The 57,671-nt window shown below is 46.5% G+C and carries 42 protein-coding genes and 1 tRNA gene (1 of these 43 running past the window's edge); 25 read left to right on the top strand and 18 right to left on the bottom strand.

The features are described 5' to 3' along the window. The 3 genes from NC996_RS20210 to NC996_RS20200 form a co-directional block, all read left to right on the top strand. Positions 1-278, top strand: the end of a protein-coding gene (locus NC996_RS20210) for an ABC transporter permease (protein ID WP_190414959.1). It extends 784 nt beyond the left edge of the window; 278 of the gene's 1,062 nt are visible here — the last part of the coding sequence; its start codon lies off the left edge, out of view; the stop codon is at positions 276-278. A gap of 70 nt (positions 279-348) precedes the next feature. After that, on the top strand, positions 349-642 hold the full coding sequence (locus tag NC996_RS20205) for a hypothetical protein (RefSeq protein WP_190431952.1): 294 nt from the start codon (positions 349-351) through the stop codon (positions 640-642). A gap of 179 nt (positions 643-821) precedes the next feature. Beyond that, complete coding sequence (locus NC996_RS20200; protein ID WP_190682211.1) at positions 822-1,205, top strand: low temperature-induced protein; 384 nt, start codon at positions 822-824, stop codon at positions 1,203-1,205. 348 nt (positions 1,206-1,553) lie between these two features. Here the strand turns inward: NC996_RS20200 and NC996_RS20195 are convergent. The 4 genes from NC996_RS20195 to NC996_RS20180 all read right to left on the bottom strand — a co-directional run bounded on the left by NC996_RS20195 (position 1,554) and on the right by NC996_RS20180 (position 7,416). Next, a tRNA-Gly gene (locus tag NC996_RS20195) sits at positions 1,554-1,624 on the bottom strand. Positions 1,625-1,704: 80 nt separating this feature from the next. Continuing rightward, the gene (locus NC996_RS20190; RefSeq protein WP_190682208.1) at positions 1,705-2,922 is read right to left on the bottom strand and encodes a hypothetical protein; all 1,218 of its coding nucleotides are present in this window, start codon (positions 2,920-2,922) and stop codon (positions 1,705-1,707) included. Between the two features lie 43 nt (positions 2,923-2,965). Next, positions 2,966-3,646 carry a molybdate ABC transporter permease subunit gene (gene modB / locus NC996_RS20185; RefSeq protein ID WP_190528900.1) on the bottom strand — a complete coding sequence of 227 codons (681 nt, stop codon included), beginning with the start codon at positions 3,644-3,646 and terminating at the stop codon, positions 2,966-2,968. 5 nt (positions 3,647-3,651) lie between these two features. Continuing rightward, positions 3,652-7,416: a response regulator gene (locus tag NC996_RS20180; RefSeq protein WP_190682205.1), complete on the bottom strand. Its 3,765-nt coding sequence runs from the start codon at positions 7,414-7,416 to the stop codon at positions 3,652-3,654. An 869-nt stretch (positions 7,417-8,285) separates the two neighbouring features. On the opposite strand from NC996_RS20180, the gene NC996_RS20175 reads away from it, so the two are divergent. Then, positions 8,286-8,951 carry a GNAT family N-acetyltransferase gene (locus NC996_RS20175; RefSeq protein WP_339380388.1) on the top strand — a complete coding sequence of 222 codons (666 nt, stop codon included), beginning with the start codon at positions 8,286-8,288 and terminating at the stop codon, positions 8,949-8,951. Between the two features lie 451 nt (positions 8,952-9,402). Continuing rightward, positions 9,403-9,954 carry a hypothetical protein gene (locus tag NC996_RS20170; RefSeq protein ID WP_190414951.1) on the top strand — a complete coding sequence of 184 codons (552 nt, stop codon included), beginning with the start codon at positions 9,403-9,405 and terminating at the stop codon, positions 9,952-9,954. Positions 9,955-10,000: 46 nt separating this feature from the next. Here the strand turns inward: NC996_RS20170 and NC996_RS20165 are convergent, their stop codons facing one another. Then, complete coding sequence (locus NC996_RS20165) at positions 10,001-11,125, bottom strand: histidinol-phosphate transaminase (RefSeq protein WP_190682198.1); 1,125 nt, start codon at positions 11,123-11,125, stop codon at positions 10,001-10,003. 25 nt (positions 11,126-11,150) lie between these two features. After that, the gene (locus NC996_RS20160) at positions 11,151-11,984 is read right to left on the bottom strand and encodes a metallophosphoesterase (protein ID WP_190682195.1); all 834 of its coding nucleotides are present in this window, start codon (positions 11,982-11,984) and stop codon (positions 11,151-11,153) included. Between the two features lie 473 nt (positions 11,985-12,457). Here NC996_RS20160 and NC996_RS20155 point away from each other — a divergent pair, with 473 nt between their 5' ends. Next, on the top strand, positions 12,458-15,154 hold the full coding sequence (locus NC996_RS20155) for a PAS domain-containing protein (RefSeq protein WP_190682192.1): 2,697 nt from the start codon (positions 12,458-12,460) through the stop codon (positions 15,152-15,154). Positions 15,155-15,190: 36 nt separating this feature from the next. Here NC996_RS20155 and NC996_RS20150 read toward each other — a convergent pair whose 3' ends face one another. Further along, on the bottom strand, positions 15,191-15,511 hold the full coding sequence (locus NC996_RS20150) for a TMEM14 family protein (RefSeq protein WP_190430133.1): 321 nt from the start codon (positions 15,509-15,511) through the stop codon (positions 15,191-15,193). An 88-nt stretch (positions 15,512-15,599) separates the two neighbouring features. On the opposite strand from NC996_RS20150, the gene NC996_RS20145 reads away from it, so the two are divergent. The 5 genes from NC996_RS20145 to NC996_RS20125 all read left to right on the top strand — a co-directional run bounded on the left by NC996_RS20145 (position 15,600) and on the right by NC996_RS20125 (position 22,224). Beyond that, on the top strand, positions 15,600-16,925 hold the full coding sequence (locus tag NC996_RS20145) for an ATP-binding protein (protein WP_190682189.1): 1,326 nt from the start codon (positions 15,600-15,602) through the stop codon (positions 16,923-16,925). Between the two features lie 117 nt (positions 16,926-17,042). Next, entirely contained in the window at positions 17,043-18,086 is a 1,044-nt protein-coding gene (locus tag NC996_RS20140; RefSeq protein ID WP_190682187.1) for a tellurite resistance TerB C-terminal domain-containing protein, read from the top strand. 145 nt (positions 18,087-18,231) lie between these two features. Continuing rightward, entirely contained in the window at positions 18,232-19,554 is a 1,323-nt protein-coding gene (locus NC996_RS20135; protein ID WP_190682183.1) for an ATP-binding protein, read from the top strand. After that, positions 19,551-21,740 (top strand): DEAD/DEAH box helicase, encoded by a 2,190-nt coding sequence (locus tag NC996_RS20130; RefSeq protein WP_190682181.1) that lies wholly within the window; start codon positions 19,551-19,553, stop codon positions 21,738-21,740. The genes NC996_RS20135 and NC996_RS20130 overlap by 4 nt, the downstream gene beginning before the upstream one ends. 70 nt (positions 21,741-21,810) lie before the next feature. Further along, on the top strand, positions 21,811-22,224 hold the full coding sequence (locus NC996_RS20125; RefSeq protein ID WP_190431914.1) for a thioesterase family protein: 414 nt from the start codon (positions 21,811-21,813) through the stop codon (positions 22,222-22,224). A gap of 90 nt (positions 22,225-22,314) precedes the next feature. Here the strand turns inward: NC996_RS20125 and NC996_RS20120 are convergent, their stop codons facing one another. Genes NC996_RS20120 through menA form a run of 3 tightly spaced genes read right to left on the bottom strand, consistent with a single transcriptional unit; the run spans position 22,315 to position 25,736 of the window. After that, positions 22,315-23,715, bottom strand: a complete 1,401-nt coding sequence (locus tag NC996_RS20120; RefSeq protein ID WP_190682178.1) for a 2-succinylbenzoate--CoA ligase — start codon at positions 23,713-23,715, stop codon at positions 22,315-22,317. A gap of 11 nt (positions 23,716-23,726) precedes the next feature. Then, positions 23,727-24,806 carry an o-succinylbenzoate synthase gene (locus NC996_RS20115; protein ID WP_190682175.1) on the bottom strand — a complete coding sequence of 360 codons (1,080 nt, stop codon included), beginning with the start codon at positions 24,804-24,806 and terminating at the stop codon, positions 23,727-23,729. A gap of 3 nt (positions 24,807-24,809) precedes the next feature. Then, the gene (gene menA / locus NC996_RS20110; RefSeq protein WP_190682173.1) at positions 24,810-25,736 is read right to left on the bottom strand and encodes a 2-carboxy-1,4-naphthoquinone phytyltransferase; all 927 of its coding nucleotides are present in this window, start codon (positions 25,734-25,736) and stop codon (positions 24,810-24,812) included. Between the two features lie 644 nt (positions 25,737-26,380). Between menA and NC996_RS20105 the strand changes: the two genes are divergently transcribed. Together NC996_RS20105 and menD are read left to right on the top strand one after the other, a co-directional pair. After that, on the top strand, positions 26,381-27,820 hold the full coding sequence (locus tag NC996_RS20105; RefSeq protein ID WP_190672216.1) for an isochorismate synthase: 1,440 nt from the start codon (positions 26,381-26,383) through the stop codon (positions 27,818-27,820). Positions 27,821-27,879: 59 nt separating this feature from the next. Then, positions 27,880-29,637 (top strand): 2-succinyl-5-enolpyruvyl-6-hydroxy-3-cyclohexene-1-carboxylic-acid synthase, encoded by a 1,758-nt coding sequence (gene menD, locus NC996_RS20100; protein ID WP_190682170.1) that lies wholly within the window; start codon positions 27,880-27,882, stop codon positions 29,635-29,637. 29 nt (positions 29,638-29,666) lie between these two features. Here the strand turns inward: menD and NC996_RS20095 are convergent, their stop codons facing one another. After that, complete coding sequence (locus NC996_RS20095) at positions 29,667-31,853, bottom strand: P-loop NTPase fold protein (protein WP_190682167.1); 2,187 nt, start codon at positions 31,851-31,853, stop codon at positions 29,667-29,669. A 154-nt stretch (positions 31,854-32,007) separates the two neighbouring features. Between NC996_RS20095 and menB the strand changes: the two genes are divergently transcribed. After that, positions 32,008-32,841 carry a 1,4-dihydroxy-2-naphthoyl-CoA synthase gene (gene menB, locus NC996_RS20090; protein ID WP_190414934.1) on the top strand — a complete coding sequence of 278 codons (834 nt, stop codon included), beginning with the start codon at positions 32,008-32,010 and terminating at the stop codon, positions 32,839-32,841. A 209-nt stretch (positions 32,842-33,050) separates the two neighbouring features. Here menB and NC996_RS20085 read toward each other — a convergent pair whose 3' ends face one another. Both NC996_RS20085 and NC996_RS20080 read right to left on the bottom strand, forming a co-directional pair. Further along, entirely contained in the window at positions 33,051-33,368 is a 318-nt protein-coding gene (locus NC996_RS20085; RefSeq protein ID WP_190414933.1) for a hypothetical protein, read from the bottom strand. Positions 33,369-34,152: 784 nt separating this feature from the next. Beyond that, positions 34,153-34,722 carry a DciA family protein gene (locus tag NC996_RS20080; RefSeq protein WP_190414932.1) on the bottom strand — a complete coding sequence of 190 codons (570 nt, stop codon included), beginning with the start codon at positions 34,720-34,722 and terminating at the stop codon, positions 34,153-34,155. 158 nt (positions 34,723-34,880) lie between these two features. On the opposite strand from NC996_RS20080, the gene NC996_RS20075 reads away from it, so the two are divergent. From NC996_RS20075 to NC996_RS20040, 8 genes are all read left to right on the top strand, one after another. Beyond that, a complete protein-coding gene (locus NC996_RS20075) occupies positions 34,881-36,263 on the top strand; it encodes an SPOR domain-containing protein (protein WP_190682164.1) in 1,383 nt (460 codons plus the stop codon). Between the two features lie 161 nt (positions 36,264-36,424). Next, the gene (locus tag NC996_RS20070; protein WP_190414930.1) at positions 36,425-37,180 is read left to right on the top strand and encodes a PspA/IM30 family protein; all 756 of its coding nucleotides are present in this window, start codon (positions 36,425-36,427) and stop codon (positions 37,178-37,180) included. Between the two features lie 241 nt (positions 37,181-37,421). After that, positions 37,422-38,207 carry a PspA/IM30 family protein gene (locus NC996_RS20065; RefSeq protein ID WP_190682161.1) on the top strand — a complete coding sequence of 262 codons (786 nt, stop codon included), beginning with the start codon at positions 37,422-37,424 and terminating at the stop codon, positions 38,205-38,207. Positions 38,208-38,962: 755 nt separating this feature from the next. Further along, entirely contained in the window at positions 38,963-39,286 is a 324-nt protein-coding gene (locus tag NC996_RS20060; protein ID WP_190528941.1) for a thioredoxin family protein, read from the top strand. Between the two features lie 105 nt (positions 39,287-39,391). Then, entirely contained in the window at positions 39,392-40,561 is a 1,170-nt protein-coding gene (locus NC996_RS20055; RefSeq protein WP_190682158.1) for an LL-diaminopimelate aminotransferase, read from the top strand. 767 nt (positions 40,562-41,328) lie between these two features. Continuing rightward, positions 41,329-42,207 (top strand): NF038130 family PEP-CTERM protein, encoded by an 879-nt coding sequence (locus NC996_RS20050; RefSeq protein WP_190682155.1) that lies wholly within the window; start codon positions 41,329-41,331, stop codon positions 42,205-42,207. Positions 42,208-42,529: 322 nt separating this feature from the next. Next, positions 42,530-43,171 carry a PEP-CTERM sorting domain-containing protein gene (locus tag NC996_RS20045; RefSeq protein WP_190682152.1) on the top strand — a complete coding sequence of 214 codons (642 nt, stop codon included), beginning with the start codon at positions 42,530-42,532 and terminating at the stop codon, positions 43,169-43,171. 1,017 nt (positions 43,172-44,188) lie between these two features. Beyond that, complete coding sequence (locus NC996_RS20040) at positions 44,189-44,656, top strand: response regulator (RefSeq protein WP_190682150.1); 468 nt, start codon at positions 44,189-44,191, stop codon at positions 44,654-44,656. Positions 44,657-44,690: 34 nt separating this feature from the next. On the opposite strand, the gene NC996_RS20035 is transcribed toward NC996_RS20040, so the two are convergent. Beyond that, the gene (locus tag NC996_RS20035; RefSeq protein WP_190414923.1) at positions 44,691-44,870 is read right to left on the bottom strand and encodes a hypothetical protein; all 180 of its coding nucleotides are present in this window, start codon (positions 44,868-44,870) and stop codon (positions 44,691-44,693) included. Between the two features lie 357 nt (positions 44,871-45,227). Between NC996_RS20035 and uvrC the strand changes: the two genes are divergently transcribed. From uvrC to NC996_RS20020, 3 genes are all read left to right on the top strand, one after another. Then, positions 45,228-47,189, top strand: a complete 1,962-nt coding sequence (uvrC, locus tag NC996_RS20030; protein WP_190426571.1) for an excinuclease ABC subunit UvrC — start codon at positions 45,228-45,230, stop codon at positions 47,187-47,189. 156 nt (positions 47,190-47,345) lie between these two features. After that, on the top strand, positions 47,346-49,265 hold the full coding sequence (locus tag NC996_RS20025; protein WP_190682146.1) for a hypothetical protein: 1,920 nt from the start codon (positions 47,346-47,348) through the stop codon (positions 49,263-49,265). Between the two features lie 84 nt (positions 49,266-49,349). Beyond that, complete coding sequence (locus tag NC996_RS20020) at positions 49,350-50,786, top strand: serine/threonine-protein kinase (protein WP_190682143.1); 1,437 nt, start codon at positions 49,350-49,352, stop codon at positions 50,784-50,786. Positions 50,787-50,928: 142 nt separating this feature from the next. On the opposite strand, the gene sds is transcribed toward NC996_RS20020, so the two are convergent. From sds to NC996_RS20000, 4 genes are all read right to left on the bottom strand, one after another. After that, positions 50,929-51,900 (bottom strand): solanesyl diphosphate synthase, encoded by a 972-nt coding sequence (gene sds, locus NC996_RS20015; RefSeq protein WP_190682141.1) that lies wholly within the window; start codon positions 51,898-51,900, stop codon positions 50,929-50,931. 849 nt (positions 51,901-52,749) lie between these two features. Further along, positions 52,750-53,610 carry a glutamate racemase gene (gene murI, locus NC996_RS20010; RefSeq protein WP_190414918.1) on the bottom strand — a complete coding sequence of 287 codons (861 nt, stop codon included), beginning with the start codon at positions 53,608-53,610 and terminating at the stop codon, positions 52,750-52,752. Positions 53,611-53,638: 28 nt separating this feature from the next. Then, positions 53,639-55,615 (bottom strand): N-acetylmuramoyl-L-alanine amidase, encoded by a 1,977-nt coding sequence (locus tag NC996_RS20005; RefSeq protein WP_190414917.1) that lies wholly within the window; start codon positions 55,613-55,615, stop codon positions 53,639-53,641. Positions 55,616-56,119: 504 nt separating this feature from the next. Then, on the bottom strand, positions 56,120-57,529 hold the full coding sequence (locus tag NC996_RS20000) for a cation:proton antiporter (RefSeq protein ID WP_190537062.1): 1,410 nt from the start codon (positions 57,527-57,529) through the stop codon (positions 56,120-56,122). Positions 57,530-57,671 lie beyond the last annotated feature (142 nt).

Below are 57,671 nucleotides of genomic sequence, written 5' to 3'. Positions count from 1 at the left end.
TGATTTATGTTCATGCCCTCCGCAATGCGATTAATCCCCTAATAACGCTCTTAGGATTTGAGTTTGCCAGTTTGTTAAGTGGGGCATTTATTGCCGAATTTTTCTTCAATTGGCCGGGATTAGGACGGTTGATTTTACAGGCAGTTACTATCCAAGATATCTACTTAGTAATGGCAAGTTTGATTATGGGGGCAGTGATGCTGATTGTCGGCAATCTTATCGCCGATTTATTGCTTAAGGTAGCCGATCCGAGAATTAAGCTGGAAAATCTTAAATGAGGAAATGGCTAATGGTTTTAAACTTGTCCAATTATCAATTACGGATTAGCCTATTATCTTTGCATTTTCTATGTTTTCCCAAGTCTATTACCTAATTCGTTCGAGAGCTGATGGTCAATATCTTTTAGCTCAACCCGATACAAGTTCTTCAACCAGTAGCTCTGGCTACTTGTTGATGTTTGGCGAACATTTTGATGCCCTAAGCTATCTCAACGCCCATGCCCCAGATGTCAGCGATCGCTTTGCTGTCGAGTCTATCTCTGGAAACCAAGTAAAAGGGTTGCTGCAACGCTGGGGATTTAAGGGAATTGGGATGGTTGAAGACCCACTATTACCCAAAATTCAGTTTTTATCGCCAAGTTAAGCCAAATTATTGACTTCTATTGCCTTTTCTAAAGATTTATTGCAAGTATACCTAGGTACAGATGTCAGAAGCTCCAAAATTTGAGCAAATAAGAGAGGTCGTTCAGGCAGTTGTTTCGTCTGATCCGATCAACAAATCTTAATAGTGCTAATTTCGACAAATTAGGAGAGAGGGACTCTATGAAATCGATCCGTTTCAACCTGTCTGCTTGGGTACGTCCAGTGCGTATGGCGATCGCTGCTTGTTTTTGCGCTTTACTACTGTTCAGCTATGCAACCCCAGCCTACAGCAGCCCAAAAACCCCCACCGGATATAGCGGCACCACCAGTCGCCCCGGAGACGGAGAAGCCAATCTGACGAAGATTGAAGAGAAATCACAAAAGGCGGTTCTGAAAGACCCCTATTCGCTTAAGGAGACTCAGAAGGAAGCCCAGCAGGGTCTGAATGAAATTCAAGGATCTGCTGATGCTGAGAAGATGAGTACCAACGAAAATTCGCAAGGCGTCCAATCAGTTGAACAAAAAGTTCAGAAAGCTCTGGAAGGCATTACCGGCAAAGACTAAGGAAATAGTATTTGCTCAAGACTGAGCGCCCTAGTATCTGCTGAGTGCGGATGCAGGGTCTCATCATCAGGGCAACTCCGCAGGGGTTGTTCTTGATGTTATATAGGGCAGGCAGGAGTCTGCCTTGTTTTTTTAGGCTGGCGATGCTGAAACGCTGGCTCGTTAGACCGTGTGACGGCAATAATGCCCTAGAATTGGAGTTCTCTTGTGGCTTGAGGTCTAAGTTCAGTCTTCAAGCAAGACGGTTAAGTAATTTGGCAATGTGGACAACAATCTGTCCGCGCGCTCAAATAATTTGGCAATCAACAGATAACAATGACAAATAATTAGTTAATTGACCCGAGAAGAAGCGGGTGGCGAGAATCGAACTCGCATCATCAGCTTGGAAGGCTGAGGTTTTACCACTAAACTACACCCGCAAATTGAGGTATGGTCAAACCATAACTAGATTAGTATACCACAATTTTTTAGAGCTTGAGTAGGGGAGGCGTGCATTTTTTCACTGGGAGAGAGGAGAAATTCGGATAGAGACTTCCAGCAAGCTGTCAACGGCTCCACCTCCCATGTAAGCAGGTTGAAACCTCCAGCCTTGAATTAGCTCATTGACAAACTGCGAATCGTTTAAATTTCCGCTTCCTTGCAGCACTCGCTGAACTGACGGTTTACCCGTGTTATCAATCAACAATAAAACTTCCAAGACGATAGGCTCGTCGGGAGCTTGCCCAGTTAGCAGCGGATAATCAAGGTCGGGAATTTGTTTCTGCTGTTGCTGCGGTACGGCTAATTGGTTCGGCTCATCAGTGCCAGCGTTACCAGAGCGGACATTGAACAAAGTTGCCACAACACCTCTACCTTGGGCTGCGGGCGCTGCGGGTGCGGGTGACGGTGTGCTTTGTGCCTCCTCAGCAGGCGGTGCGGGTGGAATGGGAGCTGGGGCTGGTGGGGCTGGGCTTGCCTGTACGGGAGGATCTGGCGGAGGGGTGACAGGAGCTGGGGATGGTTCGACGGGTTGGGACGGTGATGGCTGCGGTTGAGATGGCAGTGCAGGTGCGGGGGTTCCTGCATCTTGGGAGGATGACCCCAAGGGACGACCCGTTTCAGGGGCTTGCTGCGGCACAAATGGCGGGCGCGAGGCGGGTGTAGGAATGATGGGTCTGGTCGCAACCACATCAGAGTTCGGCTGCTGTCTTTGCGGGGTAGAAGGCGAGCTAGCCGAAGGGTTTTGAGCTTGAGGGAAAGGATTTAAACGGATTCTGAAAGAGCGCTGAATCCTCGGTTGAGAATTTACCGGAGGATTTTCTTGAGGCTGCGCGGGTATCGGTTGCTGTACAGGGCTTCTACCTGGAACGTTAAAATTGCGATCGCTCTCTTGTCTTTGTTGGGGAGTTGCCGCTTGTGGCTCTAACCTCTCTTCGGAATAGGGAACGGAGGTAATTAGCTCAACAGGAATGGGTTCCGTAGCCACATCGACGCTGGCAGATCCCATGATTACCCGCTGCAACATCCACATCCCCAATACATGGACAATTACAGAAATTAGAGTGTAAATACTCCACAGCGTGGATGATGTAGACCGATTCCGGGCATCGACTCGCTGCTGGGAGGCGATCGCATCTGGCTTCTCTAAGGGAGGTGGAGCCGATGCGCTAACGAGATGTAAGTGCCGAGTCGGAGGACTCTGAGCCGGATCGTTGGGGCGCTGGTTTGGTAGTGCCATTCTCAAAACTTGAAGGACTCTTATTGTTAGAAACAGTAGACGTTCACCTGAATCCGCTACGTTCCAGAAAATTTGTCAGAAAAAGAATGAACAGAGACAGCGAGCTGAGAATAACCACCAAAATCAAGGCGATGTTGTCGCGTCCCGACTGAACGGCTTCGTAGATTGCCATTGGCATCGTTTGCGTGACACCGGGAATATTCCCCGCAATCATTAAAGTTGCGCCAAATTCCCCTAAAGCGCGGGCAAAACTGAGGACAATTCCTGCAAGGATACCTTTCCAGGCTAAAGGCAACCAAACGCGCCAGAGGGTTTGCAGATTCGATTGACCCAATGTCGCAGCGGCTTGTAAGTAAACGGGATCAACACTTTCTAAAGCTGCCTTTGTGGTTTTTACCATTAGCGGTAACGCCATAATGCTTGCCGCTAAGACTGCACCTTGCCAGGTAAAAATGGGCGTCCAACCAGTCGCTTCGTAGAGAGGGCGTCCGATTAACCCCTGGCGTCCAAAGAGAACCAGCAGATAAAATCCCACTACAGTCGGCGGCAAAATTAGGGGCAGCGTGACGATAGCATCCACCCAGTTTCGACCGGGAAAGCGGTAACGTGCTAACAGGTAGCCCAGCAGTCCCCCTGCGATCGCAACAAAGACGGTGGAAATCAGCGCCACCCACAACGATAAGCGCAAAGCGGAGAACAGTGCTGAGGACTGAGGACTCAGCACTTTATTCAGTCCCCAGCACTTTCTTTAAGTTCAACCGCAAAGGTGAGAACGGTCTCATCGATGCCTTTGAGCTTGAGTGGGCTGCACTTGGTCATTTCCTGCTCGTCCAGGTAATCGGCAACGGCAGCAGAAACCAGGATGCAATTCGGCTCCGCTGCTTCTTGAAGGCGAGAGGCAATATTCACGCTAGGGCCGATAGCCGTGTAATCCGACCGTTGATTGCCTCCGAACATTCCCACCACGGCGGTTCCTTGGTGAATGCCGCAGCGAAACTGGACGGGTGCGCGATCGCTCGTGCCGACAATGCCTGCTTCCAACCATTTCTGATTGAGTTGCTCCAAAGAAGCGTGCATTTGCCGCGCCGCACCGATCGCCCGTCGTACCTGCTCGTTGGGTGTCAGTTCCTCTGGGGCACCAAACAACGCTAAAATTGCATCCCCCATAAACTTATCTACCGTACCACCGTTATCAAACACGGCTTTGGTCATTGCTTCCAGATATTCATTCAGCAACTCAGCCACTCGTCGCGCTCGCAAGGTATTTGCCAAACTGGTAAAACCCACGATGTCGCTAAATAAAACCGTAACCAACCTAGGTTCCGGACTCAAATCCAGCTTCAGTTCGCCTTTTGCCGCCTTCTGCACCATCGTTGGAGGTAAAAAGCGCTTCAGCACCGACTCAGTCAGGTAAGAATTCAGCTCCACCACCCGGCGCTCATTTTCCTTGAGCGCTAGCAAATTGTGGACTAACGCTAACAATTCCCGGTCGTTAAATGGCTTAGCCAGATAAGCATCGGCTCCCCTCTCAGTGCCTTCAATCCGAGTATCTTCGTCTACTTTGGCGGTGAGCAAAATAATCGGCGTTCCCTTGAGTTCTGGGTTTTCTCGGAGCATCCGAATCATATCCAAACCGGACACAAAGGGCATCATCAAATCCGTCACGATCAGATCGGGTCGCCTTTCCTTAGCGACGGCGAATCCTTCGTTGCCGTTGCGAGCCATGCAAACTTGATAGCCATCATTTAGCAAAATCCGAGACACATAAGCTCGTAAATCTGGATTGTCGTCCACCACTAAGACGGTGTGAATGACGGAGGAATTGACGCTGGAGGCGGATAGTGGTTGCGACTCCGTAGGTAGTGAATTCGGAGAAGATGCTGCTTCATCCTGTCTCAAAAGTTCCCAGTCTCCAGTTTCTTCTTCCACCTCCAAATCTGCCAATTCCACAGCAGCGCGATTGGATTGGACTTCAGTTGGCACTTCCAACACCTGATCCAGCGGTAGGTGCGCGGTTCCAGTTTGCAGCCAAACGGTAAAGGTGCTGCCTTCTCGGTAAACCGACTCGACAGAAATTTGACCGCCGTGGAGTTCCACCAATTCTTTCACCAGCGCTAAACCCAAGCCACTGCCTTCATAGGAGCGGTTGACTGACCCTTCCGCTTGACGGAAGCGCTCGAACAGATGGGGGATTTGTTCCGGGCGAATGCCAATGCCAGTGTCTGAAACCTGGATTCGGACGTGATCTCCAGCGGGTTGCACTAGCACGGCTATCGTACCTCCCGCTTCGGTAAATTTCATAGCATTAGATAAAAGGTTGTAGAGTACCTTGTCAAATCTTTCTAAATCTAAATAAACTGGCTGACAGGGTTTCATTTCGAGTGTCAGCTGCAAGCCTTTTTTCTCGCAGTAGGGGCGAAAAGCTTCGACAATGGTTTCGATAAATTCTACTAAGTTACAAGGACGGAAACTGGCTTGCATTCGACCGGCGTCGAGTCGTTGGATATCCAGCAGTTGATTGACCAGTCGCAGTAAGCGGCGGGAGTTGCGTAGGGCGATCGCAGCTTGATCGTAGGGCATATCCTGATGCTGATTAACCGCTGACTCTAGCGGCCCTAGCATCAGAGTCAGCGGCGTGCGAAATTCGTGAGAGACGTTCTGGAAAAACTCGGTTTTCTGCCGGTCTAATTCCAGTAACCGCTCCGCCTGCTGCCGAGTTTTTTGATACAGTCGGGACTGCGTGACTGCGATCGCTGCCTGTGCTGCCACCGCCTGCGCTAATTCAACCTCTGAAGCGTGCCAGCGGCGAGGTCGGTTCGTTTGGCGCAAGGTAATGCTACCAATAATCTGACCATCGGAGAGTAACGGTACCACCAACAGCGCCCGCGCCGGACTCCGCAGCGGGAGATCGAACCCGTTCATTTCGGGGTTCCGATCCAGATCGTGGACTGCCACGGGGTTTTGTGTATTTAGCAGCTGTTGCAACACCGGATTTCCGGCAATTGGGACAACCGAGTGGGGTAATTGAGGATTCTTCGCTTGCAGCGAAGTATGATTGCCGAGATGCGGAGCTAATTGCATTTTGGTGACAAATGCTTCGCTTGTACGGTCGAAAATCGGGTCCTCGCTCACCGATGTATCCAGCACCAGGCTTTCTGCCCCGTCATACAAGCCCACGCATTGAACAAACTCATCCTCTCTCCGCCACAGCGACAGGGCACAGCCATCCACTTGCAAGGCTTGTCCCAACTGTTGCGTAATCGCTGCAAAGATGTCCTGCGGGTCAAGGCTAGAGCGGATTGCCGTTGTAATCGTATTGACAAGTGCCTCTCTTTGTGCAAGTCGAGAAACCTGTTCGTAAGCCCGCGCCTGGGAAAGAGCCAGAGCCGCTTGATCCGCCACCATCACTACCAACTGAATCTCATCATCCTGCCAGACGCGCGGCTGTCCGCACTGGTGCAGCGCCAGAACTGCCATCAATTCCAGTTGGCAATACAGCGGCACCACCAAGCTAGAGTGGATATCCGCCTGTCGCATTGCCTCTAGGCGTTGCCTAATTACAGGGGTATCGCCTGGAAGTCGCTCATCTGTTTCGACATCATTAATGACTTCTACATCGTGCGTTTCCCACACCAACTGGCTGAGAACTGAGGACTGAAGACTCAAGACTGAGTGGGGATCTTCATTGTGCTGCCCAGTCTCGCTCTCTCCCAAAGAAGACTCAGGGAGCAAAACTGAAGACGGAGTCGTATATTCTAGTGACTCCTGACTCCCGCCTTCTTCCTCCGTCCTCAGTCCCGCCGTTCTCTGTCCTGACGATGGACTCAGTTCGGAAATGATGAGTCCTGAGGATTGCCGCTTACCTTTTGCCTCTTGTCGCTGATAAATGAATCCTTCATCTGCCATCCCGTCTTCCTGGAAGGGACGCAAAATGCACACGCTGACCTCCAGCATATGACCCACGGTTTCCACAATCGTCTGGAGGACTTGCTGAAGGGGCGAACCGCCCCGCCGGTACTGGGCGTTGCGAATGGTATTCGTGACTGTATTGAGCAGCGATTCGCGGCGCAGCGTCCGACATAGTTCCTCAGTCCGAACCTTCAAAACGTTGTGGGTATCCATTGCCTGCTGCACCAGCGCTTTTAGCTCAGCTGCATCCCAGGGTTTGGTGACGTACTTGAAGACCTTTCCGGCGTTGATGGCTTCCACCAAATCTTCCACATCGGTGTAACCCGTCAAAATAATCCGGATAATATCTGGGTACTGGGTGGCGGTGAGGCTGAGAAATTCTGTGCCGCTCATCAGGGGCATCCGCTGATCCGAGATGATCACGGCAACATCCCCCTCATGCGCCAGAATCTCCAGCGCCGCAGGGCCGTTATCTGCCCTGAGTACCTTATATTCTCGATGAAAAGTGCGATAGAGCAGGTCGAGGTTATCGGGTTCGTCATCGACGACCAGAATTTTGGGCTTTTTACTGGCTTGGGATTTCATGCCCCGCTCTCCTGCTGTAGTATGGTGCAGCTCATGCCTACGCCCATGCAAATGCAAAACAGTCTCCATTTCATGCACAGATTATTCCAGCGATTGAGATGGAAAAGCAGATGGGAGATAAAGATAGACGCTCCCTATCCAAGCTACTATCCGCATCCCACTGTTTCCGAATCCGGAGGCTGTGGAAATTGCCTGGTTGCACCCTAATTAATCTTAATTTTTCAGTTTCAGTACTGCTGTACCTTCTGGTGTCGATTTTCGAGAAACACCCCGGTTCTGGCTCATGCTCCCCGCTCCCCTTGCGGGGAAGCCTTGGTCCTACCCAACAGCGGTTCCTGAGAAATCGGGGTAGGGTGTAGGCAATGCTTATGGTCGTCAGACGACTGACAACGAACCTACCCAGTTCAATAACTTTTTGGGGAGAAAATGCACTTGTCACTTACTTTTTATTTAAAATACCCGCTCTTCATTTCTGACTTTAACGTTTGGGCGTGGATCTCAGTTATAACTACTGCGATCGCGCTTCCATATCCCCTGCTCCGAAATTGATCGATAACAGGCTGTTAGAGAAATACCTGGACGAGCGCTGCTGCTCCGGACAGGATAGCGATGCTGGCTCTACCGTCCGATGCCAATTTTCCCTAGGCCGATGCACTCCTTGTACAATAGTATCCTTGCTGGAACAAAAGAAGCTTTGCCTAAGGTAGGCATTCTTCCAGGCTAGGGCAACCTAGAAACTCTCCAGCCTAGCAACTTGTCAATCTTCCCAGTTAATTCATTTTGCTCCAGTACCCCGATCTTAAACCTGCAAAAATCACTGCAAAATGATCTAGGATGAAACCTGCTAGATATCCAATTTACGCTCGGCTGTGAATCCCTGCTTTCCACTCTTGCACCGCCAACCTGAAAGAGCCGCACAACCGAATGGTGCCTCTCACTTTATCATCCGGGCAGCCCACCAAAATGATGTGACCAGCCTCACCGAGATCCTGGCAGATAGCTTTCACCCTCGGTCAGGAATTTGGGCTTTGGCCTATCCGTTATTTCGACTGGGAATTTACGAAGATTTACGCAATCGACTGCGCTTGATTCCTCCGAATTACATCTGTTTAGCCGCTGTCGCTTCGGGTAGTACCAATCAGGGGAGAGGAGAGGATTCATCCCCGTCCCCAAAAGCACAAGAACGCCAAGGAACAAATGCTGATTCCGTGGTAGGGACGGTTGAAATGGGGCTTCGTCCCTGTTCCTGGCAACCCTGGAGTTCTCAATATCCTTACATCTCGAATTTGGCTGTCCACCGCTCGTGTCGGCGACGGGGAGTCGCGCAGCAGTTACTGCTGCGCTGCGAACGAACTGCTTTGGAATGGGGATTCTGCGACCTCTACCTGCACGTGTTAGAAAATAATCATCAGGCACGGCAGCTTTATCTGAAGGCGGGATATCACCTGCACCATGGCGATCCCAGCTGGAGTGACTGGCTGCTGGGGCGTCCTCGACGGCTGTTCTTGCACAAACACTTGCCTTCTGGAAGCTAAAATAACCCTCCCCTCGCCTCCCTGAGATTCTCTAGATTTGAGGATGATTGGGTTGAAAATTGCTAGCTAGAAAAGACGTTTAATCAATTCAATCAGTCTTTAAATCAGTCAGTGACTCTTGCTTGTCGCAACTTCACATTAACTTTAAACAATTGTCACTTTTGGGGGTAGATTATTGAAGAATACCCAATACAGTGAGGTTGTGGGCGACTACTGGCTGTTGTATTTTCTACGCTCGGACAAGATGCCATAAAATAAAATTAAGAATTACCGCTTGGTGACTTATACTAATGTCAAATGTTTTGATAATGTAATTATTGTTTACATACATAATAGATGGCAAACTGAATCTCAAGCTTGCAATCCATCCAGAACTAACAGACTTGGGTTTGCCTCTGTACTTCCGGTTCGGGTGCATGCCCAAAGAAAAAATATAGCAGTAAGAGTTGACATGGATAGCGACAACCAACAGCGCTACCAGACTGTCCTATACAAAGCGGATGCCAATCAAAGCCCTACCTGTGTCGCCCGCTCTCAAGGCTCTAATGGCATGAATAATGAAAGCCCGAACCCTGACGAGGAATCGTCTGATATCCTTAATCAGCTGCATGATAAACATCTGTTGATCGTGAATAGTCGCCGTCGGAATGGCTTGATCCTCTACAAACACTACCATGCAGAGTTTGCTGGGCCAGGAGCGGCTGTGGGCGGATTGTTTGATGTGGATGCGAAATGGGTGTTGCCAGTGGGCAATTTGTCATTGGTAACTCCTGAATCCGCTCAGGAACGGCAGAATGCTTATTTGATTCGGAGACAGTGGATTCGACTCACGAAACAAATTACGGATAACCCCGTGCCGCTGCAACGAGCACAGAAGATCCTCGAACAGTTTAAGCAGTTCTTTGGCACGGAGACGCTGACGCAAGTACCTGACGATGCCTTTGCGCTGTTGGTGGGGGTGTTGCCAGATACTATCCGCAGGGCACGGGATTTGGAGGATTAATTAAAAATTAAAAACTTCCTAGTTTTTAATTTTTAATTAATCCTGCTTAGTTGATTGCTTTTAAGGCTGCCAGGAGATGCTGGCGCGATCGCTCATTTTCTTCTTCACTGCCTACCGTCAGACGAATACCGCCGCCGGTGTGACGAACTAAGGTTCTCTGTTCTTTGAGTTGCTGCGCCAATCGAGTCAGGGCTTCCTCTGTCGGGAGACGCAGGTAGATGAAGTTTGAGGCACTGGGCCAAACTTGTAAATCCTGTTGCTCTTTGAGAAAATCGAGTAACTTTTCTCGTTCGCTAAGAATTTGGGGAATGCAGCTAAGTAGCAGTTGCCGCTGGGAAAGGGCAAGTAAAGCGGCAGCTTGGGTGAAGCTGGGGAGATTGTAGGGGAGACGGACTTTTTCGAGGGCGACGATGAGTTCTGGGTGAGCGATCGCATATCCTAGTCGCAGTGCTGCCAGCCGAAACGCCTTGGAAAATGTTCTGAGTACCACCCAGTTTGGATGCTGCGACAATTCACCCACCACGGTTGTCTGGCTAAATTCAAAATAAGCTTCGTCAATGACCACCAAAATATGCTCTGGCAAACTCCGCAGCCATTCCAATTCAGCGGTAGTTAAGGCGTTGGCGGTGGGGGAGTTGGGATGAACGACAAATACCACCCGGATTGGCGGATTCTGGGTTTCCTTAATGGCTTTTTGGGCAGCGGCAAGATCCATTTCAAAATTCGCTTCCTTACGCCCGACATTCACCACAGGAATGCCTAGGGTATGAGCCAGAATCGCGTACATGGAGAAGGTGGGATCGGCGACCAAAATCGAGCCTTCGTTGCCGAGACAGGTGGCAATCAGGAGGGAACGAATTAGTTCATCCGAACCGTTACCTACAGAGATGTTGGCTGGGGTAATGGGGGCGTCTAAGGATTCGTTCGTGTATTGGGCGATCGCTTCTTTGAGTTGGGCATGACTGCCATCAGGATAGCGATTCGTCTCAATTAGCTGCTGATAAGTCCATGCCAATTTTTCTTTTAATTCTTTTGGTAAATCAAAAGGGCATTCATTGGTATCCAGCCGATCGATTGGAATTGAACCCGTGACTGGACTTCCTGATGCGCCGCCTGGGTGGGGCATATAGGCGCGTAACTGAGATAAATCTGACCGGATGAACGAGAACATAAATTCTTGATCTAACAACTAAAAACTATTTTTGATCCACCAGCGCGATCGCCGTGACTTCTGGCGGACAAAATAGGCGTCCGGGCCAATAGGTTCCCAGCCCTCGATTCACATATAGCTGATTTTTTCCCACCTGATGCCACCCCTGCGCCCATTCCCAACGCTCTACCACTGTATTGCATTCCTTCATAAAAGGCACCCAACGCTGCATCGGTTTGGGAATTAGGTGACGGAAGTTTTGCAGCAGTTGCGGCGCTGGACCATACCCAGGAATTACTACTTGACCGCCGTGAGTATGACCCGACAGTTGCAAATCCACCCGCCATTCTTGCAAAATCTCGGCAGTATCTGGGTTGTGAGATAAGACGATTCGGGGTGTATCCTGAGCAAGTTGATTCATCACTGGCGCTGGATTAAAGTCCCGCGACCAAAAATCAGCCAGTCCGACTAGGGGTAATTCTTTTCCCAATGGATAAGCAATTTCATTGCAGAGTACATGAATCCCAATGCTAGTCAGGGCGTCTTGCACCACTTGTTTTGAATGACGATAATAATTATCGTGGTTGCCCAGTACGGCATAGACACCAGCGCGACCTTGCAAGTGTTTTAGCCGTTGCACTAGGGCGTGAATGGGAGATGGGTCATCAGTCACGAAGTCGCCAGTCAACAAAACCAGGTCGGGTTCGAGTTGATTGCTGACTTCAATTGCCTCTGCGAGTAGTGTTTCGGATAATCGCTTGCCATCGTAGTGCAAATCAGACAGTTGCACTAGCTTTGTGCCTTGCAAAGATGCCGGTAAACCCGCGATCGCTACTGTTAAATTTTCTACGCTTAAAGATTCGGTTAATATCCAGTGCATTTTGTCAACTTTTGCTATCTGGCGATTCCAGGATAGCTCAGAGATGCTATTTGTTGCCTTGCCACCTGATTAAGGAGCGAAAGCAAAAGAATGGATTAAATCTTTTCAAGATTGCTTGACTAGGCTGGGTTATGGGCTTCTTGATTCGCTAGCGTCCTTGCAATAAATACAAAAGCGATCGCTAAATGGTTCTTTTTACAATAGTTCAGAACAAGGTCAGAACATTTATCTGTGAATTTACTGACTTTTTCGTAAAAAACGGACAAATAGTCAATGTAAATACGGTTTTATAATTAGTAAATTTATCCTATGTTTATTAGGAATAAATTTAAGTTTAGCCTATATTTAGGCACAAACAATAAATTGTATTATTTTGGTAATTTGTATAAATTTATCTAGCAAATCTCAAAAGATTTTCTCTATTAAAAGTTAATAATTGGTCAGTTATTGATATTTGGAAGAGTCCGATTTTTATGATTAAAAAGACGGAGTTTATCGAATTTCCACAATCCTACTCCAGAAAATCCGGTATTATTGTCACCCTAATTGGATGTGTTGTTTTACTGGGCTGGATATTAGATATTACAGCCCTTAAAAGCATTTTGCCAGGGCTGGTAAGCATGAAAGCCAACACAAGCATAGCCTTTATTCTGAGTGGATTGTCTTTGTGTTTGTGGCACGATGCGGAACACAGAAGACAAAAGGCAAAAGATAACCGGAGAAAGTCTTCGTTTGACCTTTCTCAAGTGTTGGCGATCATCGTCATTTTAATCGGTTTATTGACACTAATTGAGTATGGGTTTGGATGGAATCTAGGAATTGACGAACTGCTGTTTAAAGACCCAGCAGGCGCTGTTGGCACCTCTGCACCAGGGCGAATGTCTCCCAATAGTGCCCTGAGCTTTTTCATGCTTGGCTCTGCCCTTCTGCTGTTATCTAAAAGAGCGTACCGTCCGGCTCAATGCTTTAGCTTAGGCGGGTTTTTGATTGGTTTTCTGGGTCTTTTGGGCTATATCTACGGCATCACCTCGTTGTACGGCAAGAGTTACAACACAGGTGTGGCGTTGCACACAGCGATCGCATTCATCCTGCTTTCCATCGGCGTCCTGTTTGCTTGTCCAGATCGAGGACTAATGACAGTTGTTACAAGCGACAAAGCAGGCGGATTGATGGTGCGGCGGATGTCGCCAGCCGCGATTGGCATTCCCTCAGTATTGGGCTGGTTCATTTTATGCGGCTACCAATCTCAGATTTATGACAGCGAACTTGGGCTGGCTCTTTTTGGCGTATTCAACGTAGTTATTTTTGCCTTTCTAATTTGGTGGAATGCCAGATTCCTGAATGCGGTTGACAGCCAGCGCCACCGAGCAGAAGCAGCACTGAAACAGGTGAATCAAGAGCTAGAAGATAGAGTTGAGGAGCGCACGATCGAGCTGAGTCAACTGAACGAGCAATTACACCAGCGAATTGCCGAACACCAGGAGACAGAGGAGGCGCTCCAAGTAAGCTATAACCTCTTGAATGCAGTCATTGAAGGAACAACTGATATCATTTTTATCAAGGATCTTCAGGGTCGCTACTTAATGATCAACTCCACTGGTGCCAACCTACTTGGCAAGTCTGTAGAGGAGATGATTGGAAAGGATGACTCCGAGGTATTTCCACCTGAGGTCGCCCCTCAACTTATGGAGACTGACCGCAGAATTATGGCTTCTGGGACAACTCAGACGTTGGAGGAAATTGTCTATATCAATAACATCGCGGTGACGTATCTCTCAACAAAAAATATCTATCGCGATCCCCAAGGAAACGTTATCGGTTTGATTGGGATGTCGCGAGACATTAGCGATCGCAAGGCGTTGGAAAAAGAATTAGCGCGGCGCGAGCAGCTTTTGAACTCATTTATTAGCGTTGCGCCGGTCGGACTCTGTATTCTTGACGACCAGATGCGGTATCTGCAAATCAACGAAGCGCTAGCACACTTCAATGGCTTGTCTGTAGAAGAACATTTAGGAAGATCCCTGGCTGAAGTCTTGCCCGACGCTGCACAAGCGATCGAATCGACATTACGCAAAGTACTGACGACAGGCGAAGCGATTCTCAACATGGAGACGTGCGGTGAATTACCTGGCAATCCAGGCGTCCTGATGCACTGGTTGACTTCTCAATTTCCCATACCTGGAGAAGATGGCAAGCCGATGGCTCTTGGTGCCACCGTGATGGATATTACCGCTCGCAAACAAGCTGAGGAAGCCCGTCAGGAGAAAGAAGTTCAGTTAAAAGAAAAAAATCAGCAGCTAGAACATACTCTCCAAGAACTCCAACGTACTCAAGGTCAATTAATTCAAAGCGAAAAAATGTCCAGTTTAGGACAATTGGTTGCAGGGATTGCTCACGAAATTAATAACCCAGTTAACTTTATCTTTGGGAATCTCACCCATGTCAGAGAATACACCCAAGATTTATTAAATCTATTGCGGCTCTATCATCAGCAATACCCGAACTCAACGCCAGAAATTCAGGAGGAGATAGAAGCGATTGACCTAGATTTTATGATGGAAGATTTTCCTAACCTGTTGTCATCAATGAAGGTGGGAGCAGATCGCATCCGGGAAATTGTTCTTAGCTTGCGGAATTTTTCGCGAATTGACGAAGCTGAAATGAAGGCGGTTGATATTCACGAAGGAATTGATAGTACCCTGATGATTCTGCATAACCGCCTAAAAGCAAAACCGGATCATCCCAACATTCAGATAATTAAGGAGTACGGGCACTTACCTAAAGTTGAGTGCTACGCAGGACAACTCAATCAAGTGTTTATGAATTTGATCGCGAATGGCATTGATGCGTTGGATGAGTATAACAAACAGCGATCGCTTTCCGAAATCAAGGCAAATCCCAGCTGGATCAAAATTCGCACTGAGGTACTAGAGTGCGATCGCGTCGTTATCAAAATTGCGGATAATGGCTCTGGAATGACAGAGGCGGTGAGACAACAGCTATTTAATCCCTTTTTTACTACCAAAGCCATTGGCAAAGGCACTGGACTGGGTTTGGCAATTAGCTACCAGATTGTTGTAGAAAAGCACAATGGTCAATTGCAATGTCTCTCAGCACCAGGTAGGGGAGCGGAGTTTATTATTGAGATTCCACTTCGCCAGATAGTTTAGGCAATCTATGCTTTAAATCTATCCTTTATGCGATCGCTACACTATCGCAACCAGTTGTTGAATCATCACCGCCAGCGCCGCCAAACCTAAGAGCGTCATTAATCCCGCAGGCATAAATTTGCGAGTTTTAAACAACCGGATGGCAAAGACAATGATGAGAACAGCGGTGACAACAGTTGCTAAAATCAGCCCCCACGCTTGTCCCTGCAATAACATCACGCCGCCGAGAATGAGTAATAAGCCGCTGATACTGCCAGAAATCAACGACGCTTTGCTTTGAGCTTGAGAGTAGCCCATGATGCCGCCGACAATGGCTAAAATTCCGTAAGCGATCGCGGCGATAGTACCCAGATTCATCTCGTTAAAACCTCATTGCTTGAGTAGAACTTATTTCTAGCGTCGGGAGACAATTTACCATAGCTGAGATACACCACTCAGTTGATTAATGGATACTCAAGCGATCGCTTCAATCGAATTTCTGCAACGTCAAGCTGCTTCTCTGTTACTTTATCAATCCGTCCTCCGTGGGGAAGTCGGCACGGCTTTCCTGAATCTGCTACAAGCCTTAAGCAGCAGCAACACCAATGGACTGGCTTGCCTGCAAGCTTACGGCACTTGGTTTCAAGCTTTAGCCGCCAGAAATCAAGGTTGGCAAGACTACCTAATTACCCAAATTCTCAGAACTGACAATCCTTTTAGCAAGCAAGTCCAGCAATCGTCTTTACTGCCTCCGGCGCTGGTAGCTGCTGCCCAGCACGATTTACAAGCCTTGCAGAGCCTCTACAATTGCAGTAGCGACCAGTTGAGCCGGTGGGTGCAAGCCACAGCCAAGTTACTCGCGGCACCAGTCGCCTGGAACCAGCAGCAGGATAGGGTAGGTGCAATTCACGAATTGCCCATTTGGGAGAAATTCCAAATGTCAGAAAATTGGGTAGATGTGCTGGAATCTTTAGCCGCTCATTATCAGCGATACGGAACGGGGCTGTTTGCTTCTTATCGGGCGTTACGCTGGCAATCTGGGCAGTTGGTAGGCATTTCATATGCCGATCCCGTGCAGCTTCCAGAATTAGTCGGCTACGAGTCTCAGAAAGACTCTTTGCTGAAGAATACAAAATTTTTACTCGCCGGTCATCCAGCTTTACACGTTTTGCTCTACGGCAGTCGTGGTAGCGGCAAATCTTCTTTGGTGAAGGGGTTGTTAAATGAGCCTGATACGGGAAACCTCCGCCTCGTCGAAGTTGCCAAATCTGAACTGAAAGATTTACCAACCATTGTCGAGCAGTTGCGGGGTGTGCCTCAGAAGTTCATCATCTTTGTTGACGATCTCTCCTTTGAGGAGGATGACGACGCTTTCAAAGCTCTTAAAGTAGTGCTGGAGGGCAATTTAACCGCACGTCCTCAAAATGTGGTGGTTTATGCGACTTCCAATCGGCGGCATCTGATTCGAGAATTTTTTAGCGATCGCCCTCGTCCCAAGGACAATGAAGAAATTCACGCCTGGGATACGGTTCAGGAAAAGCTGTCGTTTAGCGATCGCTTTGGTCTGACTTTAACCTTTGAACCCGCCGATCAGAACACCTACCTAAGCATTGTTCGCCATCTCGCAACCCAAGCCGACATTTCCCTCACTCAGGAAGATTTAGAGTATCGTGCCTTACAGTGGGCAACTCGCCACAACGGGCGTTCTGGACGTACAGCACGGCAATTCATTGACTTTCTCAGGGCAGATTTAGCTGTTACTGGTTCAGAATCTCGTAGATTAAACACATAATTAGAATTCTGTTCGTATGAATTAGAACTTGGGAAATGCTGACTTTATCTCACAAAAAATGATATGCGATCGGTTAAGGTAAGCAATCGGATTTTACTGGGTTTAATTGCCTTCGGTGTGAGCTTTTTCCTGAGCTTTATTGCCAACCGAGATTTCCCAAAAGCCTTGGTTACAGGTTTAATTACTGTACCTGCTACTTATGCAGGAGCCATTGTTGTACAAATTAAACAAAGAAAGCAGAAGTTCTTCATACAAAATGAAATTCAAGCGATTTCTGACGAAAGACAAAGCTTAGAAGATGATCTCTATTATTTGGAGTCAAGCCTAAACCAATTGCACGGACAAATAGCAGAAAGCTATAACCGAAGAGAGGTCATTAATCGGGAAGTGTCCACTTTAGGAGCTTATAGATACCAACTAGAAGAACAAGGGTTTATTCTCCAAACTCAACTTGAGGTTCTGGAAAGGCAAAAAGCAGAACTCAATGAATCTTTGTTGGCTGCAACATCGGAAAAGCAGAAGACAGAAACTAGCTTAAATTTCCTGAAAACGGAATTCAAAAAACTGCAAGATCAAGTTGCAGATAATCAGAATCAGAAAACAATCCTTGAACAGGAAATCACTAATCTCAAAAAACAAAAACGTCCTTTACAATCAGAAGTAGATAATCTGCAAGCTCAGCTTCAGACCCTGGAAGCACAGAGAGCGGTGCTGAATCAATCTCTGGCGTCTTTAAAAGTAGAATTAGGTCAGTTGCAAGGGCAAGTATCCTCTTTAAAGTTGGAATACGAGCAGTTAAAGAGTGGTAACTTAAACTTCCAAAAACCTCAAAAAGGACAATCCCAGGCAATCCCTTTTTTAGAAATACAAAGAAAACAATCAGTAGAAAACTTATCGGCGGAATGGACTGCTCTAAAAACAAAACTTACGAATGATGATATTCAGATAATCAAAGCCATAGTAGAGCAAAACAATCCAGGTGCAACTCTCAAGAAAATCGCTGAGACAAATATAACTATGCCTCAACTATTGATAGATGCAATAAACGAACGTGCTATAGATACCATTGGCGATTTTATCATTGAACCAGGTTCGGCATCGATTCCGCCTGCGATCGCAGAAGAACACTTGACAAAAGTGAAGAAGATGCTCGAAACTTAGTTTTATAAAACCAACAATTTATCAAAATTCTTTATAAAACATAAATAAACCGAATCAAAAACCTCACCTTATTCTCCGTCGATGAGACGGAATGAGAAACGTCAAAGCTTGGCCCGCCTTAGCAACAAATAAATTATTTTAAAATATGACAAAACTCAAGATTACCAAAAGAATATCGACTGCTTTAATCAGTTCTCTTGGTGCAGGTGTTGTACCTAGAATCGGTCTTGAACATATTGCTGTCGGACGAGAAAAAGAAGTCAAAGCTATTTTACAGGATTTCGATAATATTGGCGAAGGCGGTGCCGGATTTCGCTTCGTTGTAGGACGCTATGGTTCCGGTAAAAGCTTTATGCTACAACTGATTCGCAACCACGCGATGGAAAGAGGTTTCGTAGTAGCTGATGCTGATTTATCTCCCGAACGGCGACTCGCAGGAACTGACGGAAAAGGGGTTGCAACTTATCGGGAATTAATGCAGAATCTTTCCACCAAAATTCGCCCAGAAGGTGGCGCTTTCACACCCATTTTGGAAGGATGGATTAATAATATTCAAAACCAAGTTGCACAAGAAAGCGGGATGCGACCCAACGACACTGGGTTTGACGATAAAGTAGAAGAGAAAATTCGGGAAGTCGTTAAGGATATAGAAGGCTTAGTTCACGGGTTTGACTTTGCGAATGTCATCATCGCCTATTGGCGCGGCTATCGTTCTGATGATGATGATAAAAAGGAAGCGGCGCTACGTTGGCTTCGAGGAGAATTTGGAACTAAAACTGAGGCAAAAACTGGGCTAGGAGTGCGTGTCATCATTGATGATGAAACTTGGTATGACTACATCAAGCTAGTTGCAAAGTTTGTTTCAGAAATTGGCTACAAAGGGCTTTTAATTTTGGTGGATGAAGCCGTTCATTTGTACAAAATTACTCATACCGCTTCTCGTCAAAAAAACTACGATAAGCTATTGGCAATGTTCAACGATACGATGCAGGGAAGAGCAGAAAATCTTGGCATTTTTATCGGAGGAACGCCCGAATTTGTGGAGGACAAACGCCGGGGGTTGTACAGTGATGAAGCCTTGCGATCGCGCTTAAGCAGCCGTGTCAAAGGAGGTCATCAGGATACCTCAGCACCCGTCATCCAGCTAGAAATATTAACCCAGCAAAATATATCCGAGCTTTTGCACCGATTGGTGGATATTCATGCTACCCATTACAACTATAATAAAACTCTGAAACCGAGTGACTTGCAAGAGTTTATGCAAGAAGTTGTCAATCGCTTAGGTGCAGACAAATTCTTGACACCCCGTGAAGTTGTCCGCGATTTTATCAGTATTTTGAATATCCTTCAACAAAACCCCAACCTCTCTTTCAGAGAACTCATTCATGGTTCCAATTTTAAACCGACTTCTCCCGGCAAAAACCCAGAGGTAGATGGGAATACTGAATTTGCAGAATTTACCCTATGAGCGAACAGGCTTTTGCTAAATTAGCGCCTTTTATTCAAGAATACATTTACACCCAAGATTGGACTGAATTAAGAGACGTTCAAGTTGAAGCCTGTAAGGTTATTTTTGACACGGATGCTCACTTGTTAATCGCCGCCGGAACCGCATCCGGGAAAACAGAAGCAGCTTTTCTTCCCGTTCTAACTTTATTACATCAAAAACCATCTACAACGATTGGGGCACTTTATATTAGCCCAATAAAAGCGTTAATTAACGACCAATTTGAGCGTTTAAATGACCTTTTAAAAGAAGCGGATATTCCAGTTTGGCACTGGCACGGTGATGTTTCTCAGGCTCGGAAGAAACAACTACTAAAAGATCCCAAAGGGATTTTGCAAATAACGCCAGAATCTTTAGAAAGTCTCTTAATTAATAAAAATACTCAACTGTTTCGCTTGTTTGGAGATTTACGTTTTGTCATTATTGATGAAATCCATGCTTTTATGGGTTCCGAACGAGGTTGCCAAATTCTCTGCCAGTTGGCACGCCTTTCAAAATTTGTAAAAAATCCCACCCGTCGGATTGGTTTATCGGCTACCCTTGGCGATTACTCACTCGCTGAAGACTGGCTGCGACTGGGAACTGAAACGCCAGTCATTACTCCGGATATCGAGGGAGGAAAACGAAAAATCAATCTGGCTTTAGAGCATTTTTTTGTTTCTCCCGTTGAAACAGATGAGACTGATGATTTAGTTGTTAGTCCTTACTACAGGCATATCTTTGATATCACTAAATCTCGAAAAAGCCTGATCTTTGCTAACAATCGCTCAGATACAGAATCAGTGATTGCCAGCCTGCGTGAAATAGCCGAAGCTGAAGGATTACCAGATATTTATCACGTCCATCATGGCAGTATTTCTACCTCCTTAAGGGAAGCGGCTGAGGATGCGATGCGCGATACCAAAGTTCCATCTGTTACTGCTGCAACTATCACGCTTGAATTAGGAATCGATCTCGGTCAATTAGAGCGAGTCATTCAATTAAACGCGCCTTTATCTGTATCCAGTTTCTTGCAGAGATTGGGACGTTCGGGAAGGCGAGGAAGTGCGGCAGATATGCGGTTTGTTTGCGCGGAGGAAGAACTATCAACAGAGGAATCGCTTCCTAATCAAATTCCTTGGCAACTGTTGCAAGCTATCGCGATTATCCAACTTTACTTAGAAGAACGCTGGATTGAGCCAATCAAGCCGGTTAAATATCCTTTTAGCCTTTTATATCACCAAACAATGAGTATTTTAGCAGCGCTGGAGGAACTCTCTCCCGCAGCTTTAGCTCAGCAAGTTTTAGCCTTACCACCCTTTGCAGCTATATCTAAAGATGATTTTAGGCAATTGCTCCGAAACTTGATAGGAATTGACCACATTCAGCAGACTGAGGGAGACAAATTAATTATCGGATTAGCTGGCGAGAAAATTGTAAAAAATTTTCATTTTTACGCCGTTTTTTCCGACACGGTTGAGTATGCTGTTAGGGATGAATCGATGGAAATTGGCAGTATCCTGATGCCTCCTCCTGTTGGCAATTGCTTTGCCTTGGCAGGTAGAACCTGGGAAGTTTTGGATAGCGATGCTAAAACAAAAACAGTTTTTGTCAAGCAAGCGCAAGGTCAAGCTAAAATTTCTTGGCATGGTGGCAGTAGCAATATTCATACAAAAGTTCTTGAACGGATGCGAAAGGTTCTTTTTGAAGATATGCAGTATAGCTATTTGCAAAGTAATGCTAAAAAGCGCCTGAATGAAGCTCGTCAATTAGCTCGATTTGGGGAATTTGAAAGAAATAATATTGTTTCATTAGGAAGCAAAACTTGCTGCATATTTCCTTGGATGGGTACTGTCGCTTACCGCACCTTGGAAAGGTTTCTAAATTTCTTTGGTAGAGAGTCTCTGGATATCAAGAAGATTGGGGGCCAAGCTCCATACTTTATGACCGTTAAACTTGGAAAGGATGGGGTAGGGGTAGAAAAGCTTGGCTCGGAAATCCTGGCGTTTGGCAATAAAAGGATTACAGCGCTAGATTTAGTTGCTGTTGAAGAACCTTTAAAAATGCAAAAGTATGATGAGTTTATTCCTAGCAAGCTGCTTCGTAAAGCTTTTGCTTTCGATTGTTTAGATGTTGGAGAGCTGAAGAAAATTATTAGTGGTTGGTAGATGAGAGAATAGAAAGGCTAGAGGAAGCGTAAAACAAAGTTTAAGGCGAAGCGATCGCATCTATCTATAAATGTCATTTACTTATACCCGAACGATTCGTTTTCAGGATACCGACGCCGCCGGTGTTGTCTACTTTGCTAATGTCTTGGCAATGTGTCACGAAGCTTATGAAGAATCCCTAGCGGCTTTGGATATCAATCTCAAGTTGTTTTTCAGCAACCCGAATGTTGCGATTCCTATTGTTCATGCCAGCGTTGATTTTTTCAGTCCGATGTATTGTGGTGACAAAGTAGTTATTCAGTTAATTCCTCAACATCTTTCATCTGAAAAATTTGAAGTTAATTACCAATTTATTGCAGAGAATCGGGTAGTCGCACAAGCAATTACTCGGCACGTTTGCATCGATGCAGCTACTAGAAGTAGAAAAGAAATTCCAGCGGAGATGATTCGATGGCTTCAGCAATTGAAGGAAGAAGAGGAATAAACCGCATTAGCGTTCGCGTAGCGGCGCGGATGCGCGAGAGGGATGCGCGAGTAGACGCAAAGGATGCGAAGAGAGAGTTTATAGAGTGCGTTACACTTCGTTATACTGCCACTCAAATACCCTAGTATAAGCAATTCTTTGTAGCTGTTCGCGGTTCACTTTTCCCTGAGTGTTTCTTGGTAATGTTTCTACTGGCACCCAGTATTTAGGGCGTTTAAATTTGCTCAATTTATCTTCAATTTCTACTTGTAGAGTATAAGTAGAAATGTCTGATTTACTGGGAACATAAACGGCTGTTACAATTTGTCCCCAGTGAGAGTCGGGTAAACCAATTACACAGACATCAGCAACTAAACCTGTAGCTTGAATTGCAGCTTCTACTTCAGAGGGGAAGACGTTTTCGCCACCTGTGATAATTTTGTTACTGCTACGACCGATAATATTTAAATTACCCTGTTCGTCAATAAAGCCTAAATCATCTACTTGGAAATGTTGTTGATTAAGAAATTTTTCTGGATAGTAACCAAGTGTCAAAGAACCAGATTTAATGGTAACAGTTCCTACTTGATTAATTTCTAATATCTCGCTGCTAGAACTACAAATTGTCACTTTGGCATGGGGAAGAATCTGACCGCAATTGTTAGTACCGTTGAGAAAATATTCTGGTTTGAGGCTGGCAATTTGCGAGGCGGTTTCTGTCATGCCATAAGTGGGTGCTAAGCGGATGCTGTGGCGTCTCGCCTCCTCCAGAAGTTTTATCCACGCAGGGGCACCTCCCAAAAGCACTGTCTGAAAGCGGGATAACCAAGCGGTTAAATCTGGATTGTGGAGGAGACGTTGTAGTTGAGTAGGTACTAATGATAGAAAAAATTCAGATGGATCGATCTCGCACTTTTCACTAGATTCTAATTCTTTAAATGGCACAATTGCTAATCTTCCCCCAGAGGTGAAGGAACGCATAAATTGCATCAAACCGCTGACATGATACAGGGGCAATACACAAAAAGAATTTACTGGATTTATTTGAAAATACTGTCTAAAACCTTGTACGGATGCCATTAAGGTTTTCCAGGTGTGGATGGCAAATCGAATCTGCCCTGATGAACCTCCGGTGGGAATCATAATCCAGTTGTTGCTAGTTGCAGAGACGCGATTTTTGTCTCTACAAGATGGGGAGGTTAAAGGATAAGGGCAATCTCCCCAAATTAGGTCTGGTTGGACTAAATCAAAAACTTGTTGCCATTCGTGTTTAACCCAGTTGGGATTACAAAGAAAAACTGGGCAACCAGCGGCACAGGCAGCGATGAAGCTGGCAAGAAATTGGATTGGTTCTCGCTCTGTCAGTAATATTTTTGGTTTGTTTTTAGAGTTCGCAAGTGGGGTTAATTGATTAAATAATTGCTCGGCAATATAAATAAAGTTGCGACTGTCGTAACCAATCAGCCAATCATCAATAGCACGTTTTTTAAGATAGTCTAGCGGCGATTCCATAGGTTCTTAAATCAGATTTCTTCATCTTCGTCAAACCAGTGGTTAATACCAAAACCAACGGCTCGATTGTGACGGGATAATTCTGCTGCTAGCTTTAATGCTGCCTGTCTACCAATCGTGGTTTCAAAGACGGAGGAGAACACGGCATCAATTTCATGTTGTTGGCAAAATTGGCGCAAACGGGATGGGGAACCGGCAATGCACGGTTTAATCACAAAAATTCCCCGCCAACCGTCACGGTACGCAGCTTCCATCTGGTCAATTGTAGCCACTGATTCATCTAAGGCGATCGCAGTGGCGTAGCACATACTTAATTCCGCCATCCCCTGAAATTGAGCCACAGACAGCGGTTGTTCGAGAAATTCAATTTCTACAGGTAATTCCTCCGCCGTAACATTGTCGCAAGTCCACAGCCACAGGTTGGCTTCCTCGTAACTGAGTCCGCCATTGGCATCCAGGCGCAGTTTTACCCCTTCTGGCAGTGTTTGGGTAAGTCGTTGGAAAATTTTTAGTTCGTCGGCAATTGGGTAAACGCCAATTTTCCATTTGAAGGTGCGATATCCCTGGTTCCACAGCGTCTGCCATTGGCTTAAGGCAGCTTCGCCAGCAGGTAATAAGCCGCTGTAGCAAATAGACTTGGCGAATGAGTTCGCGGTGACACAAACGAAGTCCGCCTTCGCGGACTGCACAGACGCAAAATTTCGCATCTCTACAAATAGATTTGAAAATTGCCCTTCGCTTTGCTCAAGGCTAAACTCCGGCAGGTTTGATTCGTATAGCCGCGACTGTACTCGGCAGGTATCTTCCCAAGCGGACTCGAAGCCAAATTGACAGGCGGGAAGGGCAGATGGGATGGAGAAAATCGTTTCATCGGTAATTTCCTCCGGCAGCTGGCGACAAAATGACAGCGCTTGCTCTAAGGTTTCGGAACCAAACCAGCTCAGGGGGGCAATTTCGCCCCAGCCGACTTGCCCGTTCTCATCAGTGAGGCGGAGGATGATGCCGTCGCGGATGTCCCAGTTGCCGTGACTGGTTTGCAAGGGATGCACAAACCTCCGCCGGTAAGGACGAAATTCAAACTGATATTGCATCAGCTATAAGGGCAGTACAAACCCCAATCCCAACAGCAGCCCACTCCAAAAGTGTAGAGATACTGCGATGAATTTGCTGTTACTGACTTTCTCAGGTTGAGCGTGATACTGGTGGACGTGGCGGCATAATTTGATAGCGAAGGGCAAACTTGCAAAGGTTAGCAACGTCCAAACGGGGAAAATTTGCAAAACGACAAACAACCCAGTCAGCGCATAAATACTGCCGCTAAACCAAGACAATAATTGCGATCCTCTCTGAGTGCCTAGGCGGACGATGGGCGATCGCTTCCCGGCTGCCAAATCGTCCGCAACCTGGTGAAAATGGGAGCAAAACAAAATTAAACTCGTGGCAATCCCTACAATAATAGACACTGCAAGGCTGGTCATCGACCATGTGCCGGTTTGACTATAATAAGCCGCCGCCACTGCTAGGGGACCAAAGCAAATAAAGCAGATAATTTCCCCCAAACCCTGGTAGCCTAAGCGAAAGGGAGGTCCCTGATAGCTGTAGCCCAACGCACAGCTCAGGAGTACCAATCCGATGACTGTGAGGTCTTGTTGCCACCATGCGATCGCTAAGATTCCCAGTACACCCAGCCCTAAAAACAGATTTGCTAGCCAAAAAATTAATGATTTGTTACCTGTCAAATTCACCAAGGAGTGGGCTTTGTTTTTATCAATACCCGTCTCCGAATCAAACACATCATTGCTGAGATTCAGCCATGCAATAATCAAAATTGCTGACATTAAAAATGTAGAAAATATTGCTCCCTGAAGCACTTGAGTGTCAGCAAAAGCAACAGATGTTCCCACCCAAATTGGAATAATAGCAACGCTGTACATGGGCGGCTTAATCGCTGCCATCCAAAGACCGGGGTCGCTGATGTTTGCCCCTCCACTGGTGGGATGATTAATCAATTTTGTATTCATTAGTCTCAATCTATGCTACTGCCAAGAAGCTACCAAATTTTACAACTCTAAAGCCGTGATAGGATATTTGCTACAGACTTTGTTACAAGCCCTTTAGTAGGGAGACAGAGGTTTCCAGTTGTGTCTTGACCTATGGAAGACTAGCCTATGTCAAATCTTAAGCAGGTTCTTTCAAAACTAGCTACTTGTTATGACCTCCCGCATATTCTGCTCGGTCAAATCACACATTTTATCTAAACAGTGTAGATTTAGATACAATGTTTAAGAGTTTTTAAAATCTAATCAATGAAGATGCCCCTGCGGTAATCATCCTGAAATTTAAGTTAAGGAATCATTGAAAGTATGACGACAATCTTAAAAGCAGGCGAAAGTTGTAAACTAGAAATACTACAGAGAAACCAATACATAGGCTTAGCCTTATTCCTCAAGAAATATTTTTGGAGAATTGTTAAGAATTTCAATAAGGTTATTGGTAAGCACACCTTACTTTTAGAAAATAGGGGAAGACTGGCAGATACGACCAGTTTTCAACGGACTGTCATTATTCTATTGGCTCTTAGGATAGGTTTGTTCGATTACTAACAATAAACCAGGAGCCACAGCTAGTTGTATTAACATCAAATTGCCAACCTATCCTCGCTTCCATGCTAGTCACACCCTATCTTAAAAACCTTTTTCAAGACACTCACGAACTGCATCAATTTCTTTTAGCCTTTAAGCAGACTGCTGTACAAAAAAAACAGACACAGCTCCTCAGTATTTCTCAAGAAATCCCAGCAGTCGATCCGTTGGTTGTCCTTCAGGCGATCGCTAGACCCGATCAATTACACTTTTACTTTGAAAAACCAGCACAAGGAGAAGCGATCGCTGCCATCGACACCGCAGCTGCGCTAACACTAGAAAGCCCCAATCGGTTTAACAAATCCCAGGAGTTTATTCAATCTTGCATTGCCAATACCACGAGTATTGGTGAAGTTAATTTACCTTTTTCGGGCGCTCATTTTTTCTGCGCTTTTACATTTTTTAATGAAAATCTAGGAGCGGATTCTCTTTTTCCTTCCGCCACAGTATTCTTACCCCGATGGCAAATCTCTCTAAAAAATCAGACTTCGGTAGTAGTCGCAAATATTCTGATTGATTCAGAGATAAATATTCAAGATTTAACTGAAAGCTTATGGCGTACATTTCAGGCAATCAGAGTTACTAGTTTAGAAAGATTTCATAGTGCATCTTTTCTAGATATCGCAATTGATGCCAGAAAACTATTTAAGAAACACGATGTTGCAGATGTAAACCATTTTAAATCATCGGTGGTTAAGGCTTTATCATCAATTCAGGAAGAAAAAATTCATAAAATTGTTTTGGCTCACGCCCTTGATGTTATCTCCCCGATTCCTTTCCAGTTAATTCCCTCCGTCAATCATTTACGAACTCGCAATCCTGATTGCAATATTTTTTCCACCAGTAACGGCAAGGGACAAAGTTTTATTGGTGCAAGTCCCGAACGTTTAATTAGTATTCATGACCATGAATTAGTAACGGACGCTCTGGCAGGTTCAGCACCCAGAGGAAAAATAGCAAGTGAAGATGCGGAATTAGCAAATCGGTTACTAACCAGTGAAAAAGAAAGGCGCGAACATCGAGTAGTCATTGATTTTATTCGCGATCGCCTTTCCCAGCTAGGTTTAAATCCTCAAGTATTGTCCCAACCACAGCTATTGAAACTCTTAAATATTCAGCATTTATGGACACCCATTCAGGCGAAAATCCCGGCAGGCGTTCATCCCTTAGAAATCCTGGCTGAACTCCATCCGACACCAGCCGTTGCTGGCGTCCCCAGCGAGAGTGCCCAGAAAGAAATTTGCCGCTATGAAACCTTCAATAGGTCATTATATGCCGCGCCGCTCGGTTGGGTAGATCGCCAAGGAAATAGTGAATTTGTTGTGGGAATTCGCTCAGCACTCATAGATGGCTGTCGTGCCAGACTCTACGCCGGTGCCGGTATCGTTGCTGGTTCCGATCCAGACAAAGAATTAGCAGAAATTCAACTTAAACTCCAGGCACTTCTAAAAGCCTTAGTCTAGCCGGAACTCTCTCTTCTCTCTTTCTTTCTTAGCGTCTTTGCGGTTCATTCTTCTTTTAAATGCCCGTTGATTTTCGTAACACCAACTCCCTCTGGGCTTCCATCCTAACCGAAACATTAAAGCGACTAGGATTAACCACAGCCGTTATTTGTCCAGGTTCTCGTTCAACACCCCTTACTGTTGCTTTCGCTCAAACTGATGAGATAGAAGCCATTCCTGTTTTGGACGAACGATCCGCCGCATTTTTGGCATTAGGAATTGCGAAAAAATCTGGATTGCCGGTGGCGTTAGTTTGCACTTCTGGAACTGCCGGGGCAAATTTTTACCCAGCCGTAATTGAAGCTAGGGAAAGTCGAATTCCGCTTTTAGTTTTAACCGCCGATCGCCCCCCAGAATTGCGAGATTGTCATTCTGGACAGACGATCGATCAGGTGAAATTATTTGGCAATTATCCCAACTGGCAAGCTGAGTTAGCGTTGCCTTCTCTAGAGATGGGAATGCTGGGTTATCTGCGGCAGACAGTGATGTATGCGTGGGAAAGAACGCTCTTTCCGACTCCAGGCTCCGTTCATCTTAACATCCCCTTCCGCGACCCCCTCGCCCCAATTCCCGACGGTGCTGTAGAGATGCAAAATGGTGCGTCTCTACTAGAAGAAGATTTCTTTGCAAATTGTCAGCCATTAGGAGCAACTTTCAACCTGCAACCTACCACTTTCAACCCCATACAGGAGTGGCAGCAATGTGACAGAGGAATTATTATCGCTGGGACTGCACAACCGAAAATACCGGAAGAGTATGCGATCGCGATCGCGCACCTCTCCAAATCTTTAAAATGGCCTGTATTGGCTGAGGCGCTATCTCCATTAAGGAACTATAGTCAACTGAACCCTTATCTAATTTCTACCTATGACTTAATCCTGCGTAATCAGCAGTTAGCGCAAAAACTGACACCAGAAATGGTAATTCAAATCGGTGAATTACCTACCAGTAAAGAACTGCGAAACTGGCTAGATAAAACTCAACCGCGCCGATGGGTAATTGACCCCAGCCACCACAATTTAGATCCCTTGCACGGCAATACAACCCACCTGCGAATCTCCATAGAACACCTATTTCAAACCTACCCAAATGAACTTGTAGAGACGCAAGCGATCGCGTCTTATCTCAGCAGTTGGTGTGAAGCCGAATCAAAGGTCAGGAAAGCCATCGACCAAACGATGGCAACAATGGACACACTTTTTGAAGGAAAAGCCGCTTGGTTACTTTCCAAGACGCTACCACCGGGCACTCCTCTGTTTATTTCTAATAGTATGCCGGTGCGAGATGTAGAGTTTTTCTGGGCACCCAACAATTCCGGGATTCAGCCCTTTTTTAATCGAGGCGCGAATGGCATTGATGGCACCTTATCGACAGCTTTAGGCATTGCACATCGCAATCAAAGCACTGTGATGCTGACAGGTGACTTAGCTTTATTGCACGATACTAACGGCTTTTTACTGAGAAGTAAATTTATAGGGCATTTGACCATAATTTTAATTAACAACAATGGCGGCGGCATCTTTGAAATGTTGCCGATTTCCAAATTTAACCCACCCTTTGAAGAATTTTTTGCCACACCACAGGATATAAATTTTGCTCAGCTTTGTGCTACTTACAATGTAGAGCATGAAGTGATTACATCCTGGGAACACCTGAAGCAACGATTAAACCCATTACCATCGCAGGGACTCCGGGTTTTAGAGTTGCCAACCAATCGCAAGGTAGATGCCAAATGGCGGAAAGAGAATTTAGGAAAATTTGCAGCAGATATCCTGTGAACGTTAACTCTGGTGAATCATTCAGCCTTTCATGCTAATGGATCGTCAGAATCTTTCTCCTGCTGACTCCTGTCATATTCTTCAATAAATTGCGCGATCGCATTTTTCTGTTCTTCTGTTAAACAATCCTTTTCAAGAAGGCTCCTAAGCCGGTTAATCGCTAAAGATACGTCAACGTAGGGTTCAAGTAAATTCGGCTCAAGCCCGTAGCCGGTGCTTTGACCCATATTAGACTCAGATTTTCTAAATGCTTTTTCAAAAAACTTCTCAAAGAAATCAACTAGCCCTTCGTCGTTTTTAATCGCCTCTTTAACCCACTGTTTGACTTCATCCTCGCTTGTTTGCTCCCGCCAATAATACAGGATATGTGCTAAACCTGGCGTTTGTAATAGGGAGTTTTGCTGCACGGCATCTTGCACCTTATTTAAGGCAATTTCTTCAAGTTCATCAAGGTGCTGTGCGCTGATAAGTCTTTCTTCTTCTAGATTTGATTCACTAGCTCCAAACTTACCGTGTTGTTGACCTAGGACGACTACTTTGTCCACAATTGTTAAAACTGCCTTACCATCTGACATCGCCTGTTTCAACACCTCAAACCGTGCTGGTTCCTCAAGACGACGCAACAGATGTGAGATGATGCGCTCGATTCTGATATCATTTCCAAAATCAAACATTCCGCACGGTTCGTCTTCAGGACGCAAAAGGCGATCGCCCACATCCAATAAAGCTTGCACAATTGAAGGAATGCTATTTAAAGGAATTTCTTTTTCAGTGTAATCCTCAAGTTGTTCCAAAAATATCCGAACTTGCGTCGTACCCTCAGGACGTTTTTGATTAGCGAGTTCTACAAGAGTTTCTCCAAATGCCTTCGCATCGCCTGCCAAAGCCAGGATGGCTTTCATCTCGGTATTCGATAATTCACCTTCTGGTAACGCCAGACGGAAGTAGACTGGAAATACTTCTAAGCTGCACACGCGCAGTTGTCTGCGCCATGTTAACTCTTGTTGTGCAACGTATTGGGTATTATTACCCCAAATCGCTGATAACTTAGGAAAGAGGATCAATAGCAACCGTTTAACTGGCTCTTTATCCTCATCTTGAAGCTGAGCAATCCAAGAATTGTAAAGAGATTTTAGTTCGTCTGCTGTAGCACTTATAAAACCTTTGGTATCCGTGTCTCCTGCAAAAGCTTTAGGATTTTTGCGAATGATGTCATATATCGTTGGGCAAAAGACTCGCAGCGACTCAACAGCGATGAAATCCACTGAGTTTACTTCACCTTGAACTGCCGGGTACGTCATGCTTAAGGTGTTTATCAAACGAGTGATATCGCGAGTGTTGGTAATAAATTGGTCTATCCCTTGATAGTAAATATTTCCCCAATAATTTCTATCTAATAGCTGTGTAGGGGTGTCAGCAAGTACGAAATTCAGTTTTTCAAAAAGTAGCCTTCGGAGTAGATTTTTATTGGGAATTGGTAACTCAAAAGGAACTTGAACAAGTTTATCAAGATAGGCTTCTCCAGTTGTCCCCTGCGTGTCTGCAAGTGCTTTGAGGGCAATTTCTTTATCGCAGACTAGGACATAGACAACATTTGTAAAATTTGGAATGGCTTTGACAACGCGAAACAACTGTCTAATTTCGTCAGTGGCAAGCCTGTCAATATCGTCAATTGTTACCACGATTCGCGGATGCTGCTTTAGCAGTGTGTTTTCGACTTCTTCTTTTAAGTCGGAAGTATCCTTTTGCTTATCGTCAAATATTTTTTCTACTACCTTACCCGCTGGAGCGTAAGGAATAGGAATTTCAGAAAACAGTTTACCGAAATCGGCTAGTCGATCTTTTAACCCTTTCGGTACAGATTTGAATTCACTCAAAACAGCCTGTAATTGGTCAATGAAGCGCCTTGTGATATCTTCGTGTCCCGAAAACAACCAGGGATTAAAGGGTACGATAATTGGTTGCTCGTCCTCTGGTTTTTCCTTTAGATAGTGAACTAAAAAATTCAACAGCGTCGATTTGCCAGAACCCCAGGAACCGTAGACTGCAATCACGAAGCCTTCCGGAAAGCTCATTTTGCAAATACTGTCTGCTAGATATCTTGCAAAGGTTGCATATCCTAATCGATCTGCTTTCGGATTGGTTAAAGCGTTATCTGACGATAAAGCATTAAAATTCTCAGATTCGACTTCGGAATTCTTCTCAGTCTGTCCCATAAAATGCCTTTTCTTAGCCCTGTCGTCATGATGACACAGCGATCGCTCAAGCCTCCTCTCTCTTGAGGTTCTACCTAGTCACCGTAATTTCAAACACTGGGTTAAAATTCTCAAGCCGAAATACTGCACAACTCGAAATACTGCACAACTCTCTATGCAAATCAACTGGCAAACTGCCAAAACCTACGAAGACATCCTCTATCACAAAGGCGACGGTATCGCCAAAATCACGATTAATCGCCCGCACAAACGCAACGCTTTCCGTCCCAAAACCGTCTTTGAACTTTACAACGCCTTCTGCGATGCTCGCGAAGATACTAGCATTGGCGTCGTATTATTTACTGGCGCTGGTCCTCACACCGATGGCAAATACGCCTTCTGTTCTGGTGGCGATCAAAGTGTGCGGGGACAAGCTGGGTATGTAGACGATGAAGGCATCCCCCGCCTAAATGTCCTAGACTTGCAACGCCTAATTCGTTCCATGCCCAAAGTCGTCATTGCGCTTGTGGCAGGTTATGCCATCGGTGGCGGACACGTCCTGCACCTGATTTGCGACCTCACCATCGCCGCAGATAATGCTGTTTTTGGGCAAACTGGCCCTAAAGTCGGCAGCTTCGATGGTGGATTTGGTGCCAGCTATCTTGCCCGGATTGTTGGGCAAAAAAAGGCGCGAGAAATTTGGTTTCTCTGCCGCCAATACAGCGCACAGCAAGCACTAGAAATGGGCTTAGTGAATTGCGTCGTGCCTGTAGAACAGCTGGAACAAGAAGGCATCCAGTGGGCTAATGAAATTTTAGAAAAAAGCCCGATTGCCATCCGGTGTCTAAAAGCTGCTTTCAACGCCGATTGCGATGGACAAGCTGGTTTGCAAGAACTCGCCGGTAACGCCACCTTGCTTTATTACATGACTGAGGAAGGAGCCGAAGGCAAGCAGGCATTTTTGGAAAAACGTCCACCCGATTTCCGTCAATACCCTTGGCTGCCTTAGTCGTTCGCAAATGGAAAAACCCGTTTTTTTTCAGAAAACGGGTTTAAAGAGTCATCTTTTGTAAAAAAGTATCCCACAAGGCTCTTAAATCAAAAATCGCACCTTGACTTAAATAAGGTGCGATTCTAAAGCAAATCTTTATTTTTTTAAGAGTTTAAGCAAGTTGCCTTGACAAACTGCAAGGTGAGCTTAACTATTCTTTATTTTATTCATACGAGCAGCGCCTCTTCTTCTACTGACTGTTGGGCAGTAGAGACATTCTCGTTAAGCGAGGTAGATTCTTGAGAAGAGTTCAGCGAACATTTGATTGAGAGCGCCTCCGGTGTTTTCAGGGTTTCATCCTGCCAGCGCATCATTACTTCGAGACGTTCCCAAGACGGCGCAAATGCCGGAAGTGCTAAAGAACAGGCTCCCCAGCCGCCTCGAACGGGCACGCCGAGTTGCTGACAAAGACCCCCACGACGCCCTTCGGGCTTGTAATACTGACAATACCGGCAGGCAGAAGTTACAGTATTTAAGGTCTTCATGGGAGTCCTCTTTAGGAGAATTTTTATCTATGCTTTATATTAAAATTCTCTATTAACGGTTGTAGAGTTTGGAATGTTGTAATCTATATTCCCCGTCTATGTTCTAGCGATCCCCAAGTACAAATACTGATTTAGATTTTCTTTAGCTTTGTGTAATAGACAGACACATGAAACATTAAAAACGGACACATCTATCTATAGTAAGTAATCTCATGAACAATACCATTTTTTAACAAAACCCTATGGGGATCAAGACAAACCTTAGACGTATCCGTTCCAGAAAAGACTAAATTTAGCTCATTTATTCAGTCGTTTATCTCTTGATTTAGATGACAAACTTTGCATCTATCGACTAAATTGAGATTTTTGCCTCTAAAATTCTTTGAGTCAGCCTTAGTAGGCAATTAAAATCATTACATTCCCTGTAACTACTTAGGAAGTAAGGATGTCAGCATACGGGCGAAGCAATCGGGAATAGAGATTGATGCCATAAATTCAGGGCATTGGTGGCATACAAGCTCCGCCTTAGAAGACTTTTGTACAGAAGGCTACGCAGGCGTCCAAGTTACAAGATGTAACGGAGAGGAAACTGGCATCTGTAACATACGATACAAAACAACTTCACATTCCGGTCTGAATTAGGAACTAAGCAGATAGACCTAAATAAATTCAAGCGATGCAGATGATTTGTGGGGTTTGAGGGGTGCCACCAGAGAAAGCAAGCGTTGCCCGCGACCTAGTACCAATCGCTGTTTCGGCTTAATGGCACCAAATCTACTGAAAGCTAGCCTTTCCATTGCCTGACAGCACACAGGGCACACACAGCCCAGCGCTGGAGTTCTCCTGGAGGGGTGGGACACTGGCACTGGGGACAAAGCGGTGAATGTTGCGATCGCTCCCGCACACCCTCCGCCCAATGTTGAAAAGCTTGGTGGGGTTCTTTCAGTTGTGCCTTCTGGTTCAACGACGGTGAAGATGTCCCCTCAACAACTCGACTGGGATGCTCTTTCCATGCCACCGATTGTTCCTGTGCATACCAGGAACGATTAGAACCAGGCTTCTTCTGCCACTGAGCCGTCGAAAAGCGAATATCAACCAAATTGCTACCTAGATGGGCATTCAACTTTTGCAGGATTCGCTGACGCTCAAAAGTCAGCGTTTGTGCCCAAGCAGCACTGGATGTAGCAACCGACAAAACGCCCCTCGATATGGAAATCGGTCGCGTTTGAGCCTGCACCGCCACTCCCACCACCGAAGGCCAACACTTGAGTAACCGCTGAAATTCTTGGCTAGCCTGCCACGCCGCCTGATTTTCGATAGCCCCTAAGATATGATGAAGAGATTTAAAAGACATCCAACAAATCCCCAGCTAAATGGCAGAACGATCGATCCTCTTGCTCGATCGTACTCAAAACCAAGACAGCAGATTCGGGTTACGGTTGCCTTCAAGCAGAAAACAACGTGTAATAAAGAGATCCGTCAGCTCTCCAAGATTCGTCAGTAGCTAAAGCTATGAGTCAAGGTCATTCGGTTGAGTCTTCTACTCGCCCCTCTCCCGCCCAGTCCATCAATCCAGCCTTGCAGGCGGCTCTGGGCAGTCTCGACGTGCAGTTAGAAGAAGAATTATCTCGATACCGACGCGAACGAGGGGGACGAGGGGCGTCGCCTGCCCCTCGCATGAATCACGATCGGGTTCGCAACAAACCTATCGACTTAATTTCCGTGAGTGCTACGGGAGGCAGGAATCAATCACCCGCCCCAGCAAAGCCGCCCGCCGCCCCACCGCCACCGCCTCCGCCGCCAGCCAGCCCACCACAGGCAGCAAATCTGGAAGGCAAGGGAGTTGAGACAACGATCCAGAATGAAACAGGGTATACACCGCCCGCACCCGCGCCATCTTTTGATTTATCGGCTCCTGGAGCGGAACTAGCGACCTTCGCCACGCCACCCCAGGAACCAGCTTGGCATCCAGAACCAGCAGCAGATCCACCGGAGTTTGTCAATCCAACTTCAACGCACGTCCCTCCCAATGACTATCTGGAATCTTCCGAACAACTTCTGCGAAGTTTGGTGGAAGAAGAGGCGTCAGCGCCTCGTCGCTCAGAACGCAGTTTTCTGGATAGCCTGCTGACTCCCCTAGGAGTTGGTTCCTTGTTGTTGTTGCTATTTTCAACTGCCACCTTGGGCTATTTAGTGACGAATCCAGGCAGCCTCAGTTTTCTAGGTTTAGATCGCTTCCAGGAGTCAGGCACGCCCACCGTTGCTCAAAATCCAACGCCAACAACTTCAACGGCAACAAGTCCAACGGCAACAAGTCCAACCACCAATGCCCCAGCATCTGGAGCTGCGCCAAGTGGCCCAAACCTGGCGACTGACGAGTTTGTGGACGTAAATTTGGATACCTTAAGCACTTTGCCATCTTCCAGTCCAGCTTCAAGATCCAATGTGGCAGGCTTACCCAAAACTCAAGTAGCGGTGCCAACAATTTCCCCGCTACCCAGTTCACCTGCCCCCGCAAACTCCTCATCTGGGCAATCTGGCTCGGTGCCGCTTCCAGGGCTGCCGCCAGCCGCAACAGTGCCCCTTACACCCGCCAGCCCTCTCCCAGGATTGCCACAACGCCCCGCCTCTGGACAACCGAGTATACAACCGAGTGTGAAACCCTCCCCGACTGCGGCAACTCCTGCGCCGAATCCAGAGGGCTTCTATTATGTGTTTGTAAAATACAATGGCGAAAGCTCCTTGCAACAGGCGCGAAAGGTTGTTCCCGATGCCTATTTATCACCAGAAGGCACCCAAATTTATCTCGGTGCGTTCAAGAAAGAATCTCAGGCTCAAACATTGGTAAAAGAGCTTCAGACACAGGGGATTTCTGCGGCGGTCGATCAGCCTTAAGCTGGAGGTGGTTGAGTTGGAAAGTAACCTAGCATTCTGTTAACGTTGCTACTGGGACTGCGATGCCCTAAGAGGGCGACTGCTTTTAGGGGTTCGCTGCCGTGTTCGCGATCGAGTGACCGCGCTCCACTGAACCCGTGCGTTGTGAATGGAGAACTGACATGGGATTGATCGACCGCATCTTGCGAGTAATTCGAGCCAACATCAACAGTCTGATTGGACAAGCGGAAGATCCAGAAAAAATCCTGGAAGAAACGGTTATGGAAATGCAGGAGAATTTGATTCAACTGCGGCAGGCGGTGGCTCAAGCGATCGCTACCCAAAAACGGACTGAGCGACAATGCAACCAAGCGCAGTCTACCTCTCAAGAATGGTACAATCGCGCCCAACTAGCACTGCAAAAAGGTGATGAAAACTTAGCCCGCCAAGCCCTCACCAAGCGCAAATCCTATCAGGAAACAGCAGAAGCAATGCAGGCGCAGATCGAGCAACAAAATCAAGTCGTCGGTAGGCTCAAGCAAGATATGCGATCGCTAGAGAGCAAAATCTCGGAAGCCAAGACGAAAAAAGATATGTACATCGTTCGTGCTCGTTCGGCTCAAGCATCTGCGAAAATTAATGAGATGTTAGGTGGTGTTAACACTGCCAGTTCTCTGACCGCCTTCGAGCGCATGGAAGAAAAAGTCTTGCAACTAGAAGCGCAGTCAGAAGCGATCGCTGAACTCGGAAGCGATGACCTGCAAAAGAAATTTCTCTCCCTGGAAGATGCTGGGGATATTGATACCGAATTAGCTACCATGAAAGCTCAGCTGAGCCAAGGCACTGAAGCACCGCAACTGCCGTCTAGTCAGCAGGCACTTGACCCTAGCCAAGATGCCGAATTACAAAAAATTCGCTCCCAACTGGAAAGTTCTTGATCTGGAAACTACCGCTTTGGACTAGAAGTTTCTAGACTAGGAAGAAAAGTGTTGGGTCTTTAACGATTCCTGAAGGTTGCCCAAGTCACTCTTGCCTAGCGCCCTAGACTAGAAATGGTGTTTGAGGCAATTGCCGACTACTGCACCGATGGAAAACCTGACCTCCTAAATTGAACTTGCTCAAGGCTACTTTCAAAGCCTGGAAATACCATTAGTACACGCCAAAAGGATAAACAGCGTCATGGGATTATTCGATCGCATTAGCCGAGTCGTCCGAGCCAATCTTAACGATGTGGTCAGCAAAGCTGAAGACCCAGAAAAAATTCTGGAACAGTCCATCATCGATATGCAGGAAGACCTGGTGCAGTTGCGTCAGGCTGTTGCCAGATCCATTGCCACCCAAAAACGGACTCAGCAACAATACAACCAAGCCCAAACCGAAGCAAACAACTGGCAACAACGCGCCCAGTTGGCTCTGCAAAAAGGCGATGAGAATCTCGCCAAAGAAGCGCTGATACGCAAAAAGACATATGCCGAAACTGCCGCTACCCTGAAAACTAGCTTGGACGGACAAACCACTCAGGTAGACACCCTCAAGCGCAACTTGATTGCCGTGGAAAGTAAAATTTCCGAAGCCAAGACCAAGAAAGATATGCTCAAGGCACGGGCACAAGCTGCCAAGGCTCAGGAGCAGTTGCAAGGCGCAGTAGGACGGCTGAATACCAACAACTCGATGGCAGCCTTTGAGCGGATGGAAGAAAAAGTCTTGCAACTAGAAGCACAGTCAGAAGCGGCAGCCCAGATAACTGGCAATGATTTAGAAAACCAATTTGCCCGATTAGAATCCGGCAGCGATGTTGATGACGAATTGGCAGCGATGAAAGCTCAGATGTCTCTGGGTCCTGCCACTTCTCCAAATCAAGCTCAACTCCCGGCAGCTAACCCAACCACTTCCTCTACCCCTAAATCTAATTCCGCAGTTGATAACGAATTAGAAGACCTGAAAAGGCAATTGGATAACCTATAGATTCCTGCACTTTTCGATCAATTATCTACGAATCAAAACTTTGATAGACCGCTCTGCATTCATCTGACACTCGTTGGCGATGGGATTAAGAGGGTCTATCTTGTCATAACTGGCTGACTTAAGGAAAACTGTATTGACGCAAGCAGCCTGAAAATAAATTTCCAGCTTAAAGCTAAAGCTTCCTTTAGCTTCCTGGTAAGCGTTTGAACCTGTTTAGATAGGTTTTGGGTTTTAGGCAAAACTTTAGTTTAAAGCTGAAGTTAGCAAAATTTCTCTGAAGTTTAGTGCTATTTGACACAGATAAGTTTCGCACGTTCAGAAGCGTTGCTAGTTGAAGATTTTAGGATAAATTTTCGCTTGCTGGCGTAAGTTTTAGCGAAAGCGAGCAACATTGATGCCAAAGGGGTAAGGCTTGGTGATGCCGAGCGTGCCTAGGTCAATTAGTTAATTTTGAAAAAGTCGTGAATCAGTTGTTATTAATTAGACATAAGTTCGCTAAAAAAATAAAGTTTTAACTACTGGAAATAAGAAAATACAGATAAACTGTCCGGATTACAACTATCAATAAAGCTTTTGCACTCATCAAGTGCGATCGCAAATTTCCTTGATGTACCCCCATTCCCAACGAACCGCCTGAGGTACTGTATTACAATCAATAAGGCGTAAACCTTGATTGCTTTCCTGCCCACTGGCAACGGTTTTGAATACCGTGTTAAGTAGGTAAAGCAATAATATAAATGTCAATCGGGGGTGACATGAGCAGCACAATCTCAATTAATGATGCAGAGTTTGAAACAGAAGTCCTGAAAGCCACTCAGCCAGTATTAGTGTATTTCTGGGCGTCTTGGTGCGGCCCTTGCCGCCTCGTATCGCCAGTCGTACAAGCCGCTGCTGAAACTTATGGCGATCGCCTCAAGGTCGTGAAAATGGAAAGCGACCCCAATCCCGAATCTGTGGCAAAGTACAAAGTAGAAGGTCTTCCAGCTCTCAGGCTGTTTAAGGACAGTGAGGTGATTGAATCTTATGAGGGAGCGATTGGGAAGCAGAAATTAATGAGTATCCTGGAAACTCACCTGTAAACAGTCAGTAGTCATTAGTCATTGGTTATCGCTCGGTGAGAGACAAAAAACACCGGACAACAGACTAAGGACTAAGGACTAAAGACTAAGGACTAAAGACTAAATATGCAGTTCGCCAAGCGTTTACAACCCCTGCAAACCAATGTGTTTGCCGATATGGATCGGGCTAAGGCAAAAGCCAGGACGGCGGGACAAAATATCATCGATCTATCGCTGGGTTCCTCCGATTTACCGGCGTCAGATCGGGTTATCGACGCGATCGCCCAATCTTTATCTGACCCCAAAACCCACGGTTATTTGCTGTTTCACGGCACTCAAGCTTTTCGTCAAGCTGCCGCTCGCTGGTACACCCAGAAATACGGGATTCCGGTTGACCCGGAAACCGAAGTGCTGACCCTGATTGGTTCCCAGGAAGGCACCGCTCATTTACCCTTAGCAGTGCTGAATCCAGGGGATTTTGCCTTACTGCTTGACCCAGGTTATCCATCCCATGCTGGGGGAGTTTACCTAGCTGGTGGTCAAATTTATCCAATGCCACTACGGGCGGAAAATGGGTTTTTGCCAGTGTTTGAGGAGATCCCCTTGCCGGTTTTGGCTCAGTCACGAATGATGGTACTGAGCTATCCTCACAACCCCACAACTGCGATCGCGCCCTTATCTTTTTTCCAGACAGCGGTTGATTTTTGCCAGCGTCATAATCTAGTGCTGGTTCACGATTTTCCCTACGCCGATCTCGTATTTGAAGACGTTGCGGTTCCCTCAATCTTACAAGCCGACCCCGAAAAAAGCGTCTCGATTGAGTTTTTTACTTTATCTAAGTCTTACAACATGGGCGGCTTTCGCATCGGCTACGCGATTGGGAATGCAAATCTGATCCGCGCCTTGCGCCAGGTGAAAGCAGCAGTTGATTTCAATCAATACCAAGGAATTTTGAATGGAGCGATCGCTGCCCTAAGTGGCTCTCAAGAGGGTGTTAAGGCGGCAGTTGAAACCTTCCGCCAACGCCGGGATGCCTTTGTCAAAGCGCTTCACAGAATTGGCTGGGAGGTTCCTACCCCATCTGCCACCATGTATGTTTGGGCTAAATTACCAGAACCGTGGGCACAGGACTCCATCAACTTTTGTACCCATTTGGTAGAAACCACTGGCGTTGCTGCCTCGCCCGGTGCCGGTTTTGGTAAATCTGGAGAAGGATATGTACGATTTGCGCTGGTACACGATCCAGAAGTATTAGAAATGGCGGTTGAAAAGATATCGCCGGTAATGCGTAAGTGAGAAGACTAGCGATCGCTGCCTAAAACGGCTGCAAGTCTTATCTTGCGTGTCCCAAGTAAATAGTCAAATTAAATGTACAACAACTGATTAGCTTCGCCTCAAAAAGAGAGTGGAGCTATTTTTTCTGCAATCAACATAACCGTAAATCTACGGTCAGTTCACTAACTTCTCCGTAAAATTCTCGAAATAAGAAACAACTGGAAGCGCAAAAACCAGTTAGAAGCAGTAAGTTTTTAGACATTTAATATCACCTAGATTCAAATAGATGCTTTGTTGTCAGTAGTCAGCCGTAGGAGAAAGCGGTTGCCACTAACGTATAGATGCGAGCGATCGCCTCTGTAACAACTAATGAGAGGCAATGTCCCTAAAGGTTAGGCAGGTTAAATGCCCCATAGCTTAAAACTCATGGAAACTACCCTTGACAGAATTCATATTTTGGATAACCTTCCTATTTCTAGGTTTTGGTCTCCTATTACTGTGTATTATTACGGTCAGTATACGGGAAAATAAAATTGCTTTTTGCCTTCAATCTTTTACTCAAACTTTACTAAAAATCATCAAAAGTTTATCGATTAAGACTAATTATTTGACTATATTAAATAGAGACAAGTGAATAAACAAAAAACAGGCTAAAAAGACGGGCGCTTGATTGTTGTCCCTGCTTATTTGGAACTGTTAACCCCGATCGAAAACTGACCGCGCCCTAGCTACTGTGCGCGTTATCCAGCAAAACTCATCTAGACAGAAAACTTGTGGAGACACACAAAATGACAGGTACTATCAAGAAAATTTTGCTAAGCGCTTCAGTGTTGGCAAGCCTCAGTGCGATCGCTAGCGCCCCGGCATCCGCTGGAACCCTGACAGGCGGAACCATCACAGGAACTGACATCATCAAATATGACTCAAAGGATGGTTATACCTATGCCAATCCATCCGCTGATTTGACCAGTATCTTAAGTGGCGATAGCAGCAATCCCACTGGAAACGTAGAGCTATTTTCCAGCAGCGAAAGTAACACATATAAAAGCCTGACCGCCTTTAAAAACGCTCCAGTCACTAGCTTGAGTGGTATGATTGGCGGCAAAAGTATTACTTTCAGCAGTCTGACAGGACTAGACTGGTTTACAACTGACACGGGTATTTACACTACAGGCTATGGAGCATCAAACCTTGCCAACAAGTGGTTTAACGAATTCATCAGCAAGGCGGGACAAACTGCAAACTCATTTTTGTATAACACGTTTTTGTCCCTCGGCGGATTCCAGAAATCCAGTGACGCTAATATCTCCTATGTCAATCAAGACGATACTACAGGCAAGATTAGCTTTGGGCTAGCGGGTCACAGCGATTTAAGTACCCTCTATCCTTTTGTGCCCAAGGGCTTCCAAGCCAGCGAAGTTGTCAAAGTTACCTATGAGGACAAGACTGAATATAAATACAACTTCCTTGCCACAAACTCTGGACTGTATGAAAAAGGTGAGTTTGACAAAACAGGCAAAAAGTCATCTCATACCGGCAACTACGAACTGACAATTGATGGGGTTCCACCCACAACAGAATCAGTACCCGAACCCTCAGCCATGCTGGGTCTACTCGGTGTAGGTAGTTTCTTTGCTGTCAAGCGTAAGATGCTGAAAAAAGCCTAAATTCTGTAGTCACTGCGGTTATACATAAAAAACTAGCAGTGTCAATAGTTAGCTAAAAATCGTAAATTTAATCGGCACCGTCAAGAGAAAGAGACGGGCCGATTTTTTCTTTATACAAACATCACAGTAAATTTACGGTATCTTTACCAACTTCTCCGTAAATACTACTAAATTATGACAGTTGTAGTAAAAAATAGACAGACATATCTGAGGGTGCCAAGAAGTCCAGTACCACCTGAAGCTCAAAACCGACAACACGCTTGATAATCCGGTTGGGGTGGCTGTACGAAAGCACAATCCTAGAACTGATGGAGACACCAAAATGTTAGGAAATGTAAAGTTATCAATCGCTACTGCGGGAGCAGCAGTTGTCACTTTGGGCACAATTGGTATGGCTCCTGTTGAGGCAGCCCAATTGACAAAACTCGATTACTCTGGGAAGGTCAGTGGCACTGTTTCCTTGTTCGGGGCTTTCACCGTGGATGTAGACAAGAGCTACGTTATCGATAATCTCAGCGGTAGGCTGCAAGATGAAGGAGATTCAGAGCTAACCGTCGATCATCCTTTCAGTTATTTAGGAGATTATTTTGGTAGTTACCTCAGTAATAATGGTTCCATCAATTCTTTTAGCGGTTTTGGCTCCATCTTTAAGGGTTTAAGCTATAGTCCGGACGATCTTCTTTCTACGTTTAATTTCTCTTACAACAAGATTACCGATATCTTGACTGTAAAAGGCTATGAGTTCGATAAGATTAAAGTGTGCCTGAGCGGTACGTGTAATATTTCTGGTGAAGGTTCTGCATCGGGTACTGCTTTTGGATTTATACCTGTTCAGGCATCTGTGAATTTCAAGGTTTCCCAGACGGCAACACCCCTCGACGTACCCGAACCTTCCGCATTGTTGGGCTTAATTGGTTTGGGTGGTTTCTTTGCTGCTAAGCGCAAGTTGCAAAAAGCAGCATAAATTTTGCACCTTCCACAGTCTTAGCCTAAAAAAGTAGGGAGCTATCTGCTCCCTTTTTTTGTTGCAATTTAAGCGTTGTTGCAATCCGGAATGTCACCTAATCCCTTACCGTAAACAGTGAGGAAGAAATTCTATTTTTCCCCCGCTTCTTTTAAGCATTTTTCCAGGTGATACCATTTCACCAATTACGTCTAACAGATACTTCTGTGATGGAGGAACCCCCTCAATCCCCCGCTCGCCGAGCAAGGCAAGATTTACTCTCTCCGTACCCCCTTCAATCTCCCCACTTTTCGGAGCCAAGACAAGGAAGAATTCTGATTCACGGGGATTAGAGTAGGGTTCTCAATGATAAATAATGTTTTTAAAAACGAGATACACCCGAAGGCAGTGTCCCTAGAATCCTTGCTCTTGGAGCTTCTGGAGCATTGTGGGAACGAAATAGCTAACTTGTTGAGGAGTCTAGTTTGAACAACTGAGGGTTGAAAAGATGCTTTTCAGGAGTCACTCGTCTTGTACTATGCCCCGCTTAATCTAAAGAGTTTGTTTACCCTAGGGACGCCATTAATGACCTCTGGAACAAATCATCAAAATTGTCTTGCCAGAGTACTCGCCTATCTGAATTCATTCCGACTTTGCTGGGAGTGCCATACATTGCAACGCTGCTGAAAGTTTTTCAGGCATTAGGAATTCCCTTAGCCAGAGATACACTAAGCCATGCTGAGAGGATCAGTATCCTGCTAATACCCCAGCACGTCAATTTTTAAGTTCGCCTAAACCTGAACTTCACTCGAATGGCACTGATATAAGAGCCTTGCGATAAATCTCTCACCTTAAAGCTCGCAACCTGTTTTTGGGTCAGTTAAAACTGACTTTAGCTCTTAGCCCGTTCCCGAAGAGCATTGCTAAAGGGTACTTTAGTTCAGGGCAAAAGTTAAGTGTCATTCAACTTTGATCTATTGTTAACCAGATAACTTATTAATAAAGTTATAGCTACACTGAGTGCAATGGATTCGGTTAATGCTTATATCACTTTTAACTATCTTCCCAGGCCGATTTAACGGAAGCGGTGAGACAGAACGCTCACAGTTCAACCCGAATTCAGACTTCAGTGCTGAAGCATCTCCTAAGCGAATTTTGCTCGTTGAGGATAACCAAACGAATCGACAGCTGCTAAATGACTATCTTGGTTATCTGGGATACCAAGTTTTCTCCCTAGCCGGGGGGGCTGATTTTTTTCAGACGATGGCTGAGTTTCAGCCGCACTTAGTTTTGCTAGACTTAAAATTACCAGACATTGATGGCTATACGCTACTCCAGCAAATCCAAGAAAGACCAGACTGGCTCCACATCCCCGTGTTTGTCGTTTCCGCCTATGCTTTTCAAGCAGATGAAGAGCGTGCCCTTACTTTGGGGGCACGTCGGTTCTTTGTTAAACCTGTGAATTTAGTTTCTTTGAGACAAGCTATTGCAGAAGAAATTCATTAACAACTTCGTGAATTTCTGGCAATTAAATCAATCGTTATTCACTTTTATTTTCGTTAATGTATTTTTCCACGGTGAGGCTTAGATTTTGCACAGAAGAACTTATTCCCCTAACCTGAGCTTCTACTTGTGCCAATAACAAGATCACTGTCTGGAGTTGGTTGAGCGTGTCATCCATAGCGTTCCGATATTGATTCTCAAACTCTTCCAATTTCATAATTTTAACCAGGGGGAGGTAGTTAGCAAAAAATGTTGTAGCAGCATTTTAAAACCAATTTCAACTTAAAAGCTGAAAGATTAGCATTATTCGTTATAACTTTATCTAACCTGGTAATGACTTCAACAAAGCTTAACTGATTTCCGGAAAGAGATCTCGCATTTAAAAATTAAAACTAATGCGAATTTTTACTGAGTTGTGAAGTTAGTAAAAAACGTTAATTACGAATTTGCACTGATATTTAGAATTAAATAAAAATGGTGGCTACGAAATTTTACCAGATAGAAAATCCGTTACTGTTTGTTCAAGGGCGCGACTTAAAAATTAACAATTGCTGCTGTCTAGGAGTGTATTAGGATGACAGATCCGCAAACCCTAAGAAATGGGAACGAATTATTTCCCGCCACAACTCAAGCTGGTTATCTATCGGCTGAAGGAGCGATCGCATCTACAAAAATCCTGCCGCTCCTCAAAGAGCCAGAACGCCTGGAAAGCCGTCTGAAAGAGATTCCGCCAGAACCAGGGGTCTATTTTATGAAGGATGTTAGCGATCGCATCCTCTACATTGGCAAGTCGAAAAAATTGCGATCGCGAGTTCGCTCTTATTTCCGCGACTCCCAAAAATTGAGCGATCGCATTATGATGATGGTGCGGCAAATCGCAGAGATTGAATTCATCGTCACCGACACCGAAGCCGAAGCACTTGCGCTAGAAGCCAATCTAGTTAAGCAGCATCAACCCTACTTCAACGTGCTGCTCAAAGATGATAAGAAGTATCCTTACGTTCTGGTTACGTGGTCGGAAGAATATCCTCGCATTTTCATTACTCGGAACAGGCGTCTGGGAAAAGAAAAAGATAAGTATTATGGCCCTTTTGTGGATGCAGGTTTGTTGCGAACCACGTTACGAATCGCAAAACGGCTCTTCCCAATCCGCCAGCGTCCGCAACCTTTATTTAAAGATCGTCCTTGCCTGAACTACGATTTAGGGCGGTGTCCAGGCGTCTGTCAAAAGTTGATTTCACCAGAAGAATATCGCAAAACAATCCAAAAAATCGCGATGGTTTTCCAAGGACGAGCCGGAGAACTGATTGATATTTTAACGGCGAATATGGAAAAGGCAGCCGAAGAGCTAAACTTTGAGGTAGCAGCGCGGATGCGCGACCAAATTGCCGGGTTAAGGTCTTTGAGTGCAGATCAAAAAGTGTCTTTGCCAGATGATACCGTTTCGCGGGATGCGATCGCTCTGGCTGCTGATGCCCAACACGCCTGCATCCAATTGTTCCAGATGCGTGCGGGAAAACTGGTTGGTCGTTTAGGCTTTGTGGCAGAAGCGCAATCAGGTACGCCGGGAGCCATCTTGCAGCGGGTGTTAGAGGAACATTACGCAAATGCAGAGTCCGTAGAAATCCCGATAGAAATTCTGGTGCAGCACGAGTTGCCAGAAGGGGAAATGCTCACAGAATTTTTAACGGAGCGAAAAGGGCGAAAAGTAACGCTACTTGCTCCCCAGCGACAAACCAAGGCAGAATTGATTGAGATGGTAGAGCGCAACGCCCAGTATGAACTAGCGCGGATGCAACGATTAGGCGATCGCAATACCCAAGCAATGGAAGATTTAGCTGCCATTGTTGATCTACCCGACTTACCCCACCGGATTGAAGGCTACGATATCTCCCACATTCAGGGAGCGAATGCTGTCGCGTCTCAGGTAGTCTTCATTGACGCTATACCCGCAAAGCAGCACTATCGCCACTATAAAATTAAGAATCCCACCGTTACTGCCGGTCACTCGGACGACTTTGCCAGTCTTGCGGAAGTTATCCAGCGGCGTTTCCGCAAGTATGCGGAAGATCCGCAAATGCAGCGAGTTGGGAATCCCGATTGGCCCGATTTAGTAATGATTGACGGCGGGAAAGGTCAGCTCTCGTCAGTTGTCGCCGTACTGCAAGAAATGAATTTAATGGAAGACTTGCGAGTTGTTAGTCTTGCCAAGCAGCGAGAGGAGATTTTCTCACCGGGTGAGTCTTCACCGTTACAGACGGATGCAGAACAACCAGGGGTGCAATTGTTGCGACGACTGCGGGATGAGGCGCACCGATTTGCAGTCAGTTTCCACCGTCAGCAGCGCAGCGATAAGTTGAGGCGATCGCGTTTAGATGAAATTCCAGGATTGGGCTTTCAGCGACAGAAACAACTCTTGGCGCATTTTCGTTCCATTGATTATATCCGCGAAGCGACTCCAAAGCAGCTAACTGAGGCTCCTGGTGTTGGCCCTAAGTTAGCCCAGGAAATCTACGATTATTTCCATCCCGCTTAACCGATGCCAAAATCAATCTTCAATCAGTTGTGATTCTCTTGCTCTCTTCCTCTCTTGCTTCGCGTCCTTTGCGTCCTTGGCGGTTCGTTAAAAAAATCTCTGACAAATCAAAGAAGATAGCGATAGACAAAATTTAAACCGCAGAGGACGCAAGAATTGAAAAGCCGTATCTTAATCGGTCTGCTGATAGTTCTAGCGCCCTTCAAGGTACTAGCTGACGAAGCACACCCGCGTTTATTTCTAACTCAAAGACGGATCGAACAAATCCGATCGGCAATTCGGGTGCCGCGATCGCATCATCAGCAAGCATTCGATGCCCTGAAAGCGCGAGTAACCCAGAACAACTGGCGCATTTATGATGGCAACCCGAATGACGGTAACTGGAACTATGCCCGTTCCTATCTGGCACGGGAAGCAGCGCTGCTGTACTTATTGACAAATGAAAATAAGTATGCATATATTGCCTACCAAGCCCTCCATCTCATCCACCGAGATCCAGACCCAGATAACCGCCTGCCGGAAGCGCAATATGGGCTATCTAGGGCGACGGTGGGGCAAAATTTTGCGATCGCCTATGATTGGGCGTATCGCGGTTGGACTCCACAGCAGCGAGATTACATTAAAAACAAAATTAACATCGCCCTCGATACTTGGGAGAATTTCCGCCACCCCAACCTCACTAATCCAGCAATGGCTTCTAACTGGGTAGCAGTCTGTCGAGGCGGGGAACTCGTGATGATGTTGGCTGTGTACGAGGAAGGCAACCGCGCCAAGCGATACAGTCAGCTCAAGGGGTGGCTGAAAACTCACCTACTCAACGCTTACGGTCAGTTGGGTTTAAGTCAGGAAGGGATTGGTTATGACAATTATGCAGGGATTTTTTTAGTTCCAGCGGTTTATGCCCTCCGGAGTGTTGGGGATGCTGAGCTTGACGCCGATTTTGCCGCACGACATTTCTGGAAATTGGTCATGTACGCCGGTGCATTTATGATGCATGAATCGGGCGATCGCTACTTTCTTCAATCTGGCGTATCCGGTGCAGGCATCGGTGACGAAGGCTGGACGAGTCTCCTCCTCGGATCGGTTCCCCCACGCTTATTGCCCTTCTACCGCTACTTTTACGATCGGCACATGGGAATAGATGCCCCAGGCACCCCAGCCGAGAAATTTGACAAACAGAGGGGCGCAACGATCTGGTCGCTAATCTATTACCCAGAAAGCGCCCCTTCCTTTAATCCAACAGGTGTGTTTCCCTCGTCTGTGGGGGATGAAAAAAGAGGCGCTTACTTTTTCCGCGATCGCTGGCAAGATGAGAACGATATCCTCGTGTCGGTGATGGCAGATAGCGATCGCCACCAGAATGCTTGGGATCAGTCAGAAGCCTTCCAACTTGGCTTACTCGCTTACAACCATCATTTCATCGGAGGGCCTGCCAAAATTTCTGGCAACCCTGCCACTTTTAGCACCCTCTTGGTGGACGGAAAAGCACAGCGCGATCGCGGTACAACGGGAAGGCATGAATTTTTCAATTCCAACCCAGATGGCGGTTACGTCATCATCGACGGTGGGGAGAAATACGCCAGTTTGGGCTTAAGCAGCGCCAAGCGCCACCTCCTGGTCAAGTTTTCTGAAACTGATAATACTGCTGTACTGGCAACGCTCGATCGAATTCGGGATGAGGAGGCGCATACCTACACCTGGCAACTCAACCTCGGAAATGAGAAAGGTGATGGTGGCGTCACTGCAACGGTTGGAATGGAAGGCGGGTTGTCAACTTTTTTGCTACGCGGCGGTAGTGACAGCTACCTCAAAGGCTGGGTGCTGCACCCAAATGGGGCAGTAGTAACTGCGGGCGATCCGTTGCAAGTCAGTATTTCCGGCGCAAATGCCGAAATCTGGATCGCTACCTTTGTAGGCAGGGGAATCCCGCCTGTAGCAACTATCACGGGTACGGGGATGGCAGCCGTTCTGGAAGTGGGCAATGTGCGACTGCGCTACGACGCTGATACCAATCGAACGATCGCCGAATACAGAGACGACGTGAGAGAAGTCGGCAAGACATTTCCCAAAGAATAGCCGCCAGTTGTCGCAGCCACTTCCCCTTTGCCTCCCTTCTGGGAAGAACTACGATAGACTCAACCTGCTGAATCCTGCCTGGGTATGATCTACTGTCCAAATCCCAATTGCCGCGATCGCCTAAATCCTGACAATTATAAATTTTGCCAAAATTGTGGCTCCCATTTATTACTGAGAAATCGCTACCGTATCCTCAAACCGATTGGTGGTGGCGGATTTGGCAGAACCTATCAGGCAGCAGATACTGACTGTATGAATACGCCCTGCGTGGTGAAGCAATTTTTACCATCCTCAGAGATTCAAGCCAATCCGAAGGCGCTGGAAAAAGCAACGGCAATGTTTAACCAGGAAGGCGTGCGGTTGTTTCAACTGGGAGAACATCCCCACATTCCCAGACTGCTTGCTTACTTTGAAGAAGATAAGCGCCTGTATCTGGTGCAAGAGTTGATTGCGGGACTCACTTTACGTCAAGAATTGGCTACTCAGGGAGCTTTTAGCGAACAAAAGATTAGACAGCTTTTGGCTGAGTTACTGCCAATTCTCAAATTTATTCACGAACGTGGGGTGATTCACCGGGATATCAAGCTAGAGAATATTATGCGTCGTCACCGAAACGGCAGGTTAGTCCTAATTGATTTTGGCGTCTCCAAACTGGTAACAGAGACGACGATGGGGCAAGTGGGGACAACGGTCGGTACGGTAGGATATACGCCGATGGAACAAATGCACGGTCATGCCTACCCCGCTAGCGATCTCTACAGTTTAGGAGTCACTTGCGTTTGTCTGCTCACCCAATCTCTTCCTACATTAGGTGGTTCTGATGGTCTTTATGAACCGCTAGAGTGTCGCTGGATGTGGCGAGAGTGTCTGCCATCTGGCACAACCATTAGTCAAGAGTTAGGGCAAATCTTGGATAAACTGCTTCAGCCTTTACCGAAGGATCGCTATAAATCAGCTTCCGAGGTGCTGGAAGCCTTGCACTCTAAACTTACTAGACCTTCTGATGTCAATGTCACGATACCCACGATGGCTTCCTCTTCCGCTCATCTCAGGGCATTGGGGATAAATTACAGCAAACTGCGGGATTTCCTGACTGCCCGGAACTGGAAGGAAGCAGATCGGGAAACACGAATGCTCCTGCTGAAAATTTCCCATCGAGAACCAGAAGGCTGGCTGAGAGTTGAAGATTTTCAAAAGTTTCCCTGCCAACACCTCAGTACGATCGATCGACTCTGGGTAAATTACAGCGACGGACGCTTTGGCTTTAGTGTCCAGAAGCGCATTTGGGAAAAGATTGGCGGAAAACCTAACTTTGACTATGCCACTTGGTGTCGTTTTGGCGACCAAGTGGGTTGGCGTGTCAAAGGCAATTGGTTAAATTACTCGGATCTCACTTTCTCCGGAAATTCTGCCCCATCGGGTCATCTTCCGGCTGGAGGATTAGAAGAGACTGGATTGGGTCGCTGGGATTTGGTGTGTTCTTCTCTGGTGGCGAGACTCGCCAAGTGTAAAATTTGCTAATGGCTTATTGGATTTTGATTCATTCTTAGGAATGTCGATTAAAGAACTTACGCTCGTTCGCGTTCTGTAGGGGCATACCCAGAAAAAGCCCCTACAGTCATGCCCCTACAAAAGAAATTGGGGGTTAATAAATCCACACTCCTTAGTAAAGCCGACTCAACACGTACTCAGCCATGTCAATTAGCGCTTGACGGCACTCCGAGTGCGGTAAATCTGCTAATTGTTGAACGGCGAGTTGGGCATGATGGGCAGCTAATTCGCGCGATCGCTCAATGCCCTGACTTTCTTCAATCAAGGCGATCGCTGCTTCTAAATCCCCCTGCTCTGTAAATTCCCGCTCAATGAGCGCCTCCAGGTAAGGTTTTTCTTCTAAGGCAAATAACACGGGTGCTGTTAGATTGCCACTTTTTAGATCCGATCCGGCTGGCTTACCTAAAGCTTCTGTCGAACCCGTGAAGTCAAAAATATCATCCACAATCTGGAAAGCCAAGCCGAGATGACGTCCGTAGCGATACAAATTTTCTGCCGCCTCCTCCGAGACATCACTGAGTAGTCCAGCCGCCTTCGCACTGTTAGCCATCAACGAGGCAGTTTTGTAGTAACTCTTCTCTAAGTAAGCTTCGAGGGACATACTGGCATCAAAGCGATTCAGCCCTTGCTGAATTTCTCCTTCTGCCATATCCATAATCACTTCTGAGAGCAGTTTCACTACTTCTAAATTATTCAAATTTGCCAAATACCAAGAAGATTGGGCAAATAAAAAGTCTCCCGCCAACACAGCGATGCGATTGCCAAACCGGCTATGAACCGTGGCAATACCGCGTCTTACCTCGGATTCATCCACCACATCGTCGTGTACCAGACTAGCGGTGTGAATCATTTCCGTAATTTCTGCGAGACGCCGGTGACGTGGGGTAATGTCTTGATCCAGCATGGTTGCCCGCGATATCAGCAGGACGATAGCGGGTCTAACGCGCTTTCCTCCTGCCCCAAATAAGTGTTCTGCCGCCGCATACAGGATGGGGTGACGGGCACCAACCAGCTTTTTCAAATTCTCCGTCAGAACACGTAGGTCTGATTCAACAGGGGCAAAGAGGGAGGTCACTGAGGTCATGGATCAGCTGACTCTGGCTTAATAGTTACGAAATTTTACATTCCTGTCATTTATTTTAAGCTAATGCTCCCCTACAGGGAAGTTTTGTTCCTTAGAAGATGCCCCCGCAGCCTTTTTTTGAAATTGTATCGACTTGTAAAGTATCTAAAAAAATCCCTCCTAACCCTTGGGGATCTTGTGTTACTCTAATATGTAAGGATTTGAAAAGCTTAATAGAGTTACTGAGCCAAAAAATTACAGAAAACACTTACGTGTTTGTAATGAATTGGTAAAGGATGGCAGATTTTTGGTAGGCGGTAGCATTTCCGGCTTCCTGCATCTTTTTCTAGCGTTAAGGCTCTAGGAAAACTAGCCATCCGAAAATAAAGGACTTTCAATAGGCACTGTAGATTAGCTTGCTATCTACGGGATTGCCGAAAAAATCTCAGATTATTTTTATTAATTTTCTGGGGTTTTAGTTAAATCAAGAATTTTTGGGGCGACAGCGACCTCCAGAATTCCTATGGGCAGACATATTCTCAAGCATTGACTCAAGTCTTGACTTGGGACATTGTCTTGGGAAAAGAACTTGTATAAAAATTTACATTCCGCTACTTGTGATTGTGCGATACCATGACGTATAATGATATGCCTCTGATTATCCCATTTTTAGCCACTGGTTATTTGTTAACGGTTTACCTGCTGTTGATGCTGGCGCAGCGAACTGTGAAAGGTGCGGGTAGGACGAAGTCCATACCCTAGCGATCGCGACAGAAGTATTAGCCGTTTGCAGCACGCTCACCTCATCGATCCGCGATTAGCAGTCAAATCTAGAATTTTGGATTGAAGAACCCATTCTTCAATTGACTGCTACTCGCTTAGCTCTAGCGGTAATTGCCGATGTAGCACTGTCGGTAAATAAACTTTTTCTACCGCAGGCGTACACCCCAGCCACTGTACTGACAGTTGTGCAAACTGTTCGGGACAACCGCTCACGGCAAATCGAGTTGCTAGAGGCGGGCGGGTGTTTCTCAGTCCTAGTAAATCCAGCTCTTGTGCAGCCGCAGCCACTACATGAACTGCCGGATCGCATAGCTTCACCGACCGGGGCAGAATTTTCCTCAGGACGGGTGCTAAGTGGGGATAGTGGGTACAGCCATAAACAAGCGTGTCAATACGATGGTGCAGTAACGGTGCCAAGTACTCCCGCGCCACTTCTAGGGTGTAAGGCTCATGGATGCGGTTTTGCTCAATCACCGGCACAAACTCTGGGCAACCGACTTGCCAAACTTGGGCAGTGGCGTCAACTTCTAAAATCGCGCGACGATAAGCGTTGCTAGCGGCAGTGGCTGGGGTAGCAATGACTCCAATCCGGTTGCCTAGCTCAACAGCCGCGCGGGCACCAGGCAAGATAACTCCCAAAATCGGGAGAGGAAACTCAGACCGCACTGCCTCTAAAGCGAGGGCAGAACTGGTGTTGCACGCCATGATCGCCATTTTGACGCCCTGCTGCATCATCCAGATGAGAATTTCGCGCACAAAGTGCAAAATTTCTGCCTGAGAGCGAGTGCCGTAGGGCAGTCGAGCCGTATCGCCAAAGTAAAGAATCGATTCGGATGGCAGCTGCCGGTAGAGTTCCCTCAATACCGTCAGCCCGCCGACTCCGCTATCAAAAATCCCAATTCTGGCTCGTTGAAGAGCCTCATTTGTTTTTTGTTCCTTATTCATCATTAATCAACCACTCCCCACAAACCGGCATTTAGAGACTTTGTTGAATGTACTGTAGAATACCGCGAGCGATCGCTCTTGCCATCTGGCTCTGGTAATTTGGCGAAGCCAACTTCACAGCCTCTTGTGGGCTGGACACAAAACCAACCTCCACTAAAACAGCGGGCATCGAACTCTTCCTCAGTACATAAAATCTCGCCTGCCGCACTCCTCGATCTCGGATATCAACGTTCTGCAAAATACTATTGTGAATGGTTTGCGCTAAACGCCCACCACTAGAGTAATAGTAAGTCTCCAGCCCCTGCACATCAGGACGCCCACCAATTGAATTGGCGTGGATACTGACGAATAAATCGGCATTGGCTCGCTCAGCCATCGTTACTCGTGGTTGCAAGTCTACAAAATAGTCATCCTTTCGCGTCATCACCGCCTGGATGCCCTGTTGCTCTAGCAATGCCGCTACCTGCTGTGCAATCGGCAAAATTACATCGACCTCTCGCAAACCTCTATAACCGATGGCTCCAGGGTCTTTGCCTCCATGTCCGGCATCTACAACCACAACCAATCGTCCAACACGGGGGCGGGGTCGCGAAGGCGGATTGTTATTCTGAGGCGGCGGCACGTTAACAGAACCCGTGGGCGGAACCCGAATAGGGCCTGTAGGAGGAACAACCGAGCCAAGGCGACTTCGTTGCAGTTGCAGTGCTAAAAGTTGGTCGCTCACCTGATTGAGTTCTCCAACCTGTACCCCTGAGGCTGGTTGCACCAGAATAACGACAGTCCGCGAGTCTTGCTGCTGCAAACGCACCCGCCGCACTGAAGTGGTGGCATCCAGTTGAGGTCCCCTAACTCGGTCAGCTAGTTCAGCGGAAGGAATCGTAATTCGATAAACTCCCTCTCTTGCATCCCATCTGCCGGTGTATCTGACAGACGCATCCGCCCGAATTAATAACTGGGTTCCGGAAGAAGCGAGTTCAACCGATTGAATTGTTGCTAACTGATTATTCGGACGGTTGGTGGGGACGGGTTGGCTGGGTGCAGTTGAAGGCGGTCTAGACCCCCCCGAAATGGGAGAGGGTTGATTTCCAGCTAGTGGTGGACTTTCAATGTCGCCAGCACTCGTACCCTTCGGCAAGATGACAATACCGCCAAAATCGCTAACACTTGCCAGCCAGTCCGGGCTTTCTCTCCTCACGTTCATCGTGACGCGAACGATTGAGGGTGAAGTATCAACTTGGGACAATAAGATGCGACTGACGCCATAGCGATTCACCGTCGAAGAAGGCGATGTAAGACTGCGGGAAAGGGTCGCTCCTCGCAGGTCAAAAGTAATGTTTTTGCGATCACTACTCCGGTTCACCTTAATAATCTGCGGGCGACCCCCATTCGTCTTTAGGAAAAACCCATCCCGCGTTACCTGCACATCTTCGATTTGAGCAAGCGACCCAACCGTTACGTTTGGAGGTGTCTGACGAATCGGTGGGCGACTCAGCACTGGAGGCGGCGAAGGATTTCTAGGAGCTTGATTGGGAAGCGGTTGCAAAGGGGGCGGCGGAGAATTTCCCAAATCTAGATCTCTGGGTGCTAGATCTCTGGGTGAAGGATTTGACACCTGTGCTACTCGTTCGGGCTTTGGTAATTGCACCGACCACTGGCTGGGGGAAGCTCCTCGAACTAGCACTTTTTCTGGATCGAGGGTGTAACCAGGGTCTAATTCAATCACCATCCGAGTAGTATTACCTTCAAACTGTCCTACTCGCAGAGAACGCAGCGATCCAGCCAACTGCTGAGTCACCGTTGAGCGCCCCAAGCTGGTACCGGGCAGATCGATTACCACACGGGTCGGGTTGGCAAGCAGTTGCGCTCGCGGTTGAACTCCATCATCCGTCCTAAAGTCTAGTCGGTTCTGATTGGCATCAAAACGCCAATACACCAGTCTTGCCGCATTCGCGGGAAGTGAAACGAGAAAAATGCTCAAAAAACTGGGTAATAGCCAGTAAAATCTCACTATCGTTGCTCCTGAAAAAGGCAAAGACCGTAATAATCGGCCTGTACGCTGTAGACCTGTTTCGGATGTTTTCGGTTCACATCCGGTGCATTGCGGTAAACAAAGTAAACGATTTTAGACTGGGTTGAACAATATCACGACTTTGGTCGCAATGCAGAATAATCGACTAGGCATGACTTTTTTCGCTGGAAAAAGCCAATTACCATCGGGAAGATGCCTGGTGTATGGAGTTTCTCATCAGAGATTTTTGTTCTCAGGGCTTGGCAATGATAACGTCTTGATGCTGCCTATTCCCAAGCCACGCGAGCCAACACTTTTCTCAAAGCGAGAGAAACCTTTTAAATCCGATTAAATCCGATAACCAACCCCAAGGGACGTAGATAAAGTGACTTAAGTTTCACAAAAACCGTTTGCTGTTAGTTTTTTGTCAGTAGGTACTACGGAGTAGGTAGTCGGTGTTGATTGTATACCACCACTACCCACTACCCACACATGAATTAATAACTAATCGCTTTCCTTAGCAGGAACCGATGCAGGCTCTTGAAACACAAACCGTAATAAGGGAGGTGCTAAAAAAGTTGTCAAGATGACCATCATAATAATCGCGGCTTCTGTGGCTTCAGACAAAGCACCGCTGGCAGAACCAACACCGGCAAAGACCAACCCGACTTCGCCTCGTGGAATCATCCCGACGCCAATCGCTAATCGGTTGATCTGAGGTTGACCAAATACAACTAGACCCGTAACAACCTTTCCGAGAATTGCCACGACAATCAGGAACATAGCCATGAACAACCCTTCCCGGTTACTGGGAACCGCTGGATTAAGAACTCCTAGGTCAGTTTTAGCCCCAACCGTTACAAAGAAAATCGGCACCAGCAGATCGGCAATAGGCACTACCTGCTTTTCCAGTTCTTTACGCTTATCCGTTTCGTCTAAGACTAAGCCAGCTGCAAAAGCTCCCAAAATGGCTTCTAGGTGAATAGCGGCTCCCACATAGGCCATCAAGAATGCGAAGATGAAAGCCGGTATGACTAGCCCGCCGCGCGTCTTGAGCTGATCGGCGATCGCTACAAAGGATTTGTTAAAAACCTTACCTAGCAGAATCGCACCTAGTAGAAAACTACTGGCGCTGACGATCAGATAAATGACGTTGCTGACATCTACTTCACCCGTTTTTGCCAAACTTGCTACCACTGCCAAAACGATGATACCCAGAACATCGTCTATAACCGCAGCGCCCAGAATAATCTGACCTTCTCTAGAAGTGAGACGCCCCAATTCTGAGAGAACTTTGGAAGTAATCCCAATACTGGTTGCAGTCAAAGCCGCACCCGCAAAAATCGCCGGAACCGCTGGCACGCCAAAAAAGAGCATCAGCCCCGCAGTGCCAGCTGCAAAGGGCACCACTACCCCCACCACTGCGACGACGACTGCCTGGATACCGACTGCCATCAGTTCCTTTAAGTTCGATTCCAGACCAATTTCAAATAGCAGTACGATTACGCCCAGTTCTGCTAAAACGGAAATGACTTCGCTCTGGGTTTGAAATACTTCACCAATCGTGTCGAGACTTAAGCCAGAAGTGCCTTGCAAGAAGGACATCAGGACAGAATCAGAAGCGACTGACCCGCTTTCTGGAAATACCAGCAGATGCAGGGCGGAGATACCCACCACTACACCGCCGACCAGTTCGCCTAATACAGGCGGGAAGCCCATCCAGTTTGATATCTCCGCCCCCATTTTGCTAGCGAAGTAAATGATGACTAAAGTCAGTAACACTGCCGCTAAGACCACTGGACTTTTTTCTGCTTCTTGTGTTGCTGTCGCTAAGACAGGAATGGTTTTGCTCGAAAGTGAGAGTGAGAAAGTTGGGCTTAGTAAACTAAGCCAGTGAGCTGCATCTATCGGCATGAGTTCTGCACAAAATCATTCTTTTCAATAGACCTCTTGCAAAAGTCGTCGCTGGGGTAATATGGGGTCTAAAATTAGGCGATTGCTAGCTGCCGGTCATAAGTTTTACTCATCTTACCTTTGACTGAGCCGAAGTTCATAA

Origin of the sequence: Trichocoleus sp. ST-U2, assembly GCF_039961875.1 — a bacterium.
Taxonomy (GTDB): Bacteria; Cyanobacteriota; Cyanobacteriia; order Cyanobacteriales; family FACHB-T130; genus FACHB-T130.
Note: the sequence above shows the minus strand (reverse complement) of the source record. Positions and strands in the feature narration are given on the sequence as shown.

What these genes read in the sequence shown, in the direction of transcription:
- NC996_RS20075 (WP_190682164.1), top strand. Translation starts at nt 34,881, where the DNA reads ATGAGTCAAGGTCATTCGGTTGAGTCTTCTACTCGCCCCTCTCCCGCC.
- menA (WP_190682173.1), bottom strand. Translation starts at nt 25,736, where the DNA reads ATGAATACAAAATTGATTAATCATCCCACCAGTGGAGGGGCAAACATC.
- NC996_RS20170 (WP_190414951.1), top strand. Translation starts at nt 9,403, where the DNA reads ATGGATAGCGACAACCAACAGCGCTACCAGACTGTCCTATACAAAGCG.
- menB (WP_190414934.1), top strand. Translation starts at nt 32,008, where the DNA reads ATGCAAATCAACTGGCAAACTGCCAAAACCTACGAAGACATCCTCTAT.
- menD (WP_190682170.1), top strand. Translation starts at nt 27,880, where the DNA reads ATGCCCGTTGATTTTCGTAACACCAACTCCCTCTGGGCTTCCATCCTA.
- murI (WP_190414918.1), bottom strand. Translation starts at nt 53,610, where the DNA reads ATGATGAATAAGGAACAAAAAACAAATGAGGCTCTTCAACGAGCCAGA.
- NC996_RS20130 (WP_190682181.1), top strand. Translation starts at nt 19,551, where the DNA reads ATGAGCGAACAGGCTTTTGCTAAATTAGCGCCTTTTATTCAAGAATAC.
- NC996_RS20060 (WP_190528941.1), top strand. Translation starts at nt 38,963, where the DNA reads ATGAGCAGCACAATCTCAATTAATGATGCAGAGTTTGAAACAGAAGTC.
- NC996_RS20135 (WP_190682183.1), top strand. Translation starts at nt 18,232, where the DNA reads ATGACAAAACTCAAGATTACCAAAAGAATATCGACTGCTTTAATCAGT.
- NC996_RS20070 (WP_190414930.1), top strand. Translation starts at nt 36,425, where the DNA reads ATGGGATTGATCGACCGCATCTTGCGAGTAATTCGAGCCAACATCAAC.
- NC996_RS20200 (WP_190682211.1), top strand. Translation starts at nt 822, where the DNA reads ATGAAATCGATCCGTTTCAACCTGTCTGCTTGGGTACGTCCAGTGCGT.
- NC996_RS20035 (WP_190414923.1), bottom strand. Translation starts at nt 44,870, where the DNA reads ATGAAATTGGAAGAGTTTGAGAATCAATATCGGAACGCTATGGATGAC.
- NC996_RS20050 (WP_190682155.1), top strand. Translation starts at nt 41,329, where the DNA reads ATGACAGGTACTATCAAGAAAATTTTGCTAAGCGCTTCAGTGTTGGCA.
- NC996_RS20190 (WP_190682208.1), bottom strand. Translation starts at nt 2,922, where the DNA reads ATGGCACTACCAAACCAGCGCCCCAACGATCCGGCTCAGAGTCCTCCG.
- NC996_RS20165 (WP_190682198.1), bottom strand. Translation starts at nt 11,125, where the DNA reads ATGTTCTCGTTCATCCGGTCAGATTTATCTCAGTTACGCGCCTATATG.
- sds (WP_190682141.1), bottom strand. Translation starts at nt 51,900, where the DNA reads ATGACCTCAGTGACCTCCCTCTTTGCCCCTGTTGAATCAGACCTACGT.
- NC996_RS20045 (WP_190682152.1), top strand. Translation starts at nt 42,530, where the DNA reads ATGTTAGGAAATGTAAAGTTATCAATCGCTACTGCGGGAGCAGCAGTT.
- NC996_RS20115 (WP_190682175.1), bottom strand. Translation starts at nt 24,806, where the DNA reads ATGCAATATCAGTTTGAATTTCGTCCTTACCGGCGGAGGTTTGTGCAT.
- NC996_RS20125 (WP_190431914.1), top strand. Translation starts at nt 21,811, where the DNA reads ATGTCATTTACTTATACCCGAACGATTCGTTTTCAGGATACCGACGCC.
- NC996_RS20205 (WP_190431952.1), top strand. Translation starts at nt 349, where the DNA reads ATGTTTTCCCAAGTCTATTACCTAATTCGTTCGAGAGCTGATGGTCAA.
- NC996_RS20160 (WP_190682195.1), bottom strand. Translation starts at nt 11,984, where the DNA reads ATGCACTGGATATTAACCGAATCTTTAAGCGTAGAAAATTTAACAGTA.
- NC996_RS20155 (WP_190682192.1), top strand. Translation starts at nt 12,458, where the DNA reads ATGATTAAAAAGACGGAGTTTATCGAATTTCCACAATCCTACTCCAGA.
- NC996_RS20145 (WP_190682189.1), top strand. Translation starts at nt 15,600, where the DNA reads ATGGATACTCAAGCGATCGCTTCAATCGAATTTCTGCAACGTCAAGCT.
- NC996_RS20180 (WP_190682205.1), bottom strand. Translation starts at nt 7,416, where the DNA reads ATGAAATCCCAAGCCAGTAAAAAGCCCAAAATTCTGGTCGTCGATGAC.
- NC996_RS20120 (WP_190682178.1), bottom strand. Translation starts at nt 23,715, where the DNA reads ATGGAATCGCCGCTAGACTATCTTAAAAAACGTGCTATTGATGATTGG.
- NC996_RS20020 (WP_190682143.1), top strand. Translation starts at nt 49,350, where the DNA reads ATGATCTACTGTCCAAATCCCAATTGCCGCGATCGCCTAAATCCTGAC.
- NC996_RS20065 (WP_190682161.1), top strand. Translation starts at nt 37,422, where the DNA reads ATGGGATTATTCGATCGCATTAGCCGAGTCGTCCGAGCCAATCTTAAC.
- NC996_RS20000 (WP_190537062.1), bottom strand. Translation starts at nt 57,529, where the DNA reads ATGCCGATAGATGCAGCTCACTGGCTTAGTTTACTAAGCCCAACTTTC.
- NC996_RS20095 (WP_190682167.1), bottom strand. Translation starts at nt 31,853, where the DNA reads ATGGGACAGACTGAGAAGAATTCCGAAGTCGAATCTGAGAATTTTAAT.
- uvrC (WP_190426571.1), top strand. Translation starts at nt 45,228, where the DNA reads ATGACAGATCCGCAAACCCTAAGAAATGGGAACGAATTATTTCCCGCC.
- NC996_RS20105 (WP_190672216.1), top strand. Translation starts at nt 26,381, where the DNA reads ATGCTAGTCACACCCTATCTTAAAAACCTTTTTCAAGACACTCACGAA.
- NC996_RS20080 (WP_190414932.1), bottom strand. Translation starts at nt 34,722, where the DNA reads ATGTCTTTTAAATCTCTTCATCATATCTTAGGGGCTATCGAAAATCAG.
- NC996_RS20040 (WP_190682150.1), top strand. Translation starts at nt 44,189, where the DNA reads ATGCTTATATCACTTTTAACTATCTTCCCAGGCCGATTTAACGGAAGC.
- NC996_RS20150 (WP_190430133.1), bottom strand. Translation starts at nt 15,511, where the DNA reads ATGAATCTGGGTACTATCGCCGCGATCGCTTACGGAATTTTAGCCATT.
- NC996_RS20085 (WP_190414933.1), bottom strand. Translation starts at nt 33,368, where the DNA reads ATGAAGACCTTAAATACTGTAACTTCTGCCTGCCGGTATTGTCAGTAT.
- NC996_RS20055 (WP_190682158.1), top strand. Translation starts at nt 39,392, where the DNA reads ATGCAGTTCGCCAAGCGTTTACAACCCCTGCAAACCAATGTGTTTGCC.